The 42,329-nt window shown below is 38.8% G+C and carries 46 protein-coding genes, 1 tRNA gene and 1 other RNA gene; 22 read left to right on the plus strand and 26 right to left on the minus strand.

The window, feature by feature from the left end:
- Position 1: 1 nt before the first annotated feature.
- The 7 genes from KCG35_RS16050 to lptM all read right to left on the minus strand — a co-directional run bounded on the left by KCG35_RS16050 (position 2) and on the right by lptM (position 5,873).
- A complete protein-coding gene (locus KCG35_RS16050; protein WP_215820811.1) occupies positions 2–793 on the minus strand; it encodes a substrate-binding periplasmic protein in 792 nt (263 codons plus the stop codon).
- Positions 794–969: 176 nt separating this feature from the next.
- Positions 970–1,674, minus strand: coding sequence for an HAD family hydrolase (locus KCG35_RS16055; protein WP_215820812.1), 705 nt, complete (start codon positions 1,672–1,674; stop codon positions 970–972).
- A complete protein-coding gene (gene xerC / locus KCG35_RS16060; protein ID WP_215820813.1) occupies positions 1,667–2,578 on the minus strand; it encodes a tyrosine recombinase XerC in 912 nt (303 codons plus the stop codon). The genes KCG35_RS16055 and xerC overlap by 8 nt, the downstream gene beginning before the upstream one ends.
- 4 nt (positions 2,579–2,582) lie before the next feature.
- Positions 2,583–3,275 (minus strand): DUF484 family protein, encoded by a 693-nt coding sequence (locus KCG35_RS16065; protein WP_215820814.1) that lies wholly within the window; start codon positions 3,273–3,275, stop codon positions 2,583–2,585.
- Positions 3,272–4,102, minus strand: coding sequence for a diaminopimelate epimerase (dapF, locus tag KCG35_RS16070; RefSeq protein WP_215820815.1), 831 nt, complete (start codon positions 4,100–4,102; stop codon positions 3,272–3,274). Before dapF ends, KCG35_RS16065 begins: the two co-directional genes overlap by 4 nt.
- A gap of 366 nt (positions 4,103–4,468) precedes the next feature.
- Complete coding sequence (gene lysA, locus KCG35_RS16075; RefSeq protein WP_215820816.1) at positions 4,469–5,719, minus strand: diaminopimelate decarboxylase; 1,251 nt, start codon at positions 5,717–5,719, stop codon at positions 4,469–4,471.
- A 34-nt stretch (positions 5,720–5,753) separates the two neighbouring features.
- Positions 5,754–5,873: an LPS translocon maturation chaperone LptM gene (gene lptM / locus KCG35_RS16080; protein WP_215820853.1), complete on the minus strand. Its 120-nt coding sequence runs from the start codon at positions 5,871–5,873 to the stop codon at positions 5,754–5,756.
- 489 nt (positions 5,874–6,362) lie between these two features.
- On the opposite strand from lptM, the gene KCG35_RS16085 reads away from it, so the two are divergent.
- Positions 6,363–6,641 (plus strand): copper resistance CopC family protein, encoded by a 279-nt coding sequence (locus KCG35_RS16085; RefSeq protein WP_215820817.1) that lies wholly within the window; start codon positions 6,363–6,365, stop codon positions 6,639–6,641.
- 146 nt (positions 6,642–6,787) lie between these two features.
- Here KCG35_RS16085 and KCG35_RS16090 read toward each other — a convergent pair whose 3' ends face one another.
- On the minus strand, positions 6,788–7,489 hold the full coding sequence (locus tag KCG35_RS16090) for a hypothetical protein (RefSeq protein ID WP_215820818.1): 702 nt from the start codon (positions 7,487–7,489) through the stop codon (positions 6,788–6,790).
- A 347-nt stretch (positions 7,490–7,836) separates the two neighbouring features.
- Between KCG35_RS16090 and lpdA the strand changes: the two genes are divergently transcribed.
- Positions 7,837–9,969 (plus strand): dihydrolipoyl dehydrogenase, encoded by a 2,133-nt coding sequence (gene lpdA, locus KCG35_RS16095; protein ID WP_215820819.1) that lies wholly within the window; start codon positions 7,837–7,839, stop codon positions 9,967–9,969.
- Between the two features lie 48 nt (positions 9,970–10,017).
- On the opposite strand, the gene KCG35_RS16100 is transcribed toward lpdA, so the two are convergent.
- The 3 genes from KCG35_RS16100 to rpiA form a co-directional block, all read right to left on the minus strand.
- Positions 10,018–10,710: a sensor histidine kinase gene (locus KCG35_RS16100; RefSeq protein ID WP_215820820.1), complete on the minus strand. Its 693-nt coding sequence runs from the start codon at positions 10,708–10,710 to the stop codon at positions 10,018–10,020.
- Positions 10,711–10,725: 15 nt separating this feature from the next.
- Positions 10,726–12,363, minus strand: a complete 1,638-nt coding sequence (locus tag KCG35_RS16105) for a tetratricopeptide repeat-containing response regulator (RefSeq protein ID WP_215820821.1) — start codon at positions 12,361–12,363, stop codon at positions 10,726–10,728.
- A 171-nt stretch (positions 12,364–12,534) separates the two neighbouring features.
- Entirely contained in the window at positions 12,535–13,212 is a 678-nt protein-coding gene (gene rpiA, locus KCG35_RS16110; RefSeq protein ID WP_215820822.1) for a ribose-5-phosphate isomerase RpiA, read from the minus strand.
- Between the two features lie 157 nt (positions 13,213–13,369).
- Here rpiA and ilvA point away from each other — a divergent pair, with 157 nt between their 5' ends.
- Entirely contained in the window at positions 13,370–14,911 is a 1,542-nt protein-coding gene (gene ilvA / locus KCG35_RS16115; RefSeq protein ID WP_255561986.1) for a threonine ammonia-lyase, biosynthetic, read from the plus strand.
- Between the two features lie 33 nt (positions 14,912–14,944).
- On the opposite strand, the gene KCG35_RS16120 is transcribed toward ilvA, so the two are convergent.
- Both KCG35_RS16120 and KCG35_RS16125 read right to left on the minus strand, forming a co-directional pair.
- Entirely contained in the window at positions 14,945–17,506 is a 2,562-nt protein-coding gene (locus tag KCG35_RS16120; protein WP_215820824.1) for a sensor domain-containing diguanylate cyclase, read from the minus strand.
- A 71-nt stretch (positions 17,507–17,577) separates the two neighbouring features.
- Positions 17,578–18,051 (minus strand): EVE domain-containing protein, encoded by a 474-nt coding sequence (locus KCG35_RS16125; RefSeq protein ID WP_215820825.1) that lies wholly within the window; start codon positions 18,049–18,051, stop codon positions 17,578–17,580.
- Between the two features lie 410 nt (positions 18,052–18,461).
- Between KCG35_RS16125 and KCG35_RS26700 the strand changes: the two genes are divergently transcribed.
- A complete protein-coding gene (locus KCG35_RS26700) occupies positions 18,462–18,593 on the plus strand; it encodes a hypothetical protein (RefSeq protein ID WP_255561987.1) in 132 nt (43 codons plus the stop codon).
- A gap of 24 nt (positions 18,594–18,617) precedes the next feature.
- Here KCG35_RS26700 and KCG35_RS16130 read toward each other — a convergent pair whose 3' ends face one another.
- The 4 genes from KCG35_RS16130 to KCG35_RS16145 all read right to left on the minus strand — a co-directional run bounded on the left by KCG35_RS16130 (position 18,618) and on the right by KCG35_RS16145 (position 19,992).
- The gene (locus KCG35_RS16130) at positions 18,618–19,208 is read right to left on the minus strand and encodes a 5-formyltetrahydrofolate cyclo-ligase (RefSeq protein WP_215820826.1); all 591 of its coding nucleotides are present in this window, start codon (positions 19,206–19,208) and stop codon (positions 18,618–18,620) included.
- A 16-nt stretch (positions 19,209–19,224) separates the two neighbouring features.
- Positions 19,225–19,405, minus strand: a non-coding RNA gene (gene ssrS, locus KCG35_RS16135) — 6S RNA.
- Positions 19,406–19,465: 60 nt separating this feature from the next.
- Positions 19,466–19,786, minus strand: coding sequence for a cell division protein ZapA (locus KCG35_RS16140; protein WP_215820827.1), 321 nt, complete (start codon positions 19,784–19,786; stop codon positions 19,466–19,468).
- The gene (locus tag KCG35_RS16145) at positions 19,783–19,992 is read right to left on the minus strand and encodes a TIGR02449 family protein (protein WP_215820828.1); all 210 of its coding nucleotides are present in this window, start codon (positions 19,990–19,992) and stop codon (positions 19,783–19,785) included. Before KCG35_RS16145 ends, KCG35_RS16140 begins: the two co-directional genes overlap by 4 nt.
- Positions 19,993–20,122: 130 nt before the next feature.
- On the opposite strand from KCG35_RS16145, the gene KCG35_RS16150 reads away from it, so the two are divergent.
- The 7 genes from KCG35_RS16150 (at position 20,123) to gcvH (ending at position 28,271) form a co-directional block, all read left to right on the plus strand.
- Positions 20,123–20,716: a UPF0149 family protein gene (locus tag KCG35_RS16150; protein WP_215820829.1), complete on the plus strand. Its 594-nt coding sequence runs from the start codon at positions 20,123–20,125 to the stop codon at positions 20,714–20,716.
- A 135-nt stretch (positions 20,717–20,851) separates the two neighbouring features.
- Positions 20,852–22,174, plus strand: a complete 1,323-nt coding sequence (pepP, locus tag KCG35_RS16155) for a Xaa-Pro aminopeptidase (RefSeq protein ID WP_215820830.1) — start codon at positions 20,852–20,854, stop codon at positions 22,172–22,174.
- A gap of 22 nt (positions 22,175–22,196) precedes the next feature.
- Positions 22,197–23,420, plus strand: a complete 1,224-nt coding sequence (gene ubiH / locus KCG35_RS16160) for a 2-octaprenyl-6-methoxyphenyl hydroxylase (protein ID WP_230409213.1) — start codon at positions 22,197–22,199, stop codon at positions 23,418–23,420.
- A gap of 12 nt (positions 23,421–23,432) precedes the next feature.
- On the plus strand, positions 23,433–24,713 hold the full coding sequence (locus tag KCG35_RS16165; protein WP_215820832.1) for a UbiH/UbiF/VisC/COQ6 family ubiquinone biosynthesis hydroxylase: 1,281 nt from the start codon (positions 23,433–23,435) through the stop codon (positions 24,711–24,713).
- 138 nt (positions 24,714–24,851) lie between these two features.
- Entirely contained in the window at positions 24,852–25,883 is a 1,032-nt protein-coding gene (locus KCG35_RS16170; protein WP_230409214.1) for an extracellular solute-binding protein, read from the plus strand.
- Positions 25,884–26,099: 216 nt separating this feature from the next.
- Entirely contained in the window at positions 26,100–27,749 is a 1,650-nt protein-coding gene (locus KCG35_RS16175) for an ABC transporter permease (RefSeq protein WP_309227411.1), read from the plus strand.
- A gap of 129 nt (positions 27,750–27,878) precedes the next feature.
- A complete protein-coding gene (gene gcvH / locus KCG35_RS16180; RefSeq protein ID WP_215820833.1) occupies positions 27,879–28,271 on the plus strand; it encodes a glycine cleavage system protein GcvH in 393 nt (130 codons plus the stop codon).
- A 267-nt stretch (positions 28,272–28,538) separates the two neighbouring features.
- Here the strand turns inward: gcvH and KCG35_RS16185 are convergent, their stop codons facing one another.
- Positions 28,539–28,757, minus strand: a complete 219-nt coding sequence (locus tag KCG35_RS16185; RefSeq protein WP_215820834.1) for a hypothetical protein — start codon at positions 28,755–28,757, stop codon at positions 28,539–28,541.
- An 85-nt stretch (positions 28,758–28,842) separates the two neighbouring features.
- On the opposite strand from KCG35_RS16185, the gene KCG35_RS16190 reads away from it, so the two are divergent.
- Positions 28,843–29,313 (plus strand): C40 family peptidase, encoded by a 471-nt coding sequence (locus tag KCG35_RS16190; RefSeq protein ID WP_215820835.1) that lies wholly within the window; start codon positions 28,843–28,845, stop codon positions 29,311–29,313.
- A 556-nt stretch (positions 29,314–29,869) separates the two neighbouring features.
- Positions 29,870–30,424, plus strand: coding sequence for a hypothetical protein (locus tag KCG35_RS16195; RefSeq protein WP_215820836.1), 555 nt, complete (start codon positions 29,870–29,872; stop codon positions 30,422–30,424).
- Between the two features lie 41 nt (positions 30,425–30,465).
- Here the strand turns inward: KCG35_RS16195 and KCG35_RS16200 are convergent.
- Positions 30,466–30,541: transfer RNA gene (locus KCG35_RS16200), tRNA-Thr, on the minus strand.
- A 408-nt stretch (positions 30,542–30,949) separates the two neighbouring features.
- Positions 30,950–31,906 (minus strand): GGDEF domain-containing response regulator, encoded by a 957-nt coding sequence (locus KCG35_RS16205; RefSeq protein WP_215820837.1) that lies wholly within the window; start codon positions 31,904–31,906, stop codon positions 30,950–30,952.
- Between the two features lie 523 nt (positions 31,907–32,429).
- Between KCG35_RS16205 and KCG35_RS16210 the strand changes: the two genes are divergently transcribed.
- Positions 32,430–33,167 carry a flagellar brake protein gene (locus KCG35_RS16210; RefSeq protein ID WP_215820838.1) on the plus strand — a complete coding sequence of 246 codons (738 nt, stop codon included), beginning with the start codon at positions 32,430–32,432 and terminating at the stop codon, positions 33,165–33,167.
- Between the two features lie 37 nt (positions 33,168–33,204).
- Entirely contained in the window at positions 33,205–33,456 is a 252-nt protein-coding gene (locus KCG35_RS16215) for a hypothetical protein (RefSeq protein ID WP_215820839.1), read from the plus strand.
- Between the two features lie 669 nt (positions 33,457–34,125).
- Here the strand turns inward: KCG35_RS16215 and KCG35_RS16220 are convergent.
- The 3 genes from KCG35_RS16220 to KCG35_RS16230 all read right to left on the minus strand — a co-directional run bounded on the left by KCG35_RS16220 (position 34,126) and on the right by KCG35_RS16230 (position 36,320).
- On the minus strand, positions 34,126–35,268 hold the full coding sequence (locus tag KCG35_RS16220; protein ID WP_215820840.1) for a type IV pilus assembly protein FimV: 1,143 nt from the start codon (positions 35,266–35,268) through the stop codon (positions 34,126–34,128).
- A gap of 256 nt (positions 35,269–35,524) precedes the next feature.
- Positions 35,525–35,890, minus strand: a complete 366-nt coding sequence (locus KCG35_RS16225) for a hypothetical protein (protein WP_215820841.1) — start codon at positions 35,888–35,890, stop codon at positions 35,525–35,527.
- A gap of 256 nt (positions 35,891–36,146) precedes the next feature.
- Positions 36,147–36,320: a hypothetical protein gene (locus tag KCG35_RS16230; protein ID WP_215820842.1), complete on the minus strand. Its 174-nt coding sequence runs from the start codon at positions 36,318–36,320 to the stop codon at positions 36,147–36,149.
- A gap of 552 nt (positions 36,321–36,872) precedes the next feature.
- Here KCG35_RS16230 and KCG35_RS16235 point away from each other — a divergent pair.
- The 5 genes from KCG35_RS16235 (at position 36,873) to KCG35_RS16255 (ending at position 39,128) form a co-directional block, all read left to right on the plus strand.
- The gene (locus tag KCG35_RS16235) at positions 36,873–37,088 is read left to right on the plus strand and encodes a hypothetical protein (RefSeq protein ID WP_215820843.1); all 216 of its coding nucleotides are present in this window, start codon (positions 36,873–36,875) and stop codon (positions 37,086–37,088) included.
- Positions 37,089–37,573: 485 nt separating this feature from the next.
- Complete coding sequence (locus tag KCG35_RS27100) at positions 37,574–37,894, plus strand: DNA-directed RNA polymerase (protein WP_215820844.1); 321 nt, start codon at positions 37,574–37,576, stop codon at positions 37,892–37,894.
- Between the two features lie 132 nt (positions 37,895–38,026).
- Positions 38,027–38,383: a hypothetical protein gene (locus KCG35_RS16245; RefSeq protein ID WP_215820845.1), complete on the plus strand. Its 357-nt coding sequence runs from the start codon at positions 38,027–38,029 to the stop codon at positions 38,381–38,383.
- 1 nt (position 38,384) lies between these two features.
- Positions 38,385–38,639 carry a hypothetical protein gene (locus KCG35_RS16250; protein WP_215820846.1) on the plus strand — a complete coding sequence of 85 codons (255 nt, stop codon included), beginning with the start codon at positions 38,385–38,387 and terminating at the stop codon, positions 38,637–38,639.
- A 15-nt stretch (positions 38,640–38,654) separates the two neighbouring features.
- A complete protein-coding gene (locus KCG35_RS16255; RefSeq protein ID WP_215820847.1) occupies positions 38,655–39,128 on the plus strand; it encodes a hypothetical protein in 474 nt (157 codons plus the stop codon).
- 75 nt (positions 39,129–39,203) lie between these two features.
- On the opposite strand, the gene KCG35_RS16260 is transcribed toward KCG35_RS16255, so the two are convergent.
- Positions 39,204–39,683, minus strand: coding sequence for a hypothetical protein (locus KCG35_RS16260; RefSeq protein WP_215820848.1), 480 nt, complete (start codon positions 39,681–39,683; stop codon positions 39,204–39,206).
- 352 nt (positions 39,684–40,035) lie between these two features.
- Between KCG35_RS16260 and KCG35_RS16265 the strand changes: the two genes are divergently transcribed.
- The gene (locus KCG35_RS16265) at positions 40,036–40,182 is read left to right on the plus strand and encodes a KilA-N domain-containing protein (RefSeq protein WP_215820849.1); all 147 of its coding nucleotides are present in this window, start codon (positions 40,036–40,038) and stop codon (positions 40,180–40,182) included.
- A 12-nt stretch (positions 40,183–40,194) separates the two neighbouring features.
- Positions 40,195–40,788 (plus strand): phage antirepressor KilAC domain-containing protein, encoded by a 594-nt coding sequence (locus KCG35_RS16270; protein ID WP_309227413.1) that lies wholly within the window; start codon positions 40,195–40,197, stop codon positions 40,786–40,788.
- A gap of 68 nt (positions 40,789–40,856) precedes the next feature.
- Here the strand turns inward: KCG35_RS16270 and KCG35_RS16275 are convergent, their stop codons facing one another.
- Both KCG35_RS16275 and KCG35_RS16280 read right to left on the minus strand, forming a co-directional pair.
- Positions 40,857–41,510, minus strand: a complete 654-nt coding sequence (locus KCG35_RS16275) for an outer membrane beta-barrel protein (protein WP_215820851.1) — start codon at positions 41,508–41,510, stop codon at positions 40,857–40,859.
- Positions 41,511–41,795: 285 nt separating this feature from the next.
- Positions 41,796–42,329 (minus strand): hypothetical protein (locus KCG35_RS16280; protein ID WP_215820852.1); only part of this gene is annotated, 534 nt, incomplete at its 5' end.

Consider the following 42,329-nt stretch of genomic DNA (forward strand, 5'->3'; position numbering starts at 1 on the left):
TTTACCATTCAGGCTGAGTAACTCCAGGACAAACTTTGTGCAATTTGAGGTCCGAATGAAGTTTATTGTTAAATGACTGCTTGATCAGAATTTTATTGAGGGTTTCATAGAGGTGAATTGCTTCTGGGTACTTTTTGGAAACCATGACGTGATAATAATTATTTTTAAAAAAGCTTGGTGAATAAGTTATTTTATCTCGTTGTTCTTTAGTGTAGTATTTGTTCAATATTATAAAACCATTGTCAAGGGGCATTGGGGCCAATGCTGCACGATTTTTTAACAGTAAGTTGAAAGATAATTTTTCTAAACGTACTTTTCTTATTGCGAATTTGTATTTTTTAGCTGCTGTTTCAAATTCTCTACCGAAGTAATAAGATTCTGTTATGACAATTGGTCCTGCATTTTTTAAACTTTCTATAGATGTCAGCTTTACTGGGTTGGATTTTAAGTGGAAAACTACATGCTCCATGATGTAAATGGGATAAGTGAAATAGAACGATTTTGCTCGCTCTTTATTGCAGATCCAACCAGGTGAAGCCATCACGCGTCCAGCGGATGAATTATTATAGGCTGCTTTCCAGCTCTTATACCAAACATAATTAACGTCAATACCTTTATTTTTTAGAAGGTTCTTTAAATATTGAGCTAAAGATCCCTTATTCTTGACTTTGTCGTCGAAGTACGGTGGCCAATTAGCTACTGCAAAGTCAATAGTTTCTTGCCCATAGGTAAGAGAGATGAATGAAAACAGTAAAATATATATTGCTATTTTTTTGAATAAAAAGTTGTACATAGAAGTCCGACTAAAGTGAATTGTAGCCGTAGTCTGTTTGCTAACAAATTGAGGTTTCGCTTTCAGTATATTTATAAAAGGTTCTGGTTTGTGGATGCGGACAGTGTAAGTATAGCTGTACTATGATTATTGTATATAAAGGCAGATTATGAAGTTACGCTTGATGTCAGCGCACATTATTTATTTTGGGATAGTTTATCAATTAATGTTGGAATTTCATGTAGGCTATGGGCTATAGCATCTGGTTGGCATTCATGATACACCCAGTTGTCTTGTTGAGGGTTAAACCAAATTGATTTAAAGCCTGCCTGGTTTGCACCTAAAATATCATGAATTGGGTGATCTCCAATATGGGCGATTTGGTTAGCCTGAACGCCTGCTAATGAGACTGCCTTTGAGAAAATAGTAGGGTCTGGTTTACTGATTTTGATCTCTTCAGCTTTAATGGCAAAGGAAAAGTATTGCCCAATACTCATTTGAGATATTTCTGCATTACCGTTGGTAATGACTCCTAAGCTATAGCGTCGACTTAACTGTTTTAATGTTTTCTCAGTATGAGGGAAGTAAGTCACTTGTTGTCTTGTAGATAAAAAGCGTGCAAATGCTTGCTCAGCGAGTTTTCTGGACGAATCACCGTAGCCACACTCTGAGAGTGCTTGTTCAAGAGCATGGCGTCGTAACTCACTGACATCGTGTGCCAATTCAGGGGTCTTCTCTAATAGCTCATCCTTTAGCTTTTTGAGCTGTGTTAAAGAATATTGTAGGGTTAACTGCTCGCAATGTTGTTTTAGCCAGGTGTACATAGCTGACTCTGCTTCTACCATGACGAGCTTATTATCCCAAAGGGTATCATCAAGGTCGAAAGTAACCGCTTTAATCATGGTTTTTTTTACTGCGTTTGGAGCGGGGATGGCTGCTATCGTATACGTTACTGAGGTATTCAAAATCAATATGGGTATACATTTGGGTGGTTGAAATATCTTTATGTCCCAGTAATTCCTGCACTGCCCGTAAATCCTTGCTACCTTCAAGCATATGTGTAGCAAAACTGTGGCGTAACATATGTGGATGTAAGTTAGTATTTAAGCTTTTTTCCTGCGCTAATTTTGTGAGTCTATACTGTACTTGTCGTGCACTGATGCGTGTACCTCGAAGTGAAACAAACAGCGCAGGGCATGTCTGCTTAGCCACCACAGGACGAATTGATAACCAACGCATCAAACTCTCAATGGCTTTGCTGCCCACAGGTAATAGCCGTTCTTTATTGCCTTTTCCTTGAACTTTTACTAAGCATGACGTTAAGTTGATATCTCCCATATCAAGTGAGACCAGTTCGGTTAAGCGTAATCCAGACGAATAAAATAACTCTAATATAGCGTGGTCACGATATTGTAGAGGATCATCTTCAGGTGCTGTGAGTAAGTGCTCCAGTTGGTCAACGGTTAATGTTTTAGGCAGTTTGCGTTGTGTTTTTGGGGCTCGAAGATTAAGTGTAATATTGCTTGATAAGTGTTGGTTTATATAAAGGTAATTGCAAAATCGTCGTAAAGTTGCCAGCTGACGTTGAATTGATCGAGGGTTTAGACCTCGTTGATGTTGAGATTGTAGAAACGCTCGGAGTAGAGGGGTTGATAGTTGTGACCATTGTTGTAGCTGGCGATCTTGCATAAAAGCAAGCAATTGCTGTAAATCTCGTTGGTAACTCGTCAGGGTGTTTTCAGCCAGGCGACGTTCAACACGCAAGAAATTTATAAATTGATTAATAATCAGTTCAAGTCGAGTCATACTATTAGCGAGGCCAGTATTGGAGTAATGCGCGACTCAGTATATCAGCAATGTAGCTTATGAAGAGTGTCCCCATGGCCATCTGGAAATGTTTACTATCTTTACTGCCTATGGCAAGTATGCCTAGTGGCTGCGTACTCCGTAGTGTAATGACAGCACTGGAACCAACTACTTGTGCATGTTCTTGAAATAAAAATTCTTGTTCATTATCTCGAAGGACTCCACAAACAGGCTTATCTTGTGCGAGTAAGATAGAAATCTTTTGCTGGGCGAGCGTAAGCGGTTTAACCTGGAAGTAAGCACTTACTTTAGGCTTATCAGTAAAAAGTATGAGACTTACAAAATCAACATTAAATTCATGTTTTAAAGTAATACGACAAACCTTACCAATCTCATCAAGTGATTTGGCTTCCAGTAGCTCAGTAATTAATCGACGGGTTTTTTCAAAGAGAGAATCATTTTCTCTCGCAATATCTAATAATTTATTAAGCTGGTTACGTAATTCTAGGTTGCGTTCTCTGAGGAGACACACTTGTCGTTCAATCAGGGAGGTTGCTTCTCCTGATGGGTGTGGTATTTCGAGTAATTTGAGCAGGTCTGGCCGTTGATAGAAAAAGTTGGGATTAGCCTTTAGGTAATCTGCCACTTCGTCTTCAGTTGTTAGTGTTTGTGGTATGGTTTGTTGCTGTTCTTTCATATACGTACTTGCCCCTCAAAAACACGGGTTGCTGGCCCGATCATACGCACTGAGTGTCCACTTCCCTGCCATTCTATTTGTAATGAGCCTCCTGGCAGATCCACCTGAACTTGTTCTGCTAACAAATTTTGAAGACGTCCAGCCACGACTGCTGCACAGGCACCTGTTCCACATGCAAGGGTTTCTCCTGCGCCCCGTTCAAATACACGTAACTTAATTTGTTGCGAATTAATGACTTGCATAAAACCAACATTAGCACGTTGCGGGAAAGATTCATGTTTTTCCAGCAATGGACCCCATTTTTCAACGTGGGCTTGATGAATATCTTCAACAAGCAAAACCATATGGGGATTACCCATGGAGACGGCGCTAACGTCAAAGGCTTGGTTGTTACATTGTATAGGATAGGTGATAGCTTGCTGTCTCGCCTGGAATGGTACCAGGGCAGGTTCAAGAATTGGTTGTCCCATATCTACTTCAACTGTATTGTTATTATGGACAATAAGCGTTATATCGCCACCCTGGGTTTCAACACTGATAGTGCGTTTGCTGGTTAATTTCCGGTCTCTGACAAAACGGGCAAAGCAGCGTGCGCCATTGCCGCACTGTTCAACTTCAGAGCCATCAGCATTGAATATACGGTATTTGAAGTCTACATCAGGTTTGGTTGGGGGCTCGACAATAAGTAGTTGATCAAAGCCAATACCAAAGTGTCGGTTGGCTAGTTGTTTGATTTTTTCTTGGGTGAGGCGAGCATATTGGGTAACCAAGTCGATTACCATAAAATCATTGCCCAATCCGTGCATTTTGGTGAAGCGAAGTAGCATTTAAAGTAGTCTCAATTCTTAAATACTTTATGAAAACAAGTCTGTTGTAATTATATTGTTGTGATACCCATAGAAAAGAGCATAACCATGACTATGTTCTTCTTGAGTATATCCCCTTTAATTGTGGATATAAAAAACGACTAAGAAGGTAGTACATCACTTGTCGCAGATATAATTTCACATAAAGGTGTTTCGTTTGTCTTAAGCCTAACAGTACTTGCTGTGTATTAACACTAGGTTTGTTTTTTAATTTTCGTGCTAGGTTTTGCAGTTTAATCGTGCAACTTAAGGGCATATGGCTAGCCTAAGTTCAGGCTAGCGGGATATGTATACCTTTACTGGGCATAAAAAATATGAGCCTGGCGATTATTCAGGCAGTAATAACTCATTGGTAAGTTGTTCTGTAATGGTTTCGCGTTTGCGAATTAAATGATAGTGATCACCATCAACCATTACTTCAGCTGCTCGGTTACGTGTATTGTAATTGGAGCTCATAACAAAGCCGTAGGCACCTGCTGAACGTACAGCGAGTAGATCTTGAGGTAGAATGGCAAGCTCACGATCTTTGCCTAGAAAGTCACTGGTTTCACAAATGGCGCCAACAACATCATAGGTTTGTGGTTCGCAGTCATGCCGGGGAGTAACTGGAATAATTTCTTGCCATGCTTGGTAAAGAGCAGGTCGAAGCAGATCATTCATAGCGGCATCGACGATAGCAAAGTGTTTTGTTGCTGTGGGCTTTAGATAATCAACTCGAGTAATGAGAATGCCGGCATTGGCAGCAATAGATCGACCAGGCTCAAAGACAAGTTCTAAGGCGCGGTTGCCTAAACGCTCTAGAATGGCACTCGCATAAGTATCAGGTTCGGGAGGTTGCTCATTCTGGTAAGGTACCCCAAGCCCTCCACCTAAATCCAAGTGTTGTATTGTTATACCCTTTGCTTCCAATGCATCAACTAAACCCAGAAGTCGGTCTAAAGCATCTAGAAACGGTGGCAAAGACGTCAGTTGTGAGCCAATGTGGCAATCAATACCAATAATATGGATATGGCTTAAGCAAGCAGCCTGCTCATAAACCATGATTGCTTCATTGATATCGATACCAAACTTATTTTCTTTTAGTCCTGTGGATATATAAGGGTGCGTTTGTGGATCCACATCAGGATTAACACGAATAGAAATGTTGGCAATGATATCCATATCGCTGGCAACAGCTTGAAGTTGTTCTAATTCAGCAATGGATTCAACATTGAAGCAGTGGACTCCAACAGATAACGCTCGATGCATTTCATGAGGCTGTTTGCCTACACCAGAAAAAACAACCTTTTTTGGATCGCCTCCAGCGGCAAGCACTCTCTCTAACTCACCCACAGATACAATATCAAAACCTGCCCCTAGCTTAGCAAGCACGTTGAGTACCGCAATATTGGCGTTTGCCTTGACAGCAAAGCAAATTAAGTGGGGGTGATTACCCAAAGCGCGTTGATATGCTTGAAAATGGCGGGTTAATGTCGCGCGCGAGTAAAGGTAGGTGGGGGTGCCAAATTCTGCGGCTATCTTAGCGACGGGAACATTTTCTGCAAAGAGTTCACTGTCTTGATAGTGAAAGTGATCCATAATGACCTAAGTACACCTGTCTGGTTGTGATTTTTTACTCAGCTGTTTCTTCAGTCGTTTGCTGTTGTTCTGTGTCATCTGGCAAATATAGAGGCCCTTTTTGGCCACAGCCGGACAGTAACAACAGCAAAACCATTGAGAAGATGATACGCATCACACTTGCTCCTATCCAGTAGATATTCAAAAGAAATAGTATACCTTGTCAATACCGTGCTGGCTATTTAGACGCTGATTCTAATTCTATCTTTCATAAAAGGTAAGTTTGTGTAATTCAGGAATAATCTTTCATAAGTCAGTGTCTGTAAAATGTTTGGTATACGCCATGTGATCAATGTCGGTTATTTAATATAGGATCATTCTCGCTGTATTCTGGCGCACTAAATTATATTCAGGTTTTCGTAAAGCGTTGATCGTATAAACAATGGAAGTTTATGAAACGACGTTTTATATCCTGCATTCAAGCTATATGGACTGACTTACTTAAAGGTGCATTAAAAAAATCTATGGAGTTTTTTCCAAATTATCTTTTTTTTAGGGATGCGTACTATGGTTTTCAGCTTCTGCAGAAGATTATAAAAAATAAGTTATCTCTGTTTGTAAGCTAAGAAAATAATTTTTTATAATTAATAAGGAGATATTGATTATGGCATCATGTGCACCTTTTAAAGTAGCGTTTAATGGTCAGCCAGAAGATATTTACAATCGTGTAAAAGTAATGATTGATGGAAATGGTGGTACACTGGAAGGTGATACTAAATCAGGTAAATTTACTGTTTCTGTACCCATTTTTGGCACAGTTAAAGGTGAGTATACGATAGTAGGTAAAGAAGCAGTGATTACTATTACTGAACGCTCTCCTTTCCTTGCTTGCCAAACTATCGAGAACTTCATCCGTAAGAACTTAGATAAAGTAGACCCTTAATTATACGGTAGTTAAAAAGTATAGTTATAGTTTGAAAAAAGAGAGCCATTTTTTTGGCTCTCTTTTTTATTGAATGAAAATCTCTTATATAAAAAATATAACAGTTTTACTATATAAAACGAGAAGGATGGATACTGTATTCATTTTTAGTTGATAGACATTGAACCCAATAAATTCAACCAGCTTCGTTTATTGCCATGGTTGAATTCAATTCGGTAAAATTTATCTGGTATGTTTAAATCTATGAAATAAGCAGCATAGTTAAACGAAATATTGTCCCCTTTAATTAAGAAAGCTTTGATATCGCCATTGCGAATAACTGATACTTGATCAAATGTTTTAAAGTCAGTGTGTCTCGCTGCTTTATAAAGGCCCAGTTTAAGTGCACGAATATTAGCTTGTTTTTCCTGTAGTATTTTTTTACGGGGAACTTCAAACATAATAGTGGGTATATCATGGGCTTTAATGTTGCTATTTTTAAGCTCAGGGTAATCATCAAGCGTTAATATCTGCAGTGCTAGAGAAAAACCCACACGCTGTTTTAGGAACAGTTCGTTTTCTGTTTGGCTGATCGAAGAGAACGGACCACTGATTCTAAGCCGAAAGGCATCAAATAGAAGCGTAGTTGCTTGAGCTGGGGGCGTTACTTTGGCTGGCCAAGGCTGTTCAAGTGCAATGAACTCACAAAACTGCTCTTGACAGCTATGATTAGCAACAGGTGTGGTGTTAGTGGTAGGTTGTGTAGTATCAGTGTTAAGTGATGAAGCTTGAACTTGAAGGCTCACCTGAAGGCTGAAGAATAGGGCGCAGGCAATATGCCATAGCTTGTTGTTAAAGAGTTGTTTCATTTTAGCTGCCCCCTCTGACATGATTACTTGGTACTTTACCTTTTGCGTACTGAGGGAGGTTGGGGGTATCTCACAATTTGGATAGTCGACAATCGCAAGGCAGTTAGAGAGTGCTAGTTTTTGAAATAAAACACAGTGTAATCAGGTCAGAACTGATAATGGCATAGCCAATACGAATGGTTTTTAGGCGAGGTCATCGAGTTATGAAGCCCAGGAGCTTATAAATAATAAGTGATTGGGGGGAAGAATGAAGAGAACAAAGCCCTTGTGCCTTGGTGGTATAAAAATCATTCGTGAAGGGTATATAAAATGTTATAGGGGATCATACCTTTAGTGCAGGACAACCAATGAAAAAATCAAAACTGATTTTGGCAACGAGTGTTGCTATTGCCATAGCGCTTTTTTTTCTGCTTGATATTGAGCAGTACCTTTCCGTTTCTTTCTTTCAGTCACTCTACGATCAGAATCCTATAGAAACAGCTTTGATTTTCTTTGTTATCTATGTCGCAGTTACTGGGCTATCACTGCCTGGTGCTGCATTAATGACGTTGGTTGCGGGTGTCATTTTTGGACTGTTACACGGTACTATTCTGGTATCTTTTGCTAGTACGATTGGCGCTACCTTAGCATTCTTACTTTCACGCACATTACTTCATGACTGGGTACAAAGCCGTTTTTCAAACTATTTGAAAACCATTAACCAAGGTATTCACCAAGAAGGCACTTTTTACCTTTTTACATTGCGTTTGATTCCTGCAATTCCTTTTTTTGTGATTAACTTAGTTATGGGACTAACCCCTATTCGGACGGGACGATTTTTTATTGTCAGTCAGGTAGGCATGTTACCAGGAACAATTGTCTATGTGGGGGCTGGGGCAAGTCTGACACAGGTTGAAGAGCTATCAATTAAAGGTGTATTACAGCCAGAAATCATTATTGCATTTCTTTTACTGGGAATATTCCCCTGGCTGGCTAAAGCGGTAATATCGCGCTGGAAGGAGTACAAAGTGCTGAAACCGTATCCCAGACCCACTCACTTTGATACAAATTTATTGGTGATTGGGGCAGGATCTGCAGGACTGGTTTCAGCTTATATTGCGGCTGCAGTTAAAGCAAAGGTCATGCTGATTGAGCGCTACAAAATGGGAGGGGATTGTTTAAATACGGGATGTGTTCCTTCAAAAGCGTTATTAAGGTCAGCCAAAATGGCGCATTATTTCCAACGAGCAGAGGCTTATGGCATTGTCCAACCAGAAGTGCATGTTGACTTTGCTAAGGTGATGGAAAGGGTGCACCAAGTTATTCAAAAAGTGGAACCTCATGATTCTATTGAGCGTTATACAGCACTTGGTGTTGAGTGTGTAACAGGGACAGCAACTATTAAAACCCCTTATTCTGTAGATATTGATGGGAAAACTATCACCACGAAAAATATCATCATTGCTTCAGGTGGACGCCCTGTGGTGCCGCCAATTCCTGGTTTAGACGCTATAGATTATTACACGTCAGATACGATCTGGCGTATTCGTGAGCGCCCGGAGCGTATGTTGGTGATTGGTGGGGGACCCATTGGTTGTGAGTTAACTCAAGCATTCGCGCGACTTGGAGTAAACGTTACACAAGTAGATATAGCACCTCGCTTGATGCCTCGTGAAGATGAGGAAGTCTCTGCATTAATACAGCAGAAGTTTATAGAAGAAGGTATCGAGGTTTTAGTAGCTCATAAGCCTGTTGAATTTTATCTTAACGATGGACAAAAGCAGGTTATTTTGGAAGCAGATGGAGAGCAGAAAACGCTAAGCTTTGATCTTGTGTTAGTTGCGGTAGGTCGTCAAGCGAACACTGCAAACCTTGGGTTGGATGCATTAGGCATAGCATTGACTGAGCGTGGAACACTAGCCGTCAATGACTATTTACAAACTAAATTTCCAAATATTTATGCCTGTGGAGATGTTGCTGGTCCCTATCAGTTTACTCATACGGCATCACATCAAGCATGGTATGCCGCAGTAAATGCCCTATTTCGGCGATTTAAAAAGTTTAAAGTGAACTACAATGTTATTCCCTGGGCAACATTTACTGACCCTGAAGTGGCTCGTGTTGGACTTAATGAACAGGAGGCTCAAGAGCGAAATATTGCTTATGAAGTCTCTCGATATAATATTGATGACTTGGATCGGGCTATTGCTGATGAAGAGGCTCATGGGTTTGTTAAAGTACTTACCGTCCCTGGTAAAGATACTATTTTAGGGGTGACAATTGTTGGGTATCACGCCAGTGAGTTAATTACAGAATATATTTCAGCTATGAAACATGGTTTAGGATTAAATAAGATTCTGGGTACAATTCATATTTATCCTACATTATCAGAAGCTAACAAGTATGCGGCGGGTGTGTGGAAAAAGGCGCATGCACCTGCAAAGTTACTCAATTGGCTGGCACGATATCATCAATGGGAACGTCAAGGAAAACACGAGTAGGCTCAGTGTCGTAGGTAACTTTATATATCTGCTAGGGTGGGACGTTCATTATGGTAAAACCAGCTTAAAGACGCCTCCACCCAGTTCACTGTTATTTTCCAGTTGAATGTAGCCAGTACTGTTTTCTTGTGTGTGCAGTTGGGCAATTCGCTGAGCAAAATAAAGCCCAAGATGGGTACTTCCTGTATGTGTATTAATGGATTTTTGCGAATGAAAGTGCAATGGGTCAACAAGCATATGATCTGGATAACCAGGACCGTTGTCAGCTATTTGTATCGTTAATCCGTTGGTTGCTTGTGCAGTAATTTTAATTTTGCCTTTGGTGTAACGTAGGGTATTTACTAACACGTTATTGATGACACAGGCAATCAAGTCTCGGTCGTAGTACCAGCTTAAATGAGGAGGACAGTCAATTTCTAAGTTTATATTTCTTGCATCAAATAAGATTTTATTGCGTAAGGTTTGCTCTTCTAACAAATCCATTACAAACTGTTCTTCGATTTGTAATAGTAATTGATTTTGGTCTAGTCGATATAAGCCGAGTAATTGGATCAGATCATTATTAACTCGAGAAGCCTCGTAATGCAGTAATGCATAATACTGTGACTGTGCTTGTGTTTTAGGTGGAAATTGCTCAACGGTTTCTTCGATTGAGCCTAACAGCATACCAAGCGAGTTTTTCATGTCATGCACTGTAGCAGCAAGTACTAGAGAGAAATCTAAAGTTGGAACATCCGCCATAATGATCTCCGAAGACTATGCTGATAGTTTTTGTTGCAATGAGGCTATTTTAGTTTTTAGTGCTTCATAACGTTCAAACTGTGGATGCGAAGCATGAATATGATTTACATTATTTAAATAAATTTGACACTGTTCTAACGTTTTTTTGGCAAGTCCTGAGTCACTCATTTGTTTAAGGTAAGTTTGAATCAGGTTTAAATTGAGGCCAGGGTGTCTTGGAGAAAACTTAAGAGCTTCAGTGAATTTTTTAATGGCTTTAGTAAAGTCTTGTTGTTCGTAGGCCGTAATTGCTTCTTGGTTAATTGCAGCCGCTTTTATACGATTTTTAATACTGACGGGTTCGTCTAAGAGTGCATTGGCCTGATCAATTAAATCTTGTTTATCAGAGTTTTCAGCAATAACTTTCCTTAAAATTTTTTCTGCGTCTTCAGTACGGTTGTTGGTAAAGAGTGTTTTCGCCATTTCTAGTTGGATATCGGGATTAACACGATCTCCCATCTTTTCCATTGCTTGTAACGCTGATGTTAAGGATTTTTCAGCATCAGCTTCATTATTTTGGCCGGCATGGACGCGGGAAGTTATCATTGCTGACTGCAACATTAATTTTGGATCATCTTTATATTTTTTATTGATTTGTTCCAAAATATTTAAGGCTTCTTTGGCTTGGATTTTGCCTTCTTTAGAGTAGTCATGTTCAGCATTGTCGGATAAGCAACGCGCAAAATTTAGATGGTTATCTGTGGTATCATGAATAGAGTTTTGCCCTAGCTCTACGGTGTTGCGGTAGGCTTGTGTTGCTGTGTCAAGATCATCATTTTTGCGACTGATTTCTGCGAGCTTAAGTTGTCTATGAACTGAACGAGGTGAAATTTGTACCCCCGTCATGATGGCTTGTTGTGCTTTGCTTGCATCACCAATAGCAAGATATGTCGCCGCAATTTCATCGTAGCAGTTAACATACTGAGGGTTTATGGCAAGGAGCTGATTAAAGTACTCAAGTGCTTCTGGATAGTTTTTTCGCGCAGCTGCTACTTTACCAAGTGTTAAATAAGGCCAGTCTAACTTTCGTTCTTCTAATTGTTTCTGACAAATTTGTTCAGCTTCATCATAATTTTTATTTTGATAATATAATTCAGCCAGTTTTCGGGTACACCACTTATGACTTCTTGAATCTTGTTTCAGGATCTTTTGGCATTCACTAATCGCTTGCTTAATATTGTTTTGGTCCAGTGCTTTTTTTATAGGTAAAACTTGGTAGTGCTCATCCATCAGCCGGTCAAGACGATTCTTAAGCATGGACTGGGTGATGGGTTTTGTTAGATAAGCATCTGGCTGATGTTCTAAAGCGCCTAACACCATATCTTTTGTTGCTTCTGCTGTAATTAGTAAAAACAGGCTGGTATTTTTAAGGCGTCGGGTGTAGCGAAGCTCATCTAGTATCTGTTGACCATTTTTTCCAGATCCAAGATTATAGTCACACAGAATCACATCGTAGTCTTGGTTTTTACAGGCTGCGATGGCATCTCGACCATTAATTGCCATATCAACTTTGGATACACCAAAGCCATCTAACATCTTTTTTATCGATAGACGAAAGTTCTCAAAGTCATCAATAATAAGAAAACGTTTGTCAGTATAATTAATGAATGCCATTGGTTACCCCGTCCATGTTCAAAAAGCATGGTTTCTGGCAATCAGTATAGCAGCTATCAGGTAAGACTAAGGGCTGGGTTATAAGCCTTAGTGAAGTCGTTGGAGAAGTACACTCCACTAAGTAATAAAGCAGAGTGTAATGATTAGAAAAGCTGCGTTAATCGCAATGCTTTAGGCAGTGATTGTTTTGACACCCTCTTGTGTGCCAAGGAGAAGAATATCTGCAGGGCGAAGTGCAAAAATGCCGTTTGTAACAACTCCAGTAATATTGTTGAGCTTAGCTTCAAGCTCTCTAGGATTGGTGATGCTGAGATTCCAGACATCCAGAATCACATTGCCATTGTCAGTGACAACACCTTCTCGATATTGCGGATCTCCTCCTAGCTTAACGATTTCTCTAGCCGCATAGCTGCGAGCCATAGGGATGACTTCTACAGGTAGTGGGAATGTGCCCAACACATCGACCAGCTTGCTTTCGTCGGCAATACAAACGAATGATTTAGCCACTGCAGCTACAATTTTTTCTCTTGTGAGTGCTGCACCACCACCTTTAATAAGCTGAAGTTGGCGGTTACTTTCATCTGCGCCGTCAATATAAAATTCTAATGAGCTTACAGTATTAAGATCATAAACAGGGATGCTGTGTGACTTAAGGCGGTCTGCACTCGCTTCTGAGCTGGCTACTGCTCCATCAAACTGGTTCTTAATAGCAGCGAGCGCGTCGATAAAAAAGTTAGCTGTTGAGCCTGTACCAATGCCAATGATGCTATCTTGCTCTAAGTGAGGCTTGATATGGTCTAGTGCAGCTAATGCTACAGCTTGTTTAAGCTGGTCCTGATTGACAGACATGAATAGTACCTTTTGCTTTAAGAATCTTTACGGCGGGAATTATATACCTTTCACTGAGGGTATTCTCATTTAAGGCTAGCCTTTCTATTGATTAGGGATATTGACGCTGCACACTGTGACTAATACGTTATAGAATAGTACACCTTCCATAAAATTAATGAGTGTTGTAAAGAAGGATGTCATGCTTCAGCAATACATTAAAAAAATATTAGAAGCGCCAGTCTATGATGTGGCCGTTGAAACTCCGATTGATCAGGCTGTTTTCCTATCCAAGCGTCTTCAAAATACGATTTTGATTAAGCGAGAAGACCTACAACCGGTATTTTCCTTTAAAATTCGTGGCGCCTATAACCGGGTTGCTCAGTTGTCTGAAGATGAAAAAGCGCGAGGCGTGATCGCAGCATCAGCGGGAAACCATGCTCAAGGTTTGGCGTTGGCGGCAAAAAAACTGGGTATCAAGGCTGTCATTGTGATGCCACAAACGACGCCTGAAATTAAAGTGCGCGCTGTTAAAGAAAGAGGGGCTCAAGTCATTTTGCATGGCGATGCTTTTGATGAAGCCTTAGCCTATTCGCAAAAGTTAGTTACAGAGCATGGCTATGTGTATATCCACCCTTATGATGACGTGGATACGATTGCTGGCCAGGGCACGATTGCGATGGAGATTTTACGTCAGCATTCAGGCAAGCTTGACGCGATTTTTGTTCCTGTTGGTGGTGGTGGGTTGATTGCGGGGATTGCTGCTTATGTAAAATATCTTCGACCTGAGATTAAAATTATTGGTGTTGAGTTTGAAGAGTCAGCGTGTTTACAAGCGGCTATGCAGGCTGGAGAGCGGGTTGTATTACCTCAAGTAGGAATATTTGCTGATGGTGTTGCTGTTGCTCAAATAGGTGAAGAGACATTTAAAATTTGCCAGCGTTATGTTGATGATGTTATCACCGTCACCGCAGATGAAATATGTGCAGCAATTAAAGATATTTATGATGATACTCGTTCTATTTGCGAGCCTGCGGGTGCTTTAGGAGTTGCTGGTGTTAAGAAGTATGTTGATCTACATAAAACACATGGACAAACTTTTCTAGCCGTTGATAGTGGCGCTAATGTGAATTTTGATCGGCTGCGTTATATTTCGGAACGAGCTGAGTTAGGTGAGCGCCGAGAGGCAATAATTGCTGTTACTATTCCTGAAAAACCCGGTAGTTTTAAAGCTTTTTGCCAAGCTTTAGGTAAACGCAATATTACAGAGTTTAATTACCGTTATCATACGGCACGTGAAGCACAGATATTTGTGGGTGTACAAACAGGTATAGACCCACAAGATCAAGCAAAAGCGACTATTCAATCACTAGAAAAGAAAGGGTATGCGGTTACCGACTTAACAGATAATGAGCTGGCAAAACTACATATACGTCATATGGTAGGTGGGCATGCAACAGCCGTCGATAATGAAGTTGTTTATCGTTTTGAATTTCCCGAACGACCTGGTGCATTGTTACGATTTTTGAATAAATTAGGCCAACGTTGGAATATCTCCATGTTTCACTATCGGAATCATGGTGCTGCTTATGGGCGAGTATGTGTTGGTTTACAAGTACCTTTGAATGAGCGAGAACAAGTACCTTCATTTTTGGAAGAAATAGGTTATCACTATTGGCCTGAATCAGAAAATCCAGCATACCAGCTATTTTTAGGCTAGAAGCTGGTTGTTAGATTTTAGGTGAGTATCACTTTATTGTTGCTTGTGTTGTTTACTTTTTTTCACTTCATGAAGATCAGGCCGGACATGTTCATTGCAAACGGTCTGATTGCTCCCACCTTTTTTAGCAAGTGCTAATGCTTTCTGTGCGAACTTGACTAAGTCCTGACTACAAGAGCCTGGTTCAGGAGTACCTGCTGATAGACCTATTGATACGGTCACAAATGAAGCAATGCCTGAAAGAGGGTGATGAATATGGGCATCGTGTAAGTTATTGTGAATACGGCGCGCAATTTCTTCTGCCCCTAATTGGTCAGTCTCAGGGAGTAAGGCAACAAACTGCTGCCCTTCAAACCGGCTTAAAACATCAACACTTCGAGTGATTGATCGCTTCAAAATATTAGCGACATCTTTTAAGCAGATATCTCCTTGTTGGTGACCATGAGCTTCATTGTAAAAACGAAAGTTATCAATATCGATTATCATGAGGGCTAAAGGCTCTTCCTGCCGAGCAGCACGTTCCCACTCATTGATAAGCATTGACTCAAAGTGTTTACGGTTGTAAACACCAGTGAGCATATCACGTGTTGAAAGAGTGATGAGTCGTTTTTCAAGTTCGCGATGTTCAGTTACATCATGGACTACAACCAGTAGATACTTTCGACGGTTTAGTATAGTAGTGCGTGTAGTCACTTCGACTTGTAGTGCAGAGCCATCCTTTTTAATCACCTCCATTTGATAAATGCTTGAAGTAAGCTTTCGTCGGGATGATGCTGCTTTTTGTATAATACGCTCCATTTTTTTGGCAACTAAATTGCCGTGTTGTAATGCGAGCATAAACTCATGTTCAGCATAGCCTAATGATGTAAATGTGGAGTTATTGTAATACATCAACTCACGTGTATTGTAATCAACAATAATGAGAGCATCGCGAGATAAGTTGACTAAATTAGTAAATAAATCCAATTGCAATGTTTGCTCTTGAAATTGTTCTTCAATTCGTTGGCGCTCTTGGATTTCATGAGTAAGCTTATCGTTCGCTTTTTGTGCTTTTTCGCTCTCAATATATACTCTACGTAAAGTCGATAAGCATAGTGTGAAAAAACCACTCAAACAGATAGCGGCAATAAAAGCTGTTAAAGGTAAGAGTGAGTGACTTTTTTGGCTAATGGTAAAAGACGGGTAGCCATAGATTGTCCAAGGCGAATGTTCATTGATATTAGTACTGATTTTAATGGCAGCATGTCGGTCATAACCTTCTAAATAATCGGTTTGATAAATAATTCTACCGCTTTCAATGACTTTGAAAGCAAACCCTTCATAATCAGATTGATTTGACAGTAAACTGTTGATTACCGATTTGACACGGAAAACTCCTACAATAAAGCCGAAGAAATTATTTTTTTGATCAAATATCGGCGTGTAATTAATAAAGCCCTCTCCGCCTTGCACAAGTGGAATAACTTGAGTGGTTACACTACTTTGCTGGGTGAAAGCCCTTCTTAGATGGAATATAGCGGGATTACTGGGTGGTATCCGGAAGTTAATCACTTTCTTGTTAGACTCAAGGGGAACAACCCAGCGAATCGTGTAGTCTTGGTCCATCCACTCAAGGGCTTGAAAGTTTGGAAAGTCTTTAAGCAAATTATTGGCGTCTGCTATCCATACACTTTTAGGTATTGTTTTTAGGACTGACCAGCGTTCAGCCATACGTTGCAAAGCATTGCGTTGTGCATTGAGTGATCGATTTATTTCTGTGGCAAGTTGCTGAGTGGTGTGCTGGGTATTTTGCTTTAGAAAATTGTAGTCTTTCTTTTCAAGAATCATGTAACCCAGTAATGATACTAAAACCATGATCAAACCAAAATAGGGGGGAACCCAGGCAGGCACTCGCTCTTCTTGGTATTTTTCCCAAGGTGTATGTTCAATGATAAGGGTTAGTCCACTGAGGCTGATAAGGAGGTTATCTCCATAAAGAGTGGAAAAAAAATGGGTAAACCCATACTGGGGTGGTAGGTCAAGTAAGAGTGTGTAGAGTCCTGTTATGCCATAGATCAATGGCCAGCAGGCTAAAAATCCTCGAGTGAATGGCAGGCTTTTGAGGGGGGAAATACGTTCGTTAATTAGGAAGCTAATACTGCCAGCGCCAAGTACTGTTAATGAAGCAAGGGTCACTAAAGGGTTATTGTTTAGATCTTGGGAAGGGGAGTAAATTGATAACGTGCTATAGTCAGTGGTTACCAGTTGGGTTGCCAGAGAAATCAACGTGGTAAAAAGTGTTAGGCCACCGAGTACGACGGAGAAGCGATAATGATGGCGGTAATGGGATAGTGTTGCACTTGCTAACAGTATTAGTGCTATAGAGACCCCCCAAGCTGTCTGGCTGAGTGCAAGCAAACAGGCTGCGCCTACAATTAATGTAGCTGAGCCACCAACAATAAATATGCTATAACACTGAGCAAAAACACCCTGTATCTGCAATAAGTACTTATGGATTTTATGCACCATAAAAACAGCATAGTCTTGGTACATAGTCTTGACTAGCATGTCACTGTACTGTTTGTCAGAAGACGTAAGTGCTGCTTTACCAGGCATTAAGCTGGCAAAGCCTCAGTCTGTAGGAGGAAAAGACGGATATGGGTAATGAAACAAAATAGTTAGAGATGTTAATCTGCTAGCTTGTTAATAATGTCCCATTGTTGTTGGGTTACAGGCATAATGGATAAACGGCTTCCTCGTTTAACTAAGGGCATTTCACAAAGTTCTGGTTGTTGTTTCAGTTCGTCTAGACTGATTATACGGGAATATTTTTTGTAGAACTTTATATCTACCATGAACCAGCGGGGGTGTTCAGGCGTGCTTTTTGCGTCAAAGTAGGGTGAGTTTGGGTCCCAAGCAGTATGATCAGGGTAAGCAGTTCGGCTGACTTCTGCAATGCCTACAATGCCAGGAGGTTTACAACTTGAGTGGTAAAAAAGAACCAGATCGCCCAGGTGCATTTCGTCACGCATCATATTGCGTGCTTGATAGTTTCTTACACCATCCCAAGATTCAGTTTGGTCTGGTGAGTTAAATAGGTCATCAATGCTAAAGGCATTAGGTTCACTTTTTATTAGCCAGTAGTGTGGTTTTTTAGCCATTTGGAGATAGACCTTGAAATAAGAAAATAAATTCATTCTATTGGTATTATTCTAACGTAATGTGGCAAACATCACATTTGCTTGCTATCTATCGGAGTAGAATGCGGCAGTTAGCGTATTATTTATGGGTCCTATAACTCATATGACAACGCTATTTGATTGAGTGAAGAAGGAAAATTATTAATAAATACTACGAGTAGTTGGTTTGTAAACTGATTGAGAATTTTTAGGCATTAAAATAATAGTAAACATGCTTTTAATAAAGCGTTAATCTCAGTAAACAGACTACTTGTATTATGTATATATTAGATTTCATATATAGTTGTTTATACCTTACAAAAAATTTTGAAGGGTATGTGACTTATTGTTCTTAACCAGTGACGGTAACTTAATTTGTGGTGTTAATTGTCATGACACAAAAAAAACCAGATTTCATGACGGTATTGGTTGTGCTTTTTTTGTTTGGGGTTATAGCTACGGGGTTTGTGCAAATTAATGAAAGCTTCGCGTTATCTTCCCACCATGAGACAGGTAAGCGCTAGCTAAACGCTTTCCCCTGTTTTTAGCTAACATTGATACACCCGTTGGTCAGTGGCTATTGCATTTAAGGGTATATCCCAACTGGCTGTAGGCAGTTTATCTACACGTTGGCACTCATGTGCGACGCCCATTAATTTAGGGTGGCGCATGTGTGGTATTGTCTGTACAAAAGCAAAGGTTCGGTCATAGAAGCCCCCCCCCATTCCCAAACGACCTCCATGAATATCAAAGCCAACCAGTGGTAAGAGGACAAGGTCTAGTGCCCAAGGCGTAATAACTTTATTTCCTCGGCGAGTTGGTTCAGGAATGCTAAAGCTATTCAGGCTTAATGTTGTATGTGGCTGATAATGAACAAACCATAGTCGGTTGTGTTTATCTGGTCTAAGGACAGGTAAAAATACCTGCTTTCCTGATTCCCATAGAAAACGAATAGTAGGTGATAAGTTAATTTCACCATCATTGGCAATATACACAGCAACTGTTTTGCTTTTTATAAATACTGGATTTTTTTTTAGGCTGGATAAAAGACATTCGCTGGCACGTTGCTGTTGGTGCTTGGAGAGCTGGCGACGCTTTTGGCGTAATGTTGTACGAAGTGATTTTCGAGTTGGGTTCATATTACAGAAAAAAAGAATGACCCCCAGTTTGCCGCTGTCAGTATAGCCCTTGAACCCATGGTTCAAGGTGGTGGCTGCTGAAATACGTTGGGCTTTCCACTTTTAAGTGGACATGCACTCCAGTATTTACGAGGAGCCTCCTAATCTTCGATTATCGGCTCAGGGACAGTCGTGACTGGCCTGCAAACCAGGGAGCCTGTTTAAGATTATAATGATTTAAGAAAAATTGTCGCGGTTTTTTTTAGATAATTTTTGCATCAATAACCAGGGTCACTATTTACGTCTTGTAACACCTTATCTACTTTTTTAACGATCTGTTCCACCTGACGTTTGGTTTCTTCCTGGTCTTTGGAGATAGATTTTGCCAGCTGTAATAACTCATGGGCTATATTTAATGCAGCCATTACCGCTATGCGTTCTAAACCAATTACCTTGCCAGTTCCACGAATATCACGCATTTTACTGTCCAAGTAGTTAGCTGCTTCTACGAGCGCGGCTTTTTCTTCTTCGCCACAGCTAACACGGTAATCTTTATCTAAAATACTAACAGTTGTGGTATTAACAGCAGAATTGCTCATGATTCTTGTTCCAGAGCTTTAAGTCGGCTGATCATGGCTTCAACTTTGCTACGAGCGAGTTCATTCTTCTCGACGAGTTGTGCCCGTTCCTCACGCCATGTTTGCTCACTTGCTTTAAGCGTTTGGTTTTCTTCTAGTAATTGCTGGCATAGAGCTAATAGCTCATCAATTTTGTGATGAAGCATGTTATTTAATTGTTCATCCATAGCCTTTAGATTAGCCGTAATATCAGCGGTTACTATAGAGTGCCTGATGAAAAGGGTCAATCTTTGGTACAGTGTTACACATTGAAATGATAGCATTACTCCAATTAATTGGTGGGCATAGGTTTAATATATGGTCAATAATCCTCAACGTGACGAGAAAGCCCTTGACTATGACAATTTGTTTGAATTGTTTTCTAGCTTAAAGTCGATACAAACCCCTGCAGAGTTACATGGCCAATTGACGGGTTATTTGTGTTCGGGAAAACGTTTTCAGCCAGACGCATGGTTACAGGTTGCACAAAAAATGATGGATATTGAAGCCTTAACGGATGAGGCAAAGGTTAAGTTAATTAATCTGTATGACCATGTGATTACTGAGCTTGAGGATCAAGCCTTTGGTTTTCAGCCTTTACTTCCTGATGACTCAGAATCTTTGACAGCACAGGCACGTGCCATTGGTGGCTGGTCTCAAAGTTTTTTGGCTGGGTTTGGTTTAGGGGGAGCTATTCAGTCATCACTGTCTGAGGAAATTATTGGCATACTTCGTGATTTTGCTCAAATTGCACAGTTAGAAACAGAATTAGAAGATAGTGATTGCAATGAGTCAGACTTAACTGAAATTATTGAATATGTTCGTATGGCTGCATTATTAGTTTACACAGAGTTTAATAAAACTGCTGATCAAAAGCAGGTGCAGTCAAGCCAGCCTAAGAAAAAACATTAACTTTTCCGTGTTAACGTTGACAAAGATATTCGCATAAACAAAGTTAAGTAAGGTGTTTTTTTAAGTAAAGAAGACACTAGCAGTGCGTCCAGTAAAGTGGTGAGTTGCTCAACTTGGTAATCATAGGGAATCTAAATGAAAAAAATTACCGCAGTAGAATATAAGCATCGTCGAAGTGCGTTAATGGCTGAGATGGAAGCAAATAGCATTGCCATTTTACCTTCCGCGCCATTGCAGCCCCGTAATCGAGATGTAGAGCATCCTTATCGTCAGGATAGTGACTTTTATTACTTAACTGGATTTGCTGAGTCTGAGTCGGTATTAGTGTTAATTCCTGGAAGAACACATGGTGAAGCTGTGCTTTTTTGCCAGGAAAAGGATCCTGAAAAGGAACTATGGGAAGGACGACGGGCTGGTCAAGAAGGTGCTGTGGCTGAATATGGGATGGATGATGCGTTCCCTATTAATGATATTGATGAAATATTGCCTGGCCTTATAGAGGGACGTTCCAGAGTTTACTATGCCATTGGGGCAAATGAACTCTTTGATCGTCACTTAATGGGTTGGATAAAGTCGATTAAATCGAAAACCAAACAAGGTGCACAGCCACCAGGAGAGTTTGTTGCGCTTGAAAATATCTTGCATGAACAGCGGCTATTTAAAAGTGATGCGGAAATTACAGTAATGACAGAAGCTGGTGAAATCTCTGCAAAGGCTCATTTAAGGGCAATGCGTGCTTGCCGTCCTGGTTTGTATGAGTATCAGCTAGAGGCTGAAATTCTTCATGAATTTATGCATGCAGGCGCTCGCTTTGCTGCTTATCCCAGTATTGTGGGAGGGGGGGAGAATGCATGTATCCTGCATTACACCAACAATGATTGTCAGCTTAAGGATGGTGATCTCATTCTTATTGATGCGGGCTGTGAGTTAGACCACTATGCCGCAGATATAACCCGTACTTTCCCTATTAATGGGCGATTTTCTGAAGAGCAGAGAGCTATCTATGATCTTGTACTGACGGCTCAGCTTGAAGCAATTGAAGCAATAAAACCTGGCACCGTGTTTAATCATATTCATGATATTACTGTGCGAGTAATCGCTGAAGGCTTGGTTAAACTTGGGATTTTAACAGGGGATGTGAATAAGTTAATTGAGGATGAAGCCTATAAGCCTTTCTACATGCATAAATCCAGTCACTGGATTGGTATGGATGTGCATGATGTTGGCGATTATCGAATTGCTGGACAGTGGCGTGATTTGGAGCCAGGCATGGTGCTAACCATTGAGCCAGGGATTTATATTGCGCCAGATAATATGGATGTTGATCCTAAGTGGCGAGGGATTGGGGTGCGTATTGAGGATGATGTTGTTGTTACAGAGACAGGACACATTGTTGTAACCAGTGCAGTACCCAAACAGGTACATGAGATTGAAGCATTGATACAGCAGGCACAGTAGGTAGCGAATTGAGGGGATGTTGATGCACTTTCCTGTAGTCATTGTGGGTGGAGGAATGGTTGGTGCAACACTGGCACATGCACTGGCACGAATGTTTCCGCAAAAAGTTGCGTTAATTGAGGCTGCACCATTTCCAGCAACTCCCCAGGTAGATGCACAGCCTAGCTTTGATGCTCGCTCAACAGCCTTAGCATGGGGAACCCGTTTACTGTTTGAGCAGCTAGGGTTATGGGATGAGCTCAATACCTATGCAACACCTATTGAGCATATTCATGTATCCAATCAAGGACATTTTGGTTTTACTCGCTTGCATGCACAAGATGAAGGGGTGTCTGCACTAGGTTATGTTGTGAGTAATCAACACTTGGGACAAACCCTCTTTAAGCATTTAAAGGTGGCAGAAGAAAAGCAGAAGCTAGAGCTTATCATGCCAGCCAAAGTAGTGGCACTTAGCCCCAATGATAAAGGTACTTCGTTACAGGTTGAGCGTAATGATACGACAGAAACAATTACCGCTAACCTGGTAATTATTGCCGATGGTGGGCGTTCAGGGCTAACGGAGCAGCTTGGGATTGATGTAACTGAAAAGCATTATAACCAGTCGGCGTTGATCGCAAATGCCGCCTTAAGCAAGCCTCACAATAATGTTGCTTATGAACGTTTTACTGAATCAGGCCCCATGGCGTTACTGCCGTTATCAGGTAAACACTGTGCGCTGGTTTGGTCACTTCCAGAAACAATGGTTGATGATATTGCATTAATGTCAGAAGTAGATTTTGCCTCACATTTACAGCAAAACTTTGGTTATCGGTTGGGCCGGTTTACGAAGGTTGGTCTTCGGCATATTTATCCACTTACCCTTCGATGTAGCACTGAGCAAGTGCGCCCAGGGCTTGTTGTGTTGGGCAATGCGGCACATCAGTTACATCCTGTAGCTGGGCAAGGCTTTAACTTGGCATTACGAGATGCACTGCGTTTGGCCGAGGTTATTAAAGAAGCTTTAGCTCTGGGACAGCCTCTTTATGCGCTCAAAACATTGCATCACTATGTGAAGCGGCAAGAAGCAGATCAACAAGCGACTATCCAATGGAGTGATCGTTTGGTGCGTTGGTTTAGTTCTACTACCCCCACACTTTCTATTTTGAGAAACCTTGGTTTGGTCGGCCTGGATCTTTGTTTTCCTGGCAAGTCATTGTTCACGCAGCATGCTATGGGCATGGGGTTACCTGCTGCAAAAATCGATTAGGGCTGAAGGTTAATGAACTCATATGATATTGTGATTGTCGGTGGCGGTATGGTTGGTGCTGCTATTGCCTTGGGGATAAGTCAGCAAACTGACTATAAAATTGCAATTGTCGATAATCAGTCCCTTGATCAATTAACATCATGGCCCAAAGCTGATCATATCGATAATCGGGTAAGTGCTGTTACCTTGGCAACCGTTGACTTTCTTACTCAGCTCAAAGTTTGGACTGCTATAGAAGCGTTTCGTAGTAGTGCATTTAAGCGCATGTTTGTATGGGATAGTGAAGGGACAGGAAATATCCAGTTTACGGCAGAAGAGGTTCATCGCAGACAACTGGGTTATATTATCGAAAACCGGGCTATTCAAGCAGCACTTTGGCAGCAAATTGGGCAACAAACAACAATTGATGTCTACGCAGAGCATATGTTAACAGCGTTAGTCGCTAATACGCCTGCGGTGCTTTCAAGTCCACATGTATCTCAAAATACTAATACCAACTCAACTTCCCAGTATTATCCCTATACCGTTGTATTAAATGGTGGACAAGAGTTGTCTGCTTCGTTAGTTATTGGCGCTGATGGTGCTAAGTCACAGGTACGTCGTTTAGCACAATTTACTACCCGGGAATGGGATTATTTACATCATGCTTTAGTTGCTACGGTTAAATGGGAAAACACTCATCAGCAAACTGCTTGGCAAGTATTTTTGCCAACTGGCCCCTTAGCGTTATTACCATTGAACGAGTTAAGCTCTGCTCAAGATGAGCCTAGTGAGAATGCAACTTCAATTGTCTGGTCAGCTCCTGCTACTCAAATAGAGGCGTTAATGAAAGTGCCGACACAGATGTTTTTGAAGCAACTTTCACAGGCTACTGAGTCACGTATAGGGAAGGCTATTGAGATCAAAGATCAAGCATCATTCCCATTACGTCAGCGGCATGCCAAACAATATTATAAGAAAGGTGTTGTGCTTGCTGGAGATGCTGCTCATACCATTCATCCTCTTGCGGGCCAAGGCATGAACTTGGGAATGGCTGATGCACTTGCATTAGTGGCAGAAGTTGCTCGCGCCGCTAAAAGAGGCGATGCTCCGGGAGGTGAACACATTCTGTCCCGTTATCAGCGACAACGGATGCCGGATAACCTGATGATGATGGGTTTAATGGAAAGCTTTCAACATACTTTTCAAAGCCAGCAGTTACCCGTTAGATGGTTGCGTAATCAAGGTTTAAGCTGGGTAAACAAGCAAGCATGGTTAAAGCAGCAGCTAATAAAGAGAGCTGTAGGTGTGTAAGTAAAACAGATGTTGTGAGCTTTTTTTATCATGGAGATATATAACCCTTTAACTTGATGCTCATTGAGACGTGAGAGTTTGTTGCTTGTATAAATGTTAATCATTATCATTAGCAGTATATAGTTACAGGAGTCACTTATGTCTCAAAAACGTTTTTCCTCATTAGCATTGACCTCGTTTTTCATTGCGACACTGACTATCGCTGATATGAGTGCTGCCAGCAGCACTGAAAATAAAGGTGAGATGGTTATTTACTCTTCACGCAAAGAACACCTAATTAAGCCTTTATTTGATCAATATACAAAAGAGACAGGTGTTAAAATCCGCTATGTGACAGATGCAGAGGGTCCTTTAATTGCAAGAATGCAAGCTGAAGGAAAGACAACACCTGCTGACATGTTTATTACAGTTGACGCTGGAAACTTGTGGCAGGCGCAGCAAAAGGGTTTGTTGCAACCTGTGCAATCTGAAGTTTTAAATAAAAATATTCCTGATCACTTACGAGATCCAAATAATTATTGGTTTGGCTTGTCTGTGCGTGCACGAACAATGGTTTATGCGACAGACCGTGTAAAACCGGAAGCGTTATCCACATATGAAGATTTAGCCTCTAGTAAGTGGGATGGGCGGCTTTGTTTACGTACAGCTAAAAAAGTTTATAACCAGTCGTTGGTTGGTACTTTAATTGCCCGCTTAGGCCAAGATAAAACAGAAGCGATTGTAAAAGGTTGGGTAAATAATCTTGCTACTCCCGTTTTTTCTAATGATACATTAGCGCTACAAGCAGTAGATGCAGGGCAGTGTGATGTCACTGTTGTGAACACATACTACTTTGGACGTTTATTAAAAGAAAAACCTAACCTTAAGTTAAAAATATTTTGGGCAAACCAGTCATCATCTGGAACGCATGTAAATATTTCCGGTGCTGGGATTACTAAATATGCTAAACATAAAGCAACAGCCGTTGCCTTTTTAGAGTGGTTAAGTAAGCCAGAAGCTCAGAAAATTTTTGCCAATGTTAATATGGAGTTTCCAGCTAATCAAAGCGTGAAACCTTCTGGGGTAGTTGCCAGTTGGGGAGAGTTTAAACAAGATCAGCTTAATGTCGAGGCGGCAGGGCGGTTACAAGGTGAAGCTATAAAGTTAATGGACCGCGCAGGTTATCGTTAATTTTTCACCAACTGATAAAGCGCCTGTTGTATATTTGCGGGCGTTTTTAATTTCTCTTTTCTACAGACTTCACCCAGTTTACATATTCATATAAGCTCCTGGGATTTCATCACCTGACGGTTACCCCTTTGTGCCCTGGGGGTATAAAAAACATACAACACTTATAACCACTTAATTTATTATTGTGGGTATTTTGATCAGGAACGTAAACTCGTTGTGATAAAGCATCCTCCATTACTTCGCCGCCTATCATTTACGATTGCAGGCATTGTCCTTATGCCTCTATTAGTGCTGATTATTAGTTGGCATGATTTTCAAACAGAAATTTGGCTACATTTAATTGAAACTCAACTAGGTCGTTTGCTTGCTAATACGCTGTTTTTGCTCGTGGGGGTTGGTCTTGGGGTGATGGTAATTGGCGTCAGTTTAGCGTGGCTAACAACAATGTGTGACTTTCCTGGACGGAAGTTTTTTGACTGGGCATTAATGTTACCTTTTGCGATTCCTGCGTATGTATTGGCGTTTGTTTATCTAGGGTTTTTTGAATTTAGTGGACCTTTACAAACATTATTAAGAGAGTGGTTTGGTACAAGCCGGTTTTTTCCTTCAATTCGCAGTCCTGGTGGGGTTGTGTTGGTATTGGTGTTAGTTTTTTACCCTTATGTGTATATGTTGGCACGTAGTGCATTTATTACTCAGGGAAGGGGGGCAATGGATGCAGCTCGCATTTTAGGGTTAACACCATTTCAAGCCTTTTGGCGGGTTGCACTACCCATCGCGAGACCTGCAATAGCTGCGGGAGTCGGTCTTGCACTTATGGAAACGTTAGCGGACTTTGGAACTGTCGCAACATTTAATTACGATACGTTTACGACAGCTATTTATAAAGCCTGGTATGGTTTTTTTAATTTACAAGCGGCTGCCCAGCTGGCGACTTTATTAATGCTATTTGTGTGTGTGGCGTTTTGGTTAGAGCAGCGGGGCAGGGGGAGTACACAATATGCGTTACAACAGCGCTCTCATCAGCGTAAACCGTATAAACTAAAAGGTATACAGTGTTACGCTGTATTAATTTATGCCTCGATTGTCTTGGGTTTTGCTTTTATTTTACCAGTAACACAATTACTGGTATGGGTTGTGAAGCAGGGAGTACAAGATATTGATAGCCATTTTGCAGGATTAGTAGGGCACTCAATTTTATTGGCCAGTTCGGCAAGTTTAGCTGTTGTATGTGTTGCCTTAGTATTGAGCTTTGCTAAACGGTTTCATAAAGATCATTGGCTTAAGAAGGCTGTAATGGCGGCAAATTTAGGTTATGCACTTCCTGGTTCTGTATTGGCTGTAGGTATTATGTTTGCCTTCAGCCAGGTAGATAATCACCTTCTTATTCCACTTCAAGAGTGGGTTGGTTTACCAGCGCAGCCGCTACTTTTGGGTAGCTTTCTTGCTTTGCTTTTAGCCTATATTATCCGCTTTATTGCGGTTGCTTTTGGTCCTGTTGATGCGGCTTTACAAAGTATTCGATCAAGCCTTCATGAAGCAGCTCGAAGTTTAGGTGCAAGTGGACTAGCCATTGTCAGGAGAGTTTATGTTCCGATGCTGGCTCCAGGCTTAATAACAGCAGGCATTTTAGTGTTTGTTGATGTAATGAAAGAAATGCCTGCCACTCTTTTAATGCGCCCATTTGGGTGGGATACACTAGCAGTACGGATTTATGAAATGACATCTGAGGGAGAATGGCAGCGGGCAGCATTACCTGCATTAGCCTTAGTATTAGTTGGACTTATTCCTGTATTTCTTTTGATGAGAAAATCTCGTTATCGTAATGAAAGTAAGCCAGAATCGACGAATAAATGTGAAAAATAACGGAATGGCTATAAAGTATATACGGTAGTACTTGTCATGAGATTTTTGGTTGCAGTTATGGCAACTGTTGTTTATGGTTAAGACGACAGTTTTACCTCCTTGAACTCAGCATTTGAGAGGACAATAATAATGAGCAGCATACCTGCAGAGTTGCGTTATGTATCAACCCATGAATGGGTTCGCCTTGAGGACGATAACACCGCTGTGGTTGGTATTACTGACCATGCTCAGGAGTTGCTAGGCGATGTTGTATTTATTGAGTTGCCTGATGTTGATGCAACCATTAGTGCAGGTGATGAAGTAGGGACGATTGAATCAGTCAAAGCCGCTTCTGATATGTTTGCACCACTTTCTGGTGATGTAATTGCTATCAATGAAGATTTGGAAGAAGCGCCTGAACTCGTAAACTCTGACCCGTATGGGGATGGCTGGTTATTTAAAATAAAAATTAAAGATCAAGTTGAAGTTGATGAGCTGCTGGATGCTGAAGCGTATAGTGAGCTATGCGAAGCAGATGAATAGTGGCTAAAGATCGCAACTTAAATCTTTTATTAAAAATGAGCAGTTACGCTGCTCATTGTGTGTTTTAACTCAAATTATTGGCGCTTAATCTGTGGCATGAGTGCTAATCCTCTGCTTTAGTGTTGCTTAGGCACGACATCTACATAATACAATATGAGTTTTGCCCCCATATCCCACTTCTTAGACGTTGTCGTGCCTCTGATACTATTTCAATGACGCTTTCAAATATGTTTAAAAACACAGCTTTTTATAAGTATTTCACTTAGATTATAAGAGTCGATAGCCTATAAAAAATAGATTTCTTTCAAAGTCTTGCGCTGTATTTTCTCTTAAGAAGCAACTATTAACATTTTGTTCTGTCAAACAAAAGTACATTTGTTTTGGTGTAATTTTTGCTTGAATTTTCATAGGAGTGCCTAACATAGCAAATGCATCAAAATTACAGTGTATAGCTGCTTGAGTGACACCATCAGCTGTTTTTATCATTTGTAATCTCTAACTAGACGAAAATCCGGAGAGATTATAGAGAGAAGTATCCTTTTAAATTATGCAACATGTGGAGTCGTTGCCTATGGTGTTTCGAATATTTAAGTTAGTAGTACTTATTGCCACCTTACAAATTACAGGATGTGTTGTTTTTACCGGGGATGAAGATTTATCTTCTCAAAATGAAGTTAAGACGTTATTAAATAACCATTATCAAAACTGGCAGGGAACACCTTACCGTTATGGTGGCACAACTAAAAATGGCATTGATTGCTCCGCCTTTATCCAGCAAACTTATAAAAAGCTGTTTGATGTAAAATTACCTCGTTCTTCCAGAAGCCAAATAAAAGTAGGAAAGCGGGTGCCGTATAGCCAGGCTATGTATGGTGATTTGGTTTTTTTTCATAATGGTCGAAAAGTAAGCCATGTTGGTATTTTTATGGGAGAAAGTAAATTTTTACATGTTTCAACCCGCAAAGGCGTCACTATTTCAAGTATTAACAGTAAGTATTGGTCAAAGCGACTCTATCGAGTGAATCGCGTACTTGCTAATTAGTTATTTCGGTAAATACTTAACTCAATTTACTATTAATTCCCCATAACAGTGAAAATTAATCATACTTGTATGTCGTTCTATACCAAATACGTTATGTATCGTCACTAAATACTCAATTATGATGACTTAATACCTATCAAAAGAGTACCAAGGAAGGTAGGTTATTCAGCCATGTCTGACAGAATGAATAAATTAAAATAACTAACTGGTCACTTACTAACTTCCCTGCTTAATAGCGTAAAGGTTGTTTACGGGAAAAATAAAATCGTTTTCTTTGTGCAAAAATTTTATTGATTCTGATCAATAAAATACTTTCACTCTTTTAGTGTCGTATGCTGAATGCCATATCTGTCCTGCATTTAATTGTTTCAAAAATATAAATACGCACAATTACTTACCAATTTTCGGTTTTATTATTTAATTATCTGTCCTATTATAACAGCATAAAGAGAATTTAAAGCCCAGTTGATTTTAAGACTTTAATCAAAGGGAAAAAGAAAAAAATAAAGTCATAAAAAAACAGCACTAAAAATATACTACATAAGGAGATGTAGCCATGAAAACTTTAAAACTCAGCAAAAAACTTATTGGTGTTATGCTTATCAGCATGGTTCCTGCAATAGGTTGTGCAGATCAATTCTTTAGAATGAATGTTGGAGATAGTTTGACTTATGTCAACTCCGAAAATAACCATGATGTCATTCAAAGTAAAATAATGAATGAAAATAATGGTTGGTATAAATTCAATCAATTTGCAGGGTTAGGCAAACAATGGCTTAAAGCTAATGAAAAAGGTCAAATTTATATTTGGAATGAGTATGACCAAAAAGTTAATTTAATGACTGATTTTTCAGCGGGCATTGGTTTTTCAAGTGATGTTAAATTCTTCTGTGCTGACAAAACTGTTATCTATGAAAAATATGGTCAGCTAACTACTAAAGCAGGAACTTTTGATAATGTTACTCACTTGAAGTTGACTGGTGGATGCTATGATGCTGGAGTCAGTGACATATGGTTTGCAGAAGCTGTTGGTGTAATCAAGTGGACTGAGATGACATTCGCTGGTAGCAGGAATTTTGAATTGTTGGGTAAAAACAACCCAGGACTTTAGTGACTAGATGTCAGAGTCAAACAGAAGGATAAAATGAGATATGGTGCCGGCACTAGGAGTCGAACCCAGGACCTACTGATTACAAGTCAGTTGCTCTACCAGCTGAGCTATACCGGCAATGGAGAGTGCAGATGTTAGTTTGGATAAGTGAATATGTCAATAGCTCATAGGTGTTCAAAATATGTCCATTAGATATTGCTGTGCATAGAAGGAACGTCAATGCAAGAAGCAAAAAAATAGCGAGCCCATGGGTAATGGGTTCGCTAGATTAGTTAAAAGTTTGTATAAATAAATGAGGTAATTAAAGGTTTATGTAAAGTGTCCTTTTAGGACTGTCCAGTTATTGAATTTCACCAACGCTCTTAGCGTTTAAACACAGCTTACCAAGACAATATGCTTTCCCACTTTTGTGCGCATTCCATGCTTTTAATGCTTCAGAACATCAGCCTTATCTTCCTTAATGCGGCTTTACAATAAAGAGCTGACGCAGTTTATTATGGCAAAAAAATAAAATGATAGCATAAGCTAGATTTGGACTGAACTTGTAGGAAATTGGCCGTACTTATTAGGTGAGATGGCGACAATCTGATTTCTTCCCCTTTCTTTAGCGGTATAAAGCGCTGCATCAGCTTTAGTTAATAAGTCGTTGATGGTAAAAGTATTAATATGGTCTTGGTTTGAGGCTGCACCAATGCTTATTGAAACGAAGGGGCTTACAGAGCTAGCTTTGTGAGGTATTTCTAAGTTCAGAACAGCTTGTCTTAGCTGTTGAGCGATTAAACGAGCACCATCCAAGTCAGTCATAGGAAGGAGAACTACAAATTCTTCTCCACCAAATCGACATATGTAATCTAGAGGGCGTTTAAGATTGTTTTTCAACGCCTGGGCTATTGTTACAAGACAGTGATCACCTTCCAAGTGTCCATAGTTATCGTTGTATTGTTTAAAAAAATCAACATCAATCATTAAGATGCTCAAAGCTTTTTGTTCTCGTCGACAACGCTTTAACTCCCTTTCAGATACGTCATAGAATCCACTGCGATTGGCTACACCAGTTAATACATCAGTTTTGCTTAAGCTTTGTAACTGACTATTCATCATATGGAGTTTGCGTTGTATATCAACTATTCTCTGCATTGCACGTATTTGAGCATGAACCAAAATAGGCTTTAATGGTTTAGTTAAAATGCCATCGCCTCCTGCACTAAGTGCTTCAGCAAACTCTTTGTCATTTTCTGTTGCACTAATAAAAATGATTGGTAGCCACTCAGATTGTTGTTCTCTGATGATTTTAGCTGTTTCTATACCATTGAGATCAGGCATTTGAATATCCATGAAAATCATATCGATTTCATGGTTTTTCATATAAGAAAGTGCTTCATGACCATCACATACAGCATGTACTGTATGACCAGTATCACTAATAACCTTTTGCAGAAAAAACCTTATTGAAGGTGTATCATCAGCAATAAGTATATTCAAGTGTTAACCTTGATCCAATAATCATATGACAAAGTCTGTCTTATAATTATATACGTTTATGAATGATGCTAAGTAAAAAAATAGAATGAAACATATATTGCATTTCGGGATAAATAGAAATTTTATATAACACATTAAAATTATTTTAAGCTTTATGCATAAACCGATTAGTCTAACCTGAATTATATAACTTTAGAACTTTTTGCAGGAAACAAGCAATGACATAGTTTGAGGAAGTACTAATAAACAATACTATTGAAGCAAAGAAAAATGTAGAGGATGGATATAAAGTATTTTGCATATATTATATTTGTATGACAATTAAGTGAGTGCAGTATGATTTGCTATGCTTTTCACGAATCATTTGCCGAGGAGCTTTTAACTGCTGCCCTAAAACCCTTCGTCAAGGGGATAGTCTGTGAATAAATACTCAAGTTGAATTGTTATTATAAATTATGACCATCTAAAAAGCGAAGTCGAATGAGACTCATCTTTAGAACCTTGATATTCAAAGGTAGTATTAATGTTTAGTATGTTGAGGTGGTTTAAGCAATCAGCAGAGAAAGAGAAAGATTTAGTATCTTTCCATGTTCTAAGCAGGTTATGTCGGGATCATAGCTTTATTAATGTGAAAATTAATGACGATGAACATATCTTTCGAAGTATGATACTTATGGTTGATCCACAGGAAGAGTTTGTACTTATTGATGACTTATATCCACCAGCGCCTGAAGGTTTCATCAACGATGGCTGCAAAGTTAAAGTAGATTGTTCTGAGCGTGGCCATAAGACTCATTTTGTTACAACACTAATGTCTATTGAGTCATTTGAAGATATGCCAGCTTTAAAGCTTGATCTACCAGAAACATTACAGCATTCGCAAAGACGTTCAGATTATAGAGTGTGTATTTCTCAATCTGAATATCTAAAAGTTGTATTAAGTGGCTTTGGTACTAAGGTCGTCAATGGCCGAATACTAGATTTGTCAACAAAAGGGATACAAATTAAGTTTGCAGGTCCCATACCTGAAGGTATTCGTCAGGATGTTATTGTTAATAATTGTATGTTTACCTTACCTGATGGAACAAGTATTAAATGCCGAATTCTGGTAAGTCATGCTAGGTGCTATCGAAAACCTATTACATATACTTTAGTAGGGGGGAGGTTAATAGACTTGCCATCTAAAATGCAGAAAAAAATGGACCAATTTATTTTTAAAATACAGAGAGAACAACGTAGGAGGGAGCTTGATAATAACTAAAATATAAGCTGGCTTATTATATTTAAGGTACATCAAAATGAATAGCTATGATAAGGGAATATATAGTAAGTTTAGAAAAAATAGGATTTTAGCCTGGATGCTTATTGTGGGTGTTTCAATTCTTGTTTTTTCAATACCATTTGGGATCTTAATTGGTATTCTTTACAATTATATTGAGCGAGAGATGATGGTTGCTATTTGGGTTGGTTTGAAAAGCACCTTGTTTTTTATTTTTATGGGGATTGTAATATGTCTTATTTCTGCAGTATCTCTAAACTCAAAACGATAAACCTTTTTTAATATCTTTTTCTTTTTTATTCAGTCTATCTAGGAGCTTTGATGTGCTTTGTTGGCGCTTTATATAGACAAAATGTCGTAACAGAAATGATAGATTATACACTATGTGACCACTATAAAGTATAAATATGACAAACAAAGTTAAGTTGATTATATCTTGACCTATAATAATTAGTTGAAAATAATGTAAAAGAAAAATAACAGCTTGAAGTGAAATCCCATAAAGAGCAGGCTTGATACAATTTGTTAGTTGTAGCTTTTGCGAGAGATTGTTCCTCATCATTGTAACCTTTTCCGTTAATTGCTTTGCTATTAGTAGTAACTCTACCTTCTTCTTACTATTACCATGAAAAAAGTAGAAAATAAAGATTTCTCTTGGGAAAAGTGGTACAAGAATTGACGTTGTGAGAAATATGAAAGATATAATGATTAAAGTGTAGTATAGGTCCATTATTTTTCACCTTGTTATAAAAGGCTGTATTCTACACCTTGCAAGTGTAATGCAAAAAGATAAAAACCACTAGAAGCATGTTGCTATTTTCTAAAGATAAAGATTAATATACAATCTATAACTGGATAAAAAATGGTAAGAATAATATATTTTTATAACAAATATATTTCAGTTTGATTTATAATTCTGTTAGCTAATTCTTAGCTAAGATTATTGATCAGAACCAAACTCACTTTGAAGTGTTGAGATCCTATCATCTTTATCCTTTATTCTTCGTTTTAGAGATTGTATTCTTCGTTCAAGGTCTTTAAGTTTAGCAAATGACTTTTTGTTACTCTCGTTGATTGCCGCCAACTCATTTTTATCTGAAGTGAGTTTACTTTGCAATTTGTTGAAGTCAGCGTTAGACATGGTGTTTAGTTTTTTTGTTGGTATTGGTTTAGAAGAATTTTCTTGAGTAACAATTTTTAGTCTAGCTTTATCTGATTTTTTGGTTTTAGGTTTAATATTTTCCTGTTTGACATAGCTACTTGTTGTAGCAGAACGATCTGTGGATGCTACAGCAGATTGAGGGGTATTTATATTTTGCCATTGATGGTGGTGTTTATTAATACTTGCAACAGCTATTGCATAGGGTATCTCGGCTACTTCACTTTGTTTTGGAAGCTTTAATTCAACATTTTTTTTCAACAGGTTTATATTGTTGTTAATGAAGGCGTGTGGATTTTGTCTATAGATAGCAATCATAGTTTGTTGAAGGGAGACAGTTGTTGAAGGTCTCATTTGAGCCGCTATTTCCATGAGAGTATCGTTTTCTTGTACATAGTAGTAATCAGGGCTTGAGTATTGCCTGCTGGGGATACTTGGTTGATGTCTCTTGTAAGTAAAGGGCTTTGTAACTGCTGGTTGAGATTGTTTGGCAACTAAGGCATCGTAACGATTTTGATACCTTTGCACAAATACAGGTAACTCAGTAGAAACTTCATATTTTCTTACTAGTTTTCCATTTGGCCAAGTCAACGAAACAAATAAGTCTACAGAGGGTTCTTTAATGGGTCTATCTGTAGTGATTTTAACAAATCCTGTTTTATCTTGGTTGATCGTTAGATCAAAATGAAAACTACTATATAAGATATTTGGATTTGAACCTAACCTATTTATATCATCAGAGCTTGCAAATTTAGCAATAATTTCATTTTCAGTTAGGTCACCGACTTCAATAAGTTCAAGTTGAGCGTTTAATGGCTCACCGTATGAGGATTTTACATCTAGCTTTCCCAAACCAAGCGCTAAAACCGAACTGGAAAAAACAAAACCACAAGAAACAAAAGCTAATGCTTGTTGGAACCTCATAGTAAATTTCTCTTTATAAACAAGCTAATTATTTTGATTTGAACTATAACAACCTTATTATAGCTAAAATGTCATATAAATAAGCTTTATCCGTAAAAAATGTAAATATCTTTATGATGGAAGAATGATTAGTCATTAATTATATAATGAATTTTGCATAGTATAAATTTTAATGAAGACTATTTAATGAATAGGTATAAAGTTCTTGTATCAATATGGTTTATCTGGGTATTTGAAAAACTATAGCGTTTTAATGTTAATTATTTAAGGTGTATTGTATTACGTGTGGAATAAAATCATCTGTTGACTTTTTAATTAGTGTTGTAATAAGCCATCCTTCTGATTGATATAAATTTTTTACATGTTCTGCAATAATCACTATTACTTCGATGCTATGTCCAGTAGGATGAGGTATATCTATTATGAGTGGTAGCTTTTCAACTCGCTCTAGAGTTCTATTTATTTTATTTATGTCATCAAATATAGCTTGTTTGATTTCATCAACTTGCGAATAGAGAGGATTTTTAAATCTATAGCTTATTGGGGAAGGAATGATATTATGTATATCTTTATCCAAAAGAAGCTCGGCTTTTAAAGTCGAATGAATTTTATGGATGTCCATAGTTTAGCCAAAATATTTATGTACTCTTCATGAGCTTTTTACATCCGTTTTCTGTGCTCTTAACCTCAGTCATATATTAATCAGATACCTTGATGGCTCACTAAGCTACCTTCTTGTATTATAGCGTATAACTTTAAGGTAAATACAAGAGATATACTCAAGGGGTTGGTATTAGAGGTTATTGTAATAATTACTACATAGTATTTACTTTTAAAAGTAAAGAGCGCTAGCATATAGCACCCTTATATCTTTAGTATTAAAACTTATACTGAACTGGTAAGGTGTATAAATCGATATCATTTTTGTCTATATCATACTTTTCACCAACATCATTGATACGTTCCGATTGAAGACCAAACGCAACATTTTCATTAATCCTTCCCTGGAGGCTTGGTTGCCGAGTCCTTGCGGAATACAGTTCGATGTGCATTAATCCGCCTTTGTCTACCACTGGCGTATATCGAAATACCACAGGTGTTCATTTAATCATGATTGAGGTATAGCAAAATGTGGGTTTTCAGCGCTTGAATGGGGTTGTGAAACAGGTGCTGGGAGCACTGTTCTTCCGTTCCATAATTTTCAATAAGTTTGTTTAAACTGAAACCGTTTTAAAACTGAACTTTGTTGATAGTCATTTTTAAGTTGCCCTGGCTCAAACTGTCTATAACACAATAATACGGCAAGTGATGGCTTAAGAATAGTTATAATTAGGTAAAGTATAGCGACTGCTTTTGACGTAGTGTATATCGACAAGAGTTTTTATAGCCATGAAATTAAAGGTTATGAAAAAAACAGGAAGTTAGCTTATCGCTGACCAGTCTATCAATTTACCTACAGATATATAATATGTCATTTTTTTGTACATTATATTAATAACCATACAGCAGAAGAAATGGTAAGCTTGTAGTTTTTCTATATCACAGATACTACACTAATTACACTAAATGAAACGATATACAATTGCAAACAAAGGGATCTTGTCATGAATGCTGAAGAACTAATAATCCAACAAACAAATAGCATGAATGAGGCTTACAATGAGCTTTTAGCATTAAGCGGAAGTATTTTAACAGAGGCAACTACAGAAAATCTTTTGAAAATTTATAACTTGTTATTAAAAAGTATTGAGCAACAAAATCAGATTAACCAAGCAATTTTAAGTGAAATTAAAGCCTTAAAGACAACTTCAGCGACATAAAGGTCTTTAGACTGATACATATTATCGTGTTCTCCTAGCTCAAGCTTTTAACAGGCCACAGTTGTCTTGTGGATTCATTAGGGAGTTAAGAATTTGGCCCAAAAAAGTTGACTTAGTTCGTTATTTCTCTCTAACCTCCTGTGTCAGCGTATTCTGGCGAGCTAAACAGTGGATGTTTTTCAATCTACGACTAAGTCAGATTGTATCAACTTCACTCGTTGAAGAGGGATATATTGCTTCTGTTTCCAGGATGTATCAGGTGTTGAAAGCGGCTAACCAGAACCATCACCGAGGAAGGCAACAATGACCTGTCAGGTGCTAGCTAACAGAAGGGCCTAATCAGGTAGCATTGTTGGCTGGAGGAGCATGAAATGGAATTAGCTGATTATGCGGCAGACTTGATGAAGCTGGTTTGCCTGAAGCATCAAATCAGCCTGAAATAGACTACACGCTGATAACGGTAGTTTAATGATAGGATAATTCTATTGTCTTCAATAGCTCCTAACTTTGTGCACTCCCTAGATGCAACACATTTAATGTTAGTTGTGGTTAATGCTAATTACATAGATAATTGGGCCTTAGTCCATGACTCTTTTGGAACCTTACCAAGCAGGACCCAAGAACTTTATAATAAAATACGGACTTGCTTTTATGAGTTATATACAGAGCATGATGTTTTTAATTTATTGCGGGAGCAGATGCTGAACTACTTAAAAGAGGAGGATAAAAAAAAGATAAAAGTAACACCGAGAAAAGGAAGCTTGCAGCCATCCTTGATTTTAAAGTCAAGTTACTGCTTTGGATAGGATATTAAAATTAATCAATAACATTAGATTGCGTCCTCTCATGTTTATAGCTTTACGATGGACTTAGGATAACTGGCTCAGGAAGTTATTTTGCTATAAAATTATCCTTGGTAATGCTAGGTTAGATTTTTTATGGCTATTACACGTTATTGTTGGAGATGTAATACAGACGTGCCCATGCTTGATGAGAGTGAGTGGGCGGTAATTCATCCTATTCTTATTGAGGATAAGAAATTTATCACTCAAAAACGTAAAGAATATGGTATGACAATACGGGAAGTATTTGAAGCTTTCACTACTCCAAGCTGCATTAAATATTATGAATTGACTGGTTTTAAAGAAACGAATCCCGACTCCATTTGGCATCACCGCAATAGCGCTTTAGGAGAAGACTGTCCATCATGCGGAAAACCATTTAGAACAGTAAAAGCTAAACTGTGTGCTGCATGTGGTTATGAAAAGCTGAAGCATCATGAGGATATAAAGTAGTATGACTTTTTCTGGTTATTGGGTACTTGTAGGTATTTTAGCAGTATTTAACTATGCCTTTGCGTTTATTCTTAGCATTGAAATCAGCGCGTTTGACTTAATGACAACAAGGAAAAAACTACTATGGAACCTGTTGGCTTGGGGAGTACCTGTCATAGGACCTATATTTACTCATAGATACCTAGAGATAGGCTGGGCAAAAGGGGATTCAGCAGGTGGAAATAATACTAATCTACCACCAGGAGATGGGTTTTAAAGTTTAAAGGTAACTATGCGAATAATTAACACTAAATACAAAGCTGAGTGGGAAGAAGCTATCAGGCTTTTACATAAATTTTGTCCCCCTTCCAAGAGCTATGTCAAATCATTTGAAAAGTTTTTAAATATAGATGCTATTCATAACTCAATGGAGACACTAAAGAAAATAAGAGGGTGGGAGGTAACCAGCAGAAGGTTGGATAGTGTAGAACTTGTGCAAGAATATTATGGTGAGTTTTTAGTTAAGGAAACTGGACGCGTCTTAGTTTTGCCTGATTTGGCTTGGGGAGTAGCACCTTTTGTGTGTCATGCAGAGAAGCTACTTGAGCGTGTAGAGGAGGGTCTCTATTGTGAGCTTAGTTCAGATGAAGGTTATTACGAAGAATTTATTGATGGGTGTAAGGATGTAGTTTTTGTATTTGAGTCAAGTGGAGCTGTTCTTGCGTTTGACCACCATGAAGGGGTCGTGCTAGCTATGCCATATTGATTTTTTATTCTCTCAGAAAAGTTAAAAAAGAGAAACTTCTTTAATTTGATGAGAGAATAATAATTCTGAAATAAATTATAATTCAGATTGAGCTGCTTGCTTAATGCCTTTATTTATGAGTTTTTGTATATTTTCACTATTATAATTGTGATTAAATATTTTGTAATCAGGGTTGTCATCATTTTTAAAAAGTACAATAGTCTCAAGCCCTTCGCACTTTTCATATTGAACTTTATATACAAAAGTAGCAAACGTTCCTGCGAGTTCAGTACTGATTACTCTACTATGGACACGCCATGACTGCTGTTCATATGATTTGACTTGTCCATTAGCTTTGTTAACTAAAGTCTGTATATCACGCCATTCTTCTTGAGTGGTGGCTTCAAAGAAATATTTTGAATAGTATTCTTCCGGGCCTGTACTTCCTTCCTTTATTCTCTGGTTAAAAAACTTATCAAGTATAACTTCAGCATCTTTAATACTTTCTGAAAAACCGCATCCGACCAAAGATAAGAACATTAGTAATGGGAATGCTAACTTAAGTTTCGTGTACATAATTTACCATGACATGATTATATGCTTCTCAAAGGTGTAATATTTTAAAGCACTCACACTTTTTTTCCAGAAAAATACAACATGCGCAACTAAACTTATTGTTTCAAGTGCTCTTGGTCTATGTAATGCAGCTTTTGTCGTGTTAAAAGTGTTGATGTTATGGCTGAGTTAGGACCCCAAAAAGTGTCCATGAAAGGCTTAAACCCTAAGCGCGGCATTGTTTTCTCTAATATACTTGTAGCCCAGTAAAGACGTGGTCTAGAGTTAGGGGCCCGTTTAGATACCCCGAAAGATTCATCCCTTAAGTTTCATACCTAAGTTTTTACTTTAAGTAACCTCAAGGATTAACTCTATGTCTAATCAAGGTTTAACTCCTATCATCATCGACAGTATTTCTATTAAGCAAGATACACAAGGACGCTTCTGCCTTAATGATTTACATAAGGCCGCTGGGGGAGACCCATTACAGCGCCCACAACTTTGGCTTAGGAATAAATAAACTCAAGATTTCATTAGTGAAATTTCCGGTGTGCAAATTTGCGCAGTGCAAGAAAATCAAGCCCTCAAGGTAATTAATGGTGGTCCAGAACGTGGGATTTACGCTTGTGAAGAACTTGTTTATGCATATGCTATGTGGATAAGTCTCTCATTCCACTTAAAGGTTATTCGAATATTCAAGGTTGTGGTTAAAGGACAAGTCCCACAACTACCTAACTTTTCAAACCCAGCAGAGGCTGCTCGTGCATGGGCTGATGAATATGATGGGAGGCTTCTTGCAGAAAATAAAGTCACTGAGCTGCAACTTAAAGCTGACTTTGTAGAATTATATGTGGAAGCTCAAGGGACAGAGTCTCTAGAAGAAGCAGGTAAACTTTTAGGATTAAGACCATGTAAATTTATTCAGAGGCTACGAGAAAATAAAATCCTTAGGCATAATGCTAAAGGTCAGAATATACCTTATCAGCCTTATTTAGAACGAGAATACTTTACTGTAAAAACTTCATTTAGCCGGGAAAGAAGCATGACCTATCAGCATACCCGTGTCACAGCAAAAGGTCGTGAATGGTTAGCAAAGAGATATAGTTACCTTAAAGGAACACTTTAATGAAATAAGAAAAGAAGGAGAAGGGTAAAGGACGCTAAAATCAGCGCCCTTAAAGTTTGCTAGTATGCTTAGAAGTTATACTGAGCAGAGATAGTGTAGGTATCAATGTCATTTTCACCAAAGAATAGGTTATCTTTATCACCTACATCATTGATGCGTTCCCAGTTTAGACCTACAGAAATATTATCTGTTAAATAGTAGTTAGCACCTAAGCCGTAAGTTAAGCTAGTGCCTTTTTCTGTTTCAGAGCTAGGTCCAAATCGGTTGTTTTCTTCATCTTCTTCTACTTTCCACTTGAAAGTACCAACACTGGCCAGGACCTCAAAGTTGTTATTAATTGGGTATAAGCCAACTGCTTTAATCCCATAACCTTTAATTTCGTTCTCGATTTCATCTCTGTATGTGCCAGAGGTATTTGTAAAGTCTGCATCAGGGTTACCCAAGCTGGTGTAATTAGCTTCTAATGCAAAATACTTGTTTACACGATATCCACCGAATACTTTCCAAGCCATGTCACGAGTTGTATAACTCGTAGTACCTGACATAAAGCCATCATACTCATCTTTCAGATTATCGTATGCATCGTTGTAATCTGCAGAGCCTAGGCCTAAACCTAAATAGAATCCGCTTTTTTCATCTTTTAAAGGGTTAATTGAGCTTTCTGCAAATGCTGGTGCGACAAAAGTAGAGGCTAAAGCAACGGCTAATACTGCTTTTTTCATATATTCCCCTAGGACTACTTCTTAATATAGTTTTTTAAACGAACATAAGTTCATATTAAATCGTGGTTGCTATTGTTATATGAAGCAAGCTTAATACACAATTGGTAGTTATACGACTTCTAATTATTATCGATTTGTGGTAGAAAAAATGTTGTCTTACAAAGTGATTATTTATAAACTTCACTTAGGGGTTCATATAGGGCTTAAATTTAACTTATTTTTCCATCAATTTACTTTTCTGAAAGTCTATAGTTATGGCATCGGTTTAACTTGGGCTGATACTCATTAATACATTACACTATCATTTATATAATAATCTATAGTTTCAAATCCCTTTTCTTTTAAATCATTGTATAGAGCTAAACCTTCTTGTTTTTCTTCAGCGGTTAAACCTGGAAAATCATCATAATCGTCTATGTTTTCGTATTCATAATAAGGAATAGATAAGGCGTATTGTTCAGCTCTTGATGTGAAGTATTTTTCATCTCCTACTATCCAGGTGATTGAATGTATACAACCTTTATATACGCCTAGACGAAGATAATGAACTGCTTCCTTAAGTGTTTCTTTGTATTTTTTAGTTCTCTTATCCATTTTGAATGCTTTTTCACACAAGTGTTTACCATAAAGGTATGTACCTTGTACTGAATCTAAGTCAGCAGCTTTTTTTGCTACTTTCATAAAAATTTCAGGGTATAAAGTGTTGTAGACTGCTGTATAGAAATGGAAGTTTTCAGAATCATAATACTCATCAGAAGCATAATGCTCTTCATCTAAGGCATTGCAGACTTGTATTAATAATTTATCAGCTTCTTCTAG

The organism is Zooshikella harenae (assembly GCF_018837975.1).
GTDB lineage: Bacteria > Pseudomonadota > Gammaproteobacteria > Pseudomonadales > Zooshikellaceae > Zooshikella > Zooshikella harenae.

Excerpts from the sequence above, each read along its gene's own strand:
- KCG35_RS16220 (WP_215820840.1), bottom strand. The coding sequence starts at position 35,268 with ATGAGGTTCCAACAAGCATTAGCTTTTGTTTCTTGTGGTTTTGTTTTT.
- ilvA (WP_255561986.1), top strand. The coding sequence starts at position 13,370 with ATGAGTGTTGTAAAGAAGGATGTCATGCTTCAGCAATACATTAAAAAA.
- lptM (WP_215820853.1), bottom strand. The coding sequence starts at position 5,873 with ATGCGTATCATCTTCTCAATGGTTTTGCTGTTGTTACTGTCCGGCTGT.
- KCG35_RS16245 (WP_215820845.1), top strand. The coding sequence starts at position 38,027 with ATGGCTATTACACGTTATTGTTGGAGATGTAATACAGACGTGCCCATG.
- KCG35_RS16065 (WP_215820814.1), bottom strand. The coding sequence starts at position 3,275 with ATGAAAGAACAGCAACAAACCATACCACAAACACTAACAACTGAAGAC.
- KCG35_RS26700 (WP_255561987.1), top strand. The coding sequence starts at position 18,462 with ATGACACAAAAAAAACCAGATTTCATGACGGTATTGGTTGTGCTTTTT.
- KCG35_RS16215 (WP_215820839.1), top strand. The coding sequence starts at position 33,205 with ATGAATAGCTATGATAAGGGAATATATAGTAAGTTTAGAAAAAATAGG.
- KCG35_RS16195 (WP_215820836.1), top strand. The coding sequence starts at position 29,870 with ATGAAAACTTTAAAACTCAGCAAAAAACTTATTGGTGTTATGCTTATC.
- pepP (WP_215820830.1), top strand. The coding sequence starts at position 20,852 with ATGAAAAAAATTACCGCAGTAGAATATAAGCATCGTCGAAGTGCGTTA.
- KCG35_RS16085 (WP_215820817.1), top strand. The coding sequence starts at position 6,363 with ATGGCATCATGTGCACCTTTTAAAGTAGCGTTTAATGGTCAGCCAGAA.
- lysA (WP_215820816.1), bottom strand. The coding sequence starts at position 5,719 with ATGGATCACTTTCACTATCAAGACAGTGAACTCTTTGCAGAAAATGTT.
- KCG35_RS16260 (WP_215820848.1), bottom strand. The coding sequence starts at position 39,683 with ATGTACACGAAACTTAAGTTAGCATTCCCATTACTAATGTTCTTATCT.
- KCG35_RS16230 (WP_215820842.1), bottom strand. The coding sequence starts at position 36,320 with ATGCACATCGAACTGTATTCCGCAAGGACTCGGCAACCAAGCCTCCAG.
- KCG35_RS16250 (WP_215820846.1), top strand. The coding sequence starts at position 38,385 with ATGACTTTTTCTGGTTATTGGGTACTTGTAGGTATTTTAGCAGTATTT.
- KCG35_RS16100 (WP_215820820.1), bottom strand. The coding sequence starts at position 10,710 with ATGGCGGATGTTCCAACTTTAGATTTCTCTCTAGTACTTGCTGCTACA.
- KCG35_RS16170 (WP_230409214.1), top strand. The coding sequence starts at position 24,852 with ATGTCTCAAAAACGTTTTTCCTCATTAGCATTGACCTCGTTTTTCATT.
- KCG35_RS16140 (WP_215820827.1), bottom strand. The coding sequence starts at position 19,786 with ATGAGCAATTCTGCTGTTAATACCACAACTGTTAGTATTTTAGATAAA.
- dapF (WP_215820815.1), bottom strand. The coding sequence starts at position 4,102 with ATGCTACTTCGCTTCACCAAAATGCACGGATTGGGCAATGATTTTATG.
- KCG35_RS16050 (WP_215820811.1), bottom strand. The coding sequence starts at position 793 with ATGTACAACTTTTTATTCAAAAAAATAGCAATATATATTTTACTGTTT.
- KCG35_RS16055 (WP_215820812.1), bottom strand. The coding sequence starts at position 1,674 with ATGATTAAAGCGGTTACTTTCGACCTTGATGATACCCTTTGGGATAAT.
- KCG35_RS16105 (WP_215820821.1), bottom strand. The coding sequence starts at position 12,363 with ATGGCATTCATTAATTATACTGACAAACGTTTTCTTATTATTGATGAC.
- KCG35_RS16130 (WP_215820826.1), bottom strand. The coding sequence starts at position 19,208 with ATGAACCCAACTCGAAAATCACTTCGTACAACATTACGCCAAAAGCGT.
- lpdA (WP_215820819.1), top strand. The coding sequence starts at position 7,837 with ATGAAAAAATCAAAACTGATTTTGGCAACGAGTGTTGCTATTGCCATA.
- xerC (WP_215820813.1), bottom strand. The coding sequence starts at position 2,578 with ATGACTCGACTTGAACTGATTATTAATCAATTTATAAATTTCTTGCGT.
- KCG35_RS16225 (WP_215820841.1), bottom strand. The coding sequence starts at position 35,890 with ATGGACATCCATAAAATTCATTCGACTTTAAAAGCCGAGCTTCTTTTG.
- KCG35_RS16255 (WP_215820847.1), top strand. The coding sequence starts at position 38,655 with ATGCGAATAATTAACACTAAATACAAAGCTGAGTGGGAAGAAGCTATC.
- KCG35_RS16235 (WP_215820843.1), top strand. The coding sequence starts at position 36,873 with ATGAATGCTGAAGAACTAATAATCCAACAAACAAATAGCATGAATGAG.
- KCG35_RS16145 (WP_215820828.1), bottom strand. The coding sequence starts at position 19,992 with ATGGATGAACAATTAAATAACATGCTTCATCACAAAATTGATGAGCTA.
- KCG35_RS16125 (WP_215820825.1), bottom strand. The coding sequence starts at position 18,051 with ATGGCTAAAAAACCACACTACTGGCTAATAAAAAGTGAACCTAATGCC.
- gcvH (WP_215820833.1), top strand. The coding sequence starts at position 27,879 with ATGAGCAGCATACCTGCAGAGTTGCGTTATGTATCAACCCATGAATGG.
- ubiH (WP_230409213.1), top strand. The coding sequence starts at position 22,197 with ATGCACTTTCCTGTAGTCATTGTGGGTGGAGGAATGGTTGGTGCAACA.
- KCG35_RS16165 (WP_215820832.1), top strand. The coding sequence starts at position 23,433 with ATGAACTCATATGATATTGTGATTGTCGGTGGCGGTATGGTTGGTGCT.
- KCG35_RS16265 (WP_215820849.1), top strand. The coding sequence starts at position 40,036 with ATGTCTAATCAAGGTTTAACTCCTATCATCATCGACAGTATTTCTATT.
- KCG35_RS16275 (WP_215820851.1), bottom strand. The coding sequence starts at position 41,510 with ATGAAAAAAGCAGTATTAGCCGTTGCTTTAGCCTCTACTTTTGTCGCA.
- KCG35_RS16090 (WP_215820818.1), bottom strand. The coding sequence starts at position 7,489 with ATGAAACAACTCTTTAACAACAAGCTATGGCATATTGCCTGCGCCCTA.
- KCG35_RS16120 (WP_215820824.1), bottom strand. The coding sequence starts at position 17,506 with ATGCCTGGTAAAGCAGCACTTACGTCTTCTGACAAACAGTACAGTGAC.
- rpiA (WP_215820822.1), bottom strand. The coding sequence starts at position 13,212 with ATGTCTGTCAATCAGGACCAGCTTAAACAAGCTGTAGCATTAGCTGCA.
- KCG35_RS16210 (WP_215820838.1), top strand. The coding sequence starts at position 32,430 with ATGTTTAGTATGTTGAGGTGGTTTAAGCAATCAGCAGAGAAAGAGAAA.
- KCG35_RS16185 (WP_215820834.1), bottom strand. The coding sequence starts at position 28,757 with ATGATAAAAACAGCTGATGGTGTCACTCAAGCAGCTATACACTGTAAT.
- KCG35_RS16190 (WP_215820835.1), top strand. The coding sequence starts at position 28,843 with ATGGTGTTTCGAATATTTAAGTTAGTAGTACTTATTGCCACCTTACAA.
- KCG35_RS16150 (WP_215820829.1), top strand. The coding sequence starts at position 20,123 with ATGGTCAATAATCCTCAACGTGACGAGAAAGCCCTTGACTATGACAAT.